A 56,327-nucleotide genomic window follows, 5' to 3' on the forward strand; every position below is an offset into this window, starting at 1 on the left:
GCGGCTGTCCATTGGTAAAGCAGTAAGAGGCTGATTGGATGGAAGCTTCGACTGTGAGAGATACGGCTCTGCGTGAGGCAGGGCCGTCTGGTTCGGACAATTCGCGGCAGGGTTCTGGGCGTCATGTTTTGTCGGCGCGGGGACTAGGTAAGTCGTTTGGCGGCTTTTACGCGGTGAAGAATGTCGATCTTGATGTGGAACATGCCCGTGTTCATGCGCTGATCGGCCCGAACGGGGCTGGCAAGACGACGGTGTTCAATCTCCTGACCAAGTTTTTGCAGCCGACAAGCGGCGAGATCACGCTTCTGGGCGAAACGATCACCAAAACCGATCCGGCCAAAGTGGCGCGGATGGGGCTGGTGCGCTCGTTCCAGATTTCGGCCACCTTCCCGCATCTGACTGTGCTGGAAAACGTCAAGGTGGCGTTGCAGCGCCCGAATGGCCTTGCCACGCAGTTCTGGCGCGCGCTCTCGGCGCTGGATCGGCTGGACGCGCAGGCAATCGAGCTTCTGGAACGCGTCGGCCTTGCCGATGCCCGTCATGCACTGGCTGCCGATCTCTCCTATGGCCGCAAGCGCGCGCTGGAAATCGCCACCACACTGGCGCTCGATCCGAAAGTGCTGCTGCTCGATGAGCCGATGGCCGGCATGGGCCATGAAGACGTCCACACCATTGCAGCCCTCATTGCCGATGTCGCGAAGGATCGCGCCGTTTTGATGGTGGAACACAATCTCAAGGTGGTGGCCGATATCGCCCACCATGTCACGGTGCTGCAACGCGGCGAGATCCTCGCCTCCGGCAGCTATGCCGACGTCTCGAAGGACGAGCGCGTGCGCACCGCCTATATGGGAACCGAACATGAATAAAGGCCAACCGCTCCTGTCCGTGCGCGGACTGAATGCCTGGTATGGCGAAAGCCATGCCCTGCATGGCGTCGATCTCGACATCTGGCCGGGCGAAACCATCACGCTTCTGGGCCGCAACGGCGTCGGCAAGACGACAACCTTGCGCGCCATCATGGGCATCATCCGCAAGCGCACCGGCACGATCACGCTGGACGGTCGGGATATCATGCGCGTGCCCTTGCACCGCATTGCCCATGCGGGTCTGGGCTTCGTACCGGAAGAACGCGGCATCTTCGCCACGCTCAGCGTGCATGAGAACCTGTTGCTGCCGCCGGTCGTCGCAAAAGGCGAGCAGAGCCTGATGTCATTGGACGAGATTTACGCGCTTTTCCCGAACCTGCATGAACGGCGCAACAGCCCGGGCACCAAACTGTCGGGCGGCGAACAGCAGATGCTGGCCATTGCGCGCATCCTGCGCACCGGCGTGAAGGTGCTGCTGCTGGACGAGCCGACCGAAGGTCTGGCGCCTGTCATCGTGCAGCGCATCGGCGATGTGCTGGTGGAACTGAAGAAGCGCGGCATGACCATCCTGCTGGTCGAGCAGAACTTCCGCTTTGCCGCCAAGGTCGCAGACCGCTTCTATCTCATGGATCATGGCGTGGTGACGGAGAACTTCCCGACCGCCGAGCTGCCCGACCGCATGGCAGCCCTGAACGAAGCCTTGGGAGTCTGACATGACAATGATCTTCGGTATTCCCCTGCAGGCGCTTCTCGGGCAGTTACTGGTTGGCCTCATCAATGGCTCGTTCTACGCCATGCTGAGCCTTGGCCTTGCCATCATCTTCGGGCTGTTGCGCATCATCAATTTTGCCCATGGCGCACAATATATGCTGGGCGCTTTTGTCGGCTATCTGCTGTTGAGCTGGCTTGGCATCGGCTATTGGCCAGCGCTTGTTCTGGCTCCGATCATCGTCGGTCTCGGCGGGGCGATCGTCGAGCGCGTGGCGCTGTCACGGCTTTATAATCTCGATCCGCTCTATGGCCTGCTCTTCACCTTCGGCCTGGCGCTCGTGATCGAAGGCACGTTCCGCTATTATTATGGCGCTGCCGGACAGCCCTATGCGGTGCCGCCATCGCTTGCTGGCGGGCATAATCTCGGCTTCATGTTCCTGCCGAACTATCGCGCCTGGGTGGTCGTGGCCTCGCTGATCATCTGCCTTGGCACCTGGCTTCTGATCGAAAAGACCAAGCTTGGCGCTTATTTGCGCGCCGCCACCGAAAACCCAACACTGGTCAAAGCCTTCGGCATCAATGTGCCGCTGCTTCTCACCTTCACCTATGCGCTGGGTGCGGGTCTTGCAGGCGTTGCCGGCATCATGGCGGCCCCGATCTATCAGGTCAGCCCGCTGATGGGCTCCAACATCATCATCGTGGTTTTTGCCGTGGTGGTTGTCGGCGGCATGGGATCGATCCTCGGCGCCATCATCACCGGCTATGTGCTGGGGCTGGCCGAAGGGCTCACCAAGGTCTTCTATCCGGAAGCCTCCAGCATCGTCATCTTCGTTATCATGGCTATCGTTCTTCTGGTGCGACCCGCCGGACTGTTCGGGAAGGAGGCCTGATATGGCTGATACCGCTCTTAAAGCAACGGCTGCAAGCCATGGTGCTGCTTCATCCCGCAAGCCTGCGATCAACAGCCTGTCGGCCATAATCCTCGTCATCGCCATCGTCGCACTGGCCGCCGCACCCTTCGTGGTCTATCCGATCTTCCTGATGAAGATGCTGTGCTTTGCGCTGTTTGCCTCTGCCTTCAATCTGCTGCTTGGCTATACCGGCATTCTCTCGTTCGGCCATGCGGCCTTCTTCGGGGGCGCGGCCTATATCACCGCGCATACGGTGAAGGAATGGGGCGTGACGCCGGAAGTGGGGCTGATCCTCGGCGTTCTTGCCGCTGCAGCGCTTGGCCTCGTCATCGGCTATCTGGCCATTCGCCGTCAGGGCATCTATTCGACCATGATCACGCTTGCGCTGTCGCAGATGTTCTTCTTCTTCTGCCTGCAGGCGGCCTTCACCCATGGCGAGGACGGCTTGCAGGGCGTGCCGCGCGGATATCTGTTCGGCTTCATTGATCTCAACAACCAGATGAACATGTATTACTTTGTGCTGGCCGTGTTCGTGCTTGGGGTCTTCGCCATCTGGCGCATCACCAACTCGCCCTTCGGCATGATCCTGAAATCGGTGCGCGAGAACGAAAACCGCGCCATATCGCTCGGCTATTCCGTCAATCAGTACAAGCTGGCCGCATTCGTCATGTCGGCAGGCCTTGCGGGCCTTGCAGGCGGCATGAAGGCACTCGTCTTCCAGTTTGCAACGCTGACCGATGTCGGCTGGCAGATGTCGGGCGAGGTCATCCTGATGACGCTGCTTGGCGGCATCGGCACGCTGATCGGACCCATCGTCGGCGCCGCCTTCGTCGTCGCCCTCCAGAACTATCTCGCAACATCCGACTTCCCAGTCACAATCGTCACCGGCCTCATCTTCATGGCATGCGTCATCCTCTTCCGTAAAGGTATCGTCGGAGAGTTCTATGCCTCACGTCTAGGAAAGAAACTGTTCGGGTAACTACCCATCAATGAGCCGCTGCGTCTGCTGATCGCGGCTCCGCATTTTACTGGATATGCAATCATGACCGACACCTACGATTACATCATCGTTGGCGCGGGCACGGCAGGCTGCGCCCTCGCGAACCGACTGTCCGAAAACCCTGACCGCTCCGTCCTGCTGCTCGAAGCGGGGGGCAAGGACAATTATGCGTGGATCCACATCCCGGTCGGCTACCTCTATTGTATCGGCAATCCGCGCACCGACTGGTGCTTCACCACAGAAGCCGAACCCGGCCTGAACGGCCGCGCGCTCGGCTATCCGCGCGGCAAGGTGCTCGGCGGCTGCTCGTCGATCAACGGCATGATCTATATGCGCGGTCAGGCCCGCGACTATGATCTCTGGCTGCAGGCCGGTTGCGAAGGCTGGGGCTGGGACGATGTGCTGCCGCTGTTCAAGAAATCGGAAGATTATTATGCGGGCGCAAGCGCCCTGCACGGCACCGGCGGCGAATGGCGTGTCGAAAATGCCCGCCTGCATTGGGATATTCTCGATGCTTTCCGCGATGCCGCCGTTGCCGCTGGCATCCCCGCCACCGACGACTTCAATCGCGGCGACAATGAAGGTGTGTCCTATTTCAAGGTCAACCAGAAGCGCGGCATTCGCTGGAATACCGCCAAGGCCTTTTTGCGCCCGGCGCTGGAACGCAAAAACCTCCGCGTCGAAACCGGTGCGCATGTACGCCGCATCGAGATTGCGGAACTGCGCGCCAATGGTGTGACTTTCGACCAGAACGGCGCGACCCGCACCGTCAAGGCAAGGCGCGAGGTCATTCTTGCCGCCGGTTCCGTCGGCTCGCCGCATGTGCTCGAACTGTCGGGCATCGGGCGCGGTGACGTGCTGCAACAGGCAGGCATTCCGGTCACGCTGGAACGCAGCCAAGTTGGCGAGAACCTGCAGGATCATTTGCAACTGCGTTGCGCCTATAAGGTCACCGGAATTCCAACCCTCAATGAAAAAGCCAACAAGCTTTTCGGCAAGGCGATGATCGGGCTGGAATATCTGCTGCGCCAGTCCGGCCCCATGTCGATGGCCCCAAGCCAGCTTGGCGTCTTCACCCGTTCGGACCCGTCCTATGAAACCGCCAATCTGCAATATCATGTGCAGCCGCTGAGCCTCGAAAAATTCGGCGAAAATGTTCACCCCTTCCCCGCTTTCACGGCCAGCGTGTGTAATCTGCGCCCGGACAGTCGCGGTTCGATCCACATCAAATCGCCGGATCACCGTGCGCAACCGGCCATCCGGCCAAACTATCTGGCGGAAGAAAGCGACCGCCGCGTCGCCGCCGACGCAATCCGCCTCACCCGCCATATCGTTGCGCAGGCGCCTTTGCAGCAATACCGCCCGGAGGAGTTCAAGCCCGGTCCGAGCTATGAAACGCAGGAACAGCTGGAGAAAGCCGCAGGCGATATCGGCACGACTATTTTCCACCCGGTCGGCACCTGCCGCATGGGACAGGATGCGGAAGCGGTTGTCGATCCGCGCCTCCGGGTCAACGGCATTGCAGGTCTGCGCATTGCCGATGCGTCCATCATGCCGACCATTACGTCCGGCAACACCAATTCGCCGACGCTGATGATCGCCGAGAAGGCTGCACAGATGATTATCGCGGATAATCGATAAGGCAGCGCCTATGCGGTGGAGAATACTTAAATAAATAACTAGAGCAGCTCCGACGATTCAGCTGTTACGGAGCCGCTCTAGAACCAGATTCCTGAGAGAATGGTGAGCGGAAATGGCAATCCGCTCACGCGTCTGTGAACGCAATTTGAGACTTGCAGCCTCTCGATTTTCAGAAAAAATTTTCCTTGTTTAATTCCATGCAAACGGGAATTATCGGCATCAAGGAGGGCTGGGGAGAATGATCGTCTAACGATCGCAATCCGGGACCGGCTTTCTCTGTTGCTTAGACAAGGAAAACAAAAATGTCGTCAGCCCTTTCCCGTTACGCTTTGAGCCGCCGCGCCGGCCTGAAAGCCCTTCTTTTCACCGCTGCTGCGCTGACCGTTGGCTTTGCCTCGGCTCCGAGCCATGCAGAAGACAAGACCATCAAGGTCGGCATCATGGGCGGCGAAGACGAAGACGTCTGGAAAGTTGTCGCCGAAGAAGGCAAGAAGCACGGCCTCAACATCGAGCGCGTGACCTTCAACGACTATAACCAGCCAAATGAAGCTCTGGAGCGCAAGGAAATCGACGCCAACGCTTTCCAGCACAAGCCTTATCTCGATGAGCAGATCAAGCAGCACGGCTACAAGATCAGCGTTGCCGGTTACACGGCTGTCTGGCCGATCGGCATCTATTCGCGCAAGCACAAGAGCCTCGACGAAGTCAAGGAAGGCGGCGTCATCGGCGTGCCGAACGATCCGTCGAACGAAGGCCGCGCGCTTCGCGTTCTCGAAGAAAAGGGCCTGATCAAACTGAAGCCGGATGCAGGCATTCTCGCAACGCCGATCGACATCGTCGAAAACCCGAAGAAGCTTGAAATCAAGGAACTCGACGCCGGTGTCGTTGGTCGTTCTATCGACGATCTCGATGCAGCCATCGTCAACAATGACTGGGCTGCCAAGGCAGGTCTGAAGAAGGAAGAAGCCATCGGTTGGGAATCGAAGGAAAACAATCCTTACAACAACTTCATCGCGGTCCGCACCGAAGACGAAAACGCCGAATGGGTGAAGAATCTTGTCGCTTCGTTCCAGAACGACGCCGTGAAGGCCGAACTCGACCGCGCCTATAAGGGCACCGGAATTCCGGCCTGGAAATAAGCTTTTCATCCGCAAAACACCGCGCCGGAAACTGTTTCCGGCGCGGCTTTTATTGACGTATGAAAAAAAATTGCCCAAAAGCATCGCGTTGAGCATTAGCTCCATGGCTTAGCCAGGCCTCATCATTCCTGAAGCCTTATCCGATTGCAGTTTGCCGCTGTGCGCAGCGGCGCTTCAAACTATAGAAGAAACGACCGTGACCCCCGTGACCCCCACGCTCATTGAACCGCCATCCACCGCAACAGCGCCCATCGTCGAGATGAAAGACGTGCGCCGAATGTTCGGTAACACGGCAGCCATCAATGGCGTGTCGCTCTCCGTTTCGCGCGGCGAAATCCTCGGCATTATCGGTCGCAGCGGCGCGGGCAAGTCCACGCTGATCCGTTGCGTCAACGGCCTCGAAAAGCCCGACTCAGGCTCGATCCAAATCGAAGGTCGCGAAATCAGCGGCCTCGGTGAAACCGAATTACGCCCTTTGCGCCGCCGCATCGGCATGGTGTTCCAGCATTTCAATCTGCTCTCGGCCAAGACCGTTACGGATAACATCGCCCTGCCGCTCAAGATCGCAGGCAAATCCAGGACCGAACGCGCGCGCCGTGTGGCCGAGCTGCTTGAGCTGGTCGGCCTGTCCGACAAGGCAAACCATTATCCAGCCCAGCTTTCCGGCGGCCAGAAGCAGCGTGTCGGCATCGCACGCGCACTTGCCGCCGAGCCTGCGCTGCTGCTGTCCGACGAGGCGACCTCGGCGCTCGACCCGGAAACCACCCAGTCCATTCTGGCGCTACTGAAAGACATCAACACCAAGCTCGGCCTGACCATCCTGCTCATCACCCATGAGATGGATGTCATCCGCCGCATCGCAGACCGCGTTATCGTGCTCGATCATGGTGCAATTGCCGAAGAAGGCCCGGTCTGGAAGGTCTTCGCCAACCCGCAATCGCCGGTCACGCAAAGCATGTTGCAGGTGCTGACACCGGAGCTGCCCGCCTCGTGGCGTGCGCGCCTGACGGACAAGGCGGGGGATAAGGCCATCCTCCGCGTCAAGCTTTCAGGTGAAGCCGCGCGTGGCGCCTTCTTCAACGATGTGGCAGCAGCCACCGGCCTTGTGCCGCAGCTGATCCATGGCGGCATGGACACGATCCAGGGCGAGCCGGTCGGCACGCTCTTCATCAGCCTGCCCGCTCAGGACAAAGCGAAATTCGAAGCCGGTATCGGCTATCTCAACACCCATGCAGACGCCACGGAGGTACTCGGCTATGTCTCAGGCGATGCTTGATCTTCTCTGGCGCTCCTTCTGGGAGACCATCATCATGACCGGCTTTTCGAGCCTGATCTCGCTCGTGGTTGGTCTGCCGCTCGCCCTCATCATGATCCTGACCGAACGAGGTGGCCTTGCGCAGAACCTGACGGTCAACACCCTTTTGGGCGCGATCATCAATGGCTTCCGTTCGGTGCCGTTCATCATTCTTCTGGTGGCGCTGATCCCCGTAACCCGCTTCATCGTCGGCACGTCGATCGGCACATGGGCCTCCATCGTCCCGCTGTCGATTGCGGCTATCCCCTATTATGCGCGCATCGCGGAAGTATCGCTGCGTGAAGTGGATCACGGTCTGGTCGAAGCCGCGCGCTCAATGGGCGCAAGCCGCTGGACAATCGTGCGTGAAGTGCTGATTCCTGAAGCCCTGCCCGGTATCATTGCCGGTTTCACCGTGACGATCATCACGCTGGTGGGCGCATCGGCCATGGCTGGCGCTATCGGCGCAGGCGGTCTGGGCGATCTCGCCATCCGCTACGGCTATCAGCGCTTTGAAACACAGATCATGATCGCCGTGGTGATCATCCTGATCATCATGGTCTGCGGCATTCAGTGGATCGGCGACCGTCTGGTCAGCCGCCTCGACAAGCGCAACCTGCGCGCCTGATCAGGCTCGCTTACCGCTTCCTCTCACGGAAACCCGCTTCCAGCGTGTTTCCGTCGGGATCGAAGACCAGCGCCGCGTAATAGCCCATCTCTTCCGGCCCCTGATAGCCGGGGCCGCCACTGTCGCTGCCACCGGCGCTCAATGCCACGCGGTGAAAGGCTTCCACCGCATCGCGGCTTCCAGCTGTGAACATGAGATGCAGATGCTCGCCCGGCTTCGCCTCGGCTGCATCCATAGCCGCGCCGTCTGCTGGACCTCCAGAGCCATGGATCCAGAGGAAAGGCACAGGTGCCCTCTCCCCGCCGCTGACGAAGAAGCCACTGCCCGAACGTGCAATAACTTCCAGCCCAAGCTCAGGCATACAGCTTTCATAGAATGAAAGGCTGCGGCGAATATCTTTGGCTTTGAAGCCTATGTGATCGAAGAGCGACATACACACTAATATATCGCGGGCAGGTATAAAGAAAAGCGGCGTGCTCGATTTTGGAGCACGCCGCCATAGAATTGGAAATGTTTTCGCAAATTATCCGCGTGTGCGTGAAAGACCGTCCTTCGCAGGCTGGTATCGCGGATCAAGCTGCACAGCCTTCGAATAAGAGCTGGCGGCTTTCGCCTTTTCACCGCGATGCTCGTAAACCAGCGCCTGATTGGCCCAGCTTTCCGCAACGCCCTGATCCAGCGTGATGGCCGTGTTGAAATCGTCGAAAGCGTTATCGTAGTCGTTCAGCGCCACATAGGAAAGGCCGCGGCCGTTATAAGGCTCCGGCGCTGTGGAGTTGAGCGAAATCGCCTTGGAGAAATCCTCGATGGCCTGCTTGTGCTGGCCCTTGGCCTGATAGATCAGACCGCGATTGTGATAGGCGCGACCGTCGGTCGTCTGCAAGGCAATCGCCTGATTGAAATCGCTCAGAGCCTGATCCAGACGGCCCGCCTGACGGTAGACATTGCCGCGACCGATATAGGCGGCATCATATTGTCCGTTGAGCTGGATGGCCTTGCTGTAATCCTGCGCAGCCCTGTTGGTATCGCCCATATAGCGATAGACCAGCGCGCGGTTGGAATAGGCCTGATAGAAATTCGGATTGAGCGAAATCGCCTGATCGAAATCGCGGATCGCTTCCTTGTAACGCCCGGCCTTGCCATAGGCAGAACCGCGAACATTGTAGCCTTCCGGGTCACGTGGATTGGACTGGATCACGCTGGTGAGCGAGCTGATATTCTCGCTCGAACCCTGCGCCCGATCAACAGTGCTCAGCGCCGTCGTGGTCGAGCTTTGGCAGCCAGCCACAGTCAGAGCCAACAGCGTGGCGGCAATCAAAAAACCGTGACGACCGATTCCAGCCCCACGGTTTGCACCGAATGTCTCAACTCCCGAAATCCTGGTTTCGGACGATTGCAGCACCTTCAAGCGTGTTGGCAACGACAGTGTTCCTTTTAGTTCCATCGAAACCGGGCGGTTACGGCCCGTTTCTTCTCCATCCCGTCCCGGCTCTCGTTCAACGCATGGGCGTTTCACAGCCGAAGAGTCTCGCGGGACTGCCTTGTTCGTTTCAGTCCGGTCCAGCCCGGCAAGGGCTCACTGGAACTGTCAGATAAAAACAGCGAAAAGGCGGCAGCAAACAATCTGTATCGCCTTCCAATATCCAGCCCGAAAGCTGAACATCCTAATCATTTGTTTTTACACATAACTGGCCCGCCAAAGTCTAGAAACTTTTTTGGGTGCCGCGCTAAACTTTAATAAAAAGATGAAACCGAGCTGTTTCGGCAACAAAAATTCTGAAATCAAGACATGCAAAAACCGGCGCAACCGAGGGAAGCACCGGAAAGCAAAAAGGCGCCACAACAGCGGCGCCTGTTTTGAGGTCGATCAGCGAGCGCCGCGGGCGCCGCCAACGAGGCCTTCACGCTGTGCGCGCTTGCGAGCGAGCTTACGAGCGCGACGAACGGCTTCTGCCTTTTCGCGAGCGCGCTTTTCAGATGGCTTTTCGTAGTGGCCGCGCATCTTCATTTCGCGGAAGATACCTTCGCGCTGCATCTTTTTCTTGAGAGCGCGGAGAGCCTGATCAACATTATTATCGCGGACGAGTACCTGCACGTGTATTCCCGTATCGGTTAGAATTTCGGTTAAGCCTGAGGCCGTTCGGGGGTCTTTTAACGATTTCAGCCGGTCTGACCGGCCGAGCAACGCCCTAAGGCTCCCAAGCTTCGCAACGGAAACGCTGCAAATTGGTGCTGGCTATTACCAGATCGAGCCCGGGCTGTCCACCTCAACATGCAAATTTGGCCATCTCCCCCTGTGAAATACCGTCTTTACACCAATTGACTATAGTTCCCGCCAGACAAATGCGTTAATGAGCCGCTCGTTTCCCGCATAATTCGGCCTCAATAGTCGTCCAATGGGGATGCCCCACCTCGCGACCGGCCCTCTACAGAATTAACCGGCGCGTTTCCTGTTTTTTGATTCCATTTGTTTGTTTCATGCCCATCCGCAAGCGACTCGTTATCCAGTTCACAGGCTATGAAGGCCTGCACCCCAAAGCCGTCCGCGTGCGCCACGCGCAAGTCCTGAAAGACTTTGACAAGCTCTGGAACGCCAAGACCAAGCTGCCGCCCATGACGGACGAGCCGAACGATAGCGGCACGACCTTGGCCGTCACTGAGGGCAATGGCTGGCGAACGGAGACCGCGTTCTGCCAGTTCGGCACGGCGGATATTTTTGACGATTATGCCGCGCGCTCGACGCCCAGGCGGATGCTGACCGGCTTCTTCGCCTTCATGAACATCCTCTTCACCGGCACGCTGTGGCGCTATCTCACGACGAGCTGGCGCTTCGTGTTGTTCTTCCTGTGGCCATTCCTGCTGTCACTCGCCATTTTGGGCGTTGCGGCCCTTATCGCCACAGCGCCAATGCTGGCGGGCTTTTCGGCGCTGCATCTTCTCTGGTCTGCGCCGCTCGCTGCCTTCCTCGCAACGCTTCTGGTGCGCAAGCCCGGCGACAAGTTCTTCATGTCCTATCTGCTTGACGACTGGTCGGCAGCTTATGATCGTATTTATGACCGCAACGCGAAGCTGAACCAGCGCCGGACGGCCTTTGCCGAGGCGCTGATGCGCAAGATCGAAGAAAGCCATGCGGATGAAGTTATCATTGTCGCGCATAGTCTCGGCACTGTGCCGGCTGTCGAGGCGCTTGCCGCCGTTCAGCGCCAGCGCCCAGACCTTCTTAAACAGCAACCTGTATCGCTGCTCGCGGTCGGCTCCTGCCTGATGATGATCGCGCTGCACCCACGAGCGAAAGCCCTCCGCGAGGATGTGCGCGTGGTGCTTGAGGACAGCCCAGTTCTCTGGTCGGAATTCCAGGTGCTGACGGATATCATCCATTTCTATGGTTCCGATCCTGCCAGCGCCCTGAAGATCAAGACAGAGAACCCGCCACTCATCCATCGCGTCCGCTTCAAGAATGTGCACAGCGAAAACCGTTACAAGCGCTCCAAGGGCAACTTCTTCCTGATGCACCTTCTCTATGTGCGCGGGGCGGAGAAGAAGAACTTCTACGATTTCGGCATGTTCCTGCATGGCCCGTTTTTCTTCCGCGAGCTGATGACCACGCATAAAGGAAAAGCCGCCCCTCTCGATGAAGAAGGACGGCTTCCGGTCTCCTATCGCGAAGCGGCTTGATGCCGTTCAGCCTTAGTCCTTGGGCGGCTCCACCACGGCAATCGTCAGCCAGGTGGCCGTCAAGGCGGGCTTCAACGAGTTCTCGATTTCGAGCGTCACATCGTAATAATTTACGACCCGCCCCGATGGGCGAATATCGGCATCGGCCAGCTTGAAGCGTGCACGCACCCGAGCGCCGGTCTTGACCGGCGATTGGAAGCGCAGCTTGTCGAAGCCGTAATTGATGCCCATGGTCGCGCCTTCCAGCATGGGCAGCGCTTCATAAGCCAGCGTCGACAAAAGCGACAGCGTCAGAAAGCCATGCGCAATCGTACCGCCAAAAGGCGTTTCGTTAGCGGCGCGTTCCGGATCGACATGGATGAACTGATGATCGTCCGTCGCATCCGCAAACTGGTTGATCATTTCCTGTGTGACTTCGCGCCACTCGGAACATCCGATTTCCGTGCCGATTGCGTCGCGCAACTGATCGAGCGTGATTGCGTCTTTCATTCGCTGGCCATTCCTGCTGAACTGATTTGCCTTCTGTTTACCTTATAAACTTTAGGCGGCAACCAGAATTTCCCGGGCGATATCATCCCAATGCGTGAAAACCTGATGCGCGCCCTTGGCCGAAAGGCGCTCGGCATGGCCGTCATAGGTATGCGCGCCGCCGGTGTAACCAAAGGCGGTCATGCCCGCAGCAATCGCACCTTCAACACCGAAAGGCGAATCCTCGATCACCACGCAGCGCGACGGGTCGACGCCCATCTTGTCGGCGGCGAACAGAAACAGATCCGGTGCAGGCTTGCCGCGCTTGACCATGGTGGACGAATAAACGGCATCGCCGAAATAATGGTTGATGCCGGTCTTTTCCAGACTGAAGGCAATGCGCTCCGGATGCGAGGACGAGGCCACGCAACGCTTCTGCGGCAGTTCACGCAGGAAGCTCGCGATCCCGATCGTCGGCTCCAGCGCTTCGGCAAACAAAGTTCGGGTGGCGGGCCAGAACTCACCATCGACACCATCCGGCAGGCGATGGCCGGTCATATCCTCGATCATCTTCATGATATCGGCTTGTTTCATGCCGATGCCCTTGGCCACCGTGCCCTGCGGCAGTTCCATGCCGTGATTGGCATAGACGCGCTCGAAAGCGAGGCAGGACAGAACTTCGCTATCGACGAGAACGCCGTCACAATCGAAGATCACGAGATCGAAGGGGGATACACTGCTCATTTTGGCTCCAGTGGCCCTATAAAGGGATGCATATTTTGTCGCGCAGATTGGGGATGCGCGCCTGTCGGTGTTGATATAGAGACTGTTGGTCTATTACGCACGTAATTCAACACGAACGTGACAATATTACCGATTACCGGCCAGGCATTCCCAGCAAAAGTGTGAAGCGGTTTTGCGTTCGGGGATGCGTAGATACAAAATTGCGGCCTTCAGCTTTGCGGAGATTTTCATGACGACAAATGTGGCATTGGTTGGACTGGCACGCGATCTTGCAGCGCGGGCTGAAACCGGCAAGCCGATCCGCATCGGTCTGATTGGCGCTGGCGAGATGGGCACCGACATCGTCACGCAGGTGGCAAGGATGCAGGGCATTGAAGTCGGCGCGCTTTCCGCCCGCAGGCTGCCGAACACGTTCAAAGCCGTGCGCACGGCCTATGGCGACGAAGAAAACGCGCAGGAAGCCAATAGCGAAGCGGCAATGACCCGCGCCATCGAGAATGGCAAGATCGCCGTCACGGGCGACAATGACCTGATCCTCTCCAACCCGCTGATCGATGTCGTCATCGACGCCACCGGTATTCCGGAAGTGGGCGCGGAAACCGGCATCAAGGCGATCCGCAACGGCAAGCATCTCGTCATGATGAATGTCGAAGCCGATGTCACCATCGGCCCCTATCTCAAGGCCGAGGCCGACAAGCAGGGCGTGATCTATTCGCTGGGCGCTGGCGATGAACCGTCATCCTGCATGGAGCTGATCGAATTCGTGTCCGCCATGGGCCACAAGGTCGTGGCCGCTGGCAAGGGCAAGAACAATCCGCTCAATTTCGATGCGATCCCCGACGATTATCAGGAAGAAGCGGACCGCCGGAACATGAATGTCCGCCTGCTGGTGGAATTCATCGACGGCTCCAAGACGATGGTTGAAATGGCGGCCATCGCCAACGCCACCGGGCTTGTGCCGGACATTGCTGGCATGCACGGCCCCAGAGCCGCAATCGACGAGCTGAACCGCACTCTGATCCCGAAGGAAGACGGCGGCGTGCTCAACAAGTCGGGCGTGGTCGATTATTCCATCGGGCGCGGCGTATCGCCGGGCGTCTTCGTCATTGCCAAGATGGAGCACCCCCGCCTTGTCGAGCGTCTGGAAGATTTGAAGATGGGCAAAGGCCCTTATTTCACCTTCCACCGCCCTTTCCACCTCACCTCGCTGGAAGTGCCACTGACCGTGGCGCGCGTGGTGTTGCACGGCAAGACCGATATGGTGCCGCTGCCGAAACCCGTGGCGGAAGTCTGCGCGGTTGCCAAGAAGGATTTGCAGCCGGGCGACCGTCTCGATGCCATCGGCCAATATTGCTATCGCTCATGGATCATGACGACGCCTGAAGCCCGCGCGGCCAAGGCTATCCCCTGTGGCCTGCTCCAGAACGGCTCGGTCATCGCGCCGATCAAGAAGGGCGAACTCATCACCTATGCCAATGCTGCGCCGCAGCCCGGCTCGAAGATCGCCGAACTGCGCGCTTTGCAGGATGCGATGTTAGGGGAGTAAGGGAGTAAGGGAGTAAGGGAGTAAGGGAGTAAGGGAGTAAGGGAGTAAGGGAGTAAGGGAGTAAGGGAGTAAGGGAGTAAGGGAGTAAGGAAATACGGTCCGTATATTTGCAAGTCAAACATACTGCCCTATTCCCCTACTCCCCCCTATTCCCTTCTTAGTGGTCCAACGCCTTCACAATGCTCTCGACCATCTTCTTCGCGTCGGCGAAGAGCATCATGGTGTTGTCGCGGAAGAACAGTTCGTTTTCCACGCCCGCATAGCCGGAGCCCATGCCGCGCTTGATGAACAGAACCGTACCTGCCTTGTCGACATCGAGGATCGGCATGCCGAAGATCGGTGACTTCGGATCGGTCTTCGCGGCTGGATTGGTGACGTCATTCGCGCCGATCACGAAAGCCACATCGGCCTGCGCGAATTCCGAATTGATGTCTTCCAGCTCGAACACTTCATCGTAAGGCACGTTGGCCTCAGCCAGCAGCACGTTCATATGACCCGGCATACGACCGGCCACCGGATGGATGGCGTATTTGACTTCCACGCCTTCCGCCTTGAGCTTGTCGGCCATTTCACGCAGCGCGTGCTGCGCCTGTGCCACCGCCATGCCGTAGCCCGGCACAATGATGACCTTGGAAGCGTTCTTCATGATGAAAGCCGCATCGTCGGCAGAACCCTGCTTGACCGGACGCTGTTCAACCTCGCCCGCCGGACCGCCAGACGTATCGCCGCCAAAGCCGCCAAGAATGACCGAGATGAACGAGCGGTTCATGCCCTTACACATGATGTAGGACAGGATCGCGCCCGACGAGCCGACCAGCGCGCCAGTGATGATCAGCGCCAGATTGCCAAGCGTGAAGCCGATGCCTGCCGCTGCCCAGCCCGAATAGGAATTGAGCATGGAGACCACGACCGGCATGTCTGCGCCGCCGATTGGCACGATGATCAGCACACCGAATACCAGCGACAGAAGCACGATCAGCCAGAACACGAAATGGCTTTCGGTGTTCACCAGCACAACAACCAGCAGCACAATGGCTGCGGCCAGCGCGGCATTGATGACATGACGTCCCGGCAGCATGATCGGCTTGCCCGACATGCGACCGTCGAGTTTGAGGAAGGCGATGATCGAGCCGGTGAAGGTGATCGCGCCGATGGCGACGCCCAGCGACATTTCGATCAACGCCTGACCATGGATCTGGCCTACTTCGCCGATACCGAAGGAATGCGGCGAGTAAATTGCGGCAGCGGCCACCAGAACGGCAGCAAGGCCGATCAGCGAGTGGAACGCGGCCACGAGCTGCGGCATGGCCGTCATGGCGATGCGGCGCGCGATAACGGCACCGATGCCACCACCGATGGCGATGCCGATGACAATCAGCGCCAGACCGCCGAAGCTTGGACGCGCCAGCAGAAGCGTGGTGACGATGGAAATCGCCATACCGATCATGCCGTACATATTGCCCTGACGGCTGGTCGTCGGATGCGACAAGCCGCGCAGCGCCAGAATGAACAGCACGCCGGAAACGAGGTAAAGGAAGGCTGCGAGATTAACGCTCATAATGGTTCAGCCTCACTTTTCTTTTTTCTTGTACATGGCGAGCATGCGCTGGGTGACCAGGAAGCCGCCGAAAATGTTGACGCTCGCCAGAATGAGCGCAATGAAACCGAAGCCGGTTGCCCAGCCCGAAAGCGAAAGGCCGACGGCCAGAAGCGCACCCACCACGATCACCGATGAAATGGCGTTGGTAACGGCCATCAACGGGGTGTGCAGCGCAGGCGTAACCGACCACACGACGTAATAGCCGACGAAAATCGCCAGAATGAAAATCGCAAAGCGGAACACGAACGGATCGATCGCGCCGCCCGATGCGGCATGCGCGGCAGCCGCCGCAGCATCACCCAGACCACCGGCGTTTTCCGCAGCCTGACGGACAGCATCTGCGGCCTGGTTCAAGCTCTCAAGAGCTTTATCGAGACTAGTTTCGGCCATTATGCCTCTCCTCCATCAACAGGAGACTTGGGGGAAGACGAAGACTTAGCGGCAGCCTTCGGTGCTTTTGCAGGCGCTTTTTTCGCGGCTTTCAGTGCCGGTTTGGCATCGCCGACTACCTCTGCCTTCGCCACTTTCGGCTTGGGCGCCGCTTTCGGCTTGGCAGCGGGTTTCGCTGGCTTTTCGGCTGCTGGCGCGGCTGCGGCAGGCGCGGCATCGGCCTTGGCGAAAGCCGGATGCAGGATCGCGCCCTGATGGGTCAGAAGCGTCGCCTTGACCAGCTCGTCCTGCGGATCGATCTTGAGCAGCTTGGTTTCCTTGTCGACGAGCGTTTCAAGGAAAGCGATCAGGTTGCGCGCATAAAGCTGCGACGCGCTCGCAGCGATGCGGCCCGACATGTTGAGATGGCCGACAATTCTGACGCCATTCACTTCGGCCACTTGACCGGGCACAGCGCCTTCGACATTGCCGCCGCGCTCGACGGCGAGATCGACCAGAACGGAACCCGGACGCATGGAAGCGACCATTTCCTTGGACACCAGACGCGGGGCCGGACGGCCCGGAATGAGCGCCGTGGTAATGACGATGTCCTGCTTGGCGATGTGGTCGGCAACGAGTGCGGCCTGCTTCGCCTGATATTCCTTCGACATTTCCTTGGCGTAACCACCAGAGGTTTCGGCAGCCTTGAACTCATCATCCTCAACGGCGATGAACTTCGCACCGAGCGAGGCGACCTGTTCCTTGGCGGCAGGGCGAACGTCGGTAGCCGTCACGACCGCACCGAGACGGCGTGCCGTTGCGATGGCCTGAAGACCGGCAACGCCAGCCCCCATCACGAAAACCTTGGCGGCAGGAACCGTACCGGCTGCCGTCATCATCATCGGCATGGCGCGGTCATAGACTTCCGCCGCGTCGATCACAGCCTGATAACCGGCAAGATTTGCCTGTGACGACAGCACGTCCATCACCTGCGCACGGGTGATGCGCGGCATGAATTCCATTGTGAAAGCCGAAATTCCGGCCTTGGCAAGTGCCGCCACCGCATCTTCATGACCATAGGGATCAAGCATGGCAAACAGTGCTGCGCCCGATTTATACCCTTTGAGTTCCGTATGCGTGGGACGGCGCACTTTCAAAATGACGTCTGCCGTTTTAGCGTCTGACGTCGTGCCTATACGGGCACCGGCTGCCGCAAATTCGGCATCGGGAATGCGCGATTTCTCACCGGCGCCTTTTTCCACGACGACATCGAAGCCGAGCGCGATGAATTTCTTCACCGTCTCCGCCGATGCCGCAACGCGTGTCTCGTTGGGGTCACTCTCTAGCGGGATAAATAACGTCTGGGCCAAGCTGGTTTCCCTTTCATGGTCTTAATCCGGGCTTGATCCGGCCTTGCGGTCGGGCAGAATTGCGAGCCTCTGAAACGAGGCTCCTTGAAAAGAACTGAGATACAGACATGCATAAAACCTCGGCACGGTAACCCATGCCAAGGCATTCGATCAAATCATGCGGGGTTAATCCCGGTTCGGTCTTGGATCTTGCAGCATTTTCGCAAGGCCGGATGTCACCATCCGGCCGCGTCAATGCGCTAGAGGATGAACCAGGCGGCGACGCAGACTAGGACAAAAAGAATGGTCGCGGAAAAGAAACCACCAGCGAAAAAGCCGAACGCCATGGCAATCATAAGGGCGACAACCGCCACCGTGCCCCATTTAAACAGGCCCGTGAAACCGGCATAAGTTTTCTCATGCTCAGCATAGTCCATCGGTGCGCCAAGTTCAGCCGGAGCCGTCGTATGATGTTCTGCCATTTTCGTTCCACCCATTCAGATTTTCCACCCAACACCAATGATGTTAAGCGAAAACACCTGCAATCTTCAATCTGCACACAACAAAAGCCCGGCACGAACGCCAAGTCTTTTCGTCGCAGCAACCCTCTCTCTCCGCGTAAAGCGGTTCCGCAGTCTTCGTAAATCGGATTCGCGCAATGCGCTACATCTAATTATTTAGAACACTGCCTATAGAACGCATAGTAATCGCTTATACGCCCAGTCCCGTATATTTCGCAGTCGGCAATATCGTCAGCGGCACAACAGTGCTGCGGCTATCGGCAAACATCGCCTGCCGCTCGCGCGGCAATGACTTGAAGAATGGAAAGCGCACCGCAACCGCATCGCGGATATTGCGGATCGGCGCGGCACCCAGCCCGACCTTGATGCCATAGCCCGCATGTTCACGCGCATCGGCCATCATCGACGTGCCGAAAATGCGCTTGTAAAATGCCATATGCTCCGGCTTGACCGAGGCAAGACATTGATCGGCAACGAAAAATTCCGACGCCATCGCAGCAATGCGCAATGTGATATAGGGGATGGCCGGATATTCGCTCAGCAACTCCGGATCGGCGGCAAAGCGGGTTGGATCGACGAAATGCATGCCGCTATTGAGCAGCGGATCGAGAATATCGGGAAAAAGCGCATAGCTCGTTCCCTTGCGATGATCTGGCGTGATGTGATGAATGCGCAACGTGCTGACGAGCTGGCCGTCAACATGCACCCCGTAGACGAAAGCGTGGCTGTCCCGGTCGATATCGTCGACAATGGACGGCACTTCGGCCTCATCCATCACATTGCGGGTACGATAGGAGCGGTAGCGAAGCCGACCGATCTCTTCCAGATCTTCCGCATGGACGATCCGTCGATATTCAACACGATCCAGAAAATGCAGCAGCTGTCGCGCAAAATTGGATAGCGGCGGTTTCTCCCCCGAGACAGCTGAATCAGTCATATAAGCGATTTCCGCACCATCAAATCATGCAAATCATACATTTCAATTCAGCGCGCAGAATAAGCAGGTTTACCTTCATGTAAAGGTATAAGTTCAACTGCATATACGCCCCCGCGCCATTTTCCCGGCACAGTATTGCCACAGATTCGCCACATGGAAACAGCGTTTTTTCGATGCTCAGCGTGATAAATGCGCGATAAACCGCATTTCGGGGCCTTTTGCCATCTTTGCCGTAATGAAGCGCCCGCTCCGGAGCGGCACTCCTGATTAGCGGAACGAAATTCGGCCCGCCCCATCCGCATCCGTCGCGCGCAATTGTCACGGGGTGTGGGTCTGGCCAAAAAAGATCAGGCCGATGGTCAGGCGACGGTACGACCGCCCTCGCGCCATGTGACGGATTTTGTCGTCATCGAGCCGATTGTATCGGCAGGCAGCGGCATGCCGAGAAGATAGCCCTGCACCAGATCGGCGCCAGCGGCAACGCGGATGAGCGCCAGCTGTTCTTCGGTCTCCACACCTTCGACGGTCACGCCGAGACCCAGCTCATGCGAGAGCTGCGTCACACCGCGCAACAACATCAGCGACCGGCGGTCTGTGGTGATATCGCGGACAAAGGAGCGGTCCACTTTCACCTTGGTCAGCGGCAACGTGTTGAGATAGCTGAGGCTGGAATAGCCCGTGCCGAAATCATCGAGCGCAATATTGATGCCGGCATTCTTCAGCCGCTGCAAAACCATCGACGTCTTGTTGCGGTCGGCGATGATTGCGCTTTCCGTCACTTCGACTTCCAGACGATGGGCGGGAAGACCCGACTTCTGCAAGGCAGAGGCAATATCGCGGGCAATCTCGTTGCTCTTCAGATCGATGGCCGACAGATTGACGGAAACGCCGATACGATCCCCCCAGGTCAGGCAGTCCTTGCAGGCCTGATCCAGCATGAAGCGAGTGATATCGGTGATGATGCCCATTTCCTCGGCCAGAGGAATGAATTCGGCAGGCGGCACCGAACCCAGCTCCGGATGCACCCAGCGCGCCAGCGCTTCACAAGCCACAATGCGCAGAGACTGCGCACTGACGATGGGCTGGTAGACAACCTTGATTTCATTGTTGCCGATGGCCTGCCGGAGATCAGCCTTGAGCTTCTGACGGCTGCGATATTTGGTATCCATCGCGCCGACGAAAACCGCCCATTGCCGGTCTTCATGGCCCTTCGCTTCATAAAGCGCCAGATCCGCATTGATATGCATATTGCCGACATCGCAATTGGCAATGTTTTCAATCGCAATACCGGCGCTGATGTCGATATGAACATGATCACCGTCGAGATCATAAACGCCGGACACGACCGACGTGATATGATCCATGATGCCGGTAATTTCCGCCTGGTTCTGGAGATTGAAAACAAACACGACGAATTCGTCGCCGCCAAATCGCGAGACCACAAAGCGCTGCTGGTCGAGCGAATAAAGCCGCTGCGCAAACAGCCGCAACAACACGTCGCCCGTATGGTGGCCAAGCGTATCGTTGACATGCTTGAAGTGATTGATGTCGATGACGACCAGCGCCGCAAAGCTGTCCGCCGACTGATGGGCGCGCAATGTGCGCACCATGGTCTCGAAATAATTGCGGTTGGGAAGACTGGTCAGCCCGTCGAACCGCGCCATGTGCTGAATGCGGGCTTCCGCCTCGACACGCTGCGTCACGTCCTCGAACATGAGAACCGCGCCATCGCCGACAGTCTGGTTGCCGATACATTCTATATAGCGTTCACCGGAAAGCTGGAAAATGTCACGCGTCTTGCGTCCGGCGACAAGGTCGGTCATGCGGGCGCGTACATTCGCCATATCATTATGCGGAAACAACCCTTCCCGCGCACAATAGCGCAGCAGCACTTCCAGCCGGCGCCCGTGCAACTTGGTGTGTTCGGCGATCCGCAGCATCGCCTTGGCCTTGTTATTGATCACCGCAATGCGCTGCTGGCCGTCGAGCATGAGCAGGCCCTGGGGCATATTGTTAAGCGCGGCATCGAACCGCCCCGCCACAATCGACAGACGCCGCTTGCCCATCACGGCCGCGAAGAGAAACTCACGAAGGCCGTTGGCCATCTCGATATTGGACAGGAAATACGGGATCAGCAGCAAGCCGATGATGATGTGAAAGGGAGTCCCCGCAAGCACGAGCCCGGCGAGAACCGGAATCAGCGTGCAGATCGACATCAAAACGACGGCCTTCGCCGAGGCATAATTGCGCCCGACGATGGAAACGACCGAAGCCAGCAGAATCGTCAGACTGGCCAGCTCGGCAAATGGATCACGCAGCACGAAGATCGAGAAGAAGCACAACATGCCAAGCGTCGCGCAGACCAGCGAAGCGCCGATGAGATAACGCAACTCCCAGCGGTCGAGATCGGCAGATGTAAGGTGACCTAGTCTGGCACGGTCGAACTGTCGCATGTCGTAGAGACGACCGAGAGCGACAACGGCAAAAAGCCCGGCAAACCCGATGAAATGCCAGTCGACAGTTTTCACATAGATGACAACACAGGCCACCACATGGGCCAACAAGCCAAACCAGAGCGTGGTGCGATTACCATACAGTGATCGCATGAAAGAAAGCCGCACGTCTGCAGGTATGTCAGGTTTACGGCTCCGCCACATGTCCTTGCTTGTGTCCCTATCGTGAGGGCGATTATTGCACTAATGACTTAAAAATATCTTTCGCGAAATGAAACCACAAGCTGCTACCCCCGCCACCATAAGATGTATCCCAATTATTCACAGGGGAACAACTTAACAGCAACATGCGAAATAACAATACAACCATAGGCTTTCAAAGCGGAGGCCTTCAAACAATTTGGCCGTGAAAGCAGAGACAAAAAACGCCCTGTATTACGCCTCGCGGCGCGATTGCAATTCACAAGCATTCTATAACAAAACTAGAGAATATCACCGAATAACAATCGCCGGCGGTGAAAACGCGGAGGAAAGCACGCCAATGCGGAATAAATCCCTATCCCGCACGGATGCTCTCAGAGGCTGTGTCCGCCATCCACATTGACGATGGTGCCAGTCATGTAGCGGCTGGCATCGGAGGCCAGCATCAGCACCACGCCGTCCAGATCCTGTGGTTCGCCGAGACGGCGCAACGGATTACGTCCTTTGAAGTAGCCCGCAGCCGGTCCGTTGAGCTGTTCTTCGTTGATTCGGGTCGGAAACCAGCCCGGCGAGATCGCATTGACGCGAATATCATGTGCGGCCCATTCGAGTGCAAGCGCACGCGTCATCTGCGTGATGCAGGCTTTCGACATGGAATAGGCGGCAGCACCTTTCTGCGGCCTGTCGCCCAGAATGCTGGTCGTGTTGATGATCGAGCCGCCCGCGCCTTGTGCGATCATGCGGCGCGCAGCTTCCTGCGCCACGAAGAAAGCACCCGCCACATTGACCTCGAAAATATGTTCGAGCATGTCGCGTGTCGTATCGAGCGCACGCGCCATATGGGCGACGCCAGCATTGTTGAACAGGGTCGAGATCGGCCCGAAACGCTGCTCTGCTTCATCGAAGGCGCGCATGATTTCATCCGGATGAGTGACATCCGCCATGATTTCAAGAACCTCCCCGCCCGACGGACACAGGCTTTCGCCCGCATGCGTGCGTGAAATAGAGATCACCCGCGCCCCGTGTCCTGCCAGCACATGCACCATGCGCAAACCCAGACCCGAGGAGCCTCCCGTCACGGCAATAACCTTGCCCCGAACGGAGAAAAGCTGATCGTCAGTCATATATCCCCTCAACTGCCAATCCATCTTCACTCCTACTAGGATATTCATAACGGCATTTGAACCGTGCACAGAGGCAAAAAATGCTTCAAATCAGGACAATACACAAAAGGCGCGCGAGCGTGATGAAAAGACGACACTAATTGCCAATTGCGAGAGGTTATGCTGACGCACATCTTGTCCGAAAACTGTTTCACTCTTTTCGGGATGTGTTCTATTGCAGAAGGCCGAATGCCGCTCCAGATAAGAGCCAAATCAACGGATCCGAATGCTATGTCGAAGTCCCGCCCCCTGATTGCCGTACCGACTGACGTCAAACCTTTCGAGAATTACACCTGGCATGCAGCACCGGATCAATATCTGGCTGCGGCAATCGATGTTGCGCAAGTGACGCCACTTCTGGTGCCAAGCTTTGGCGACAAGATTGATCTCGACGCCATTCTCGACGCAGTGGACGGCGTGTTGATCACCGGCTCTAAATCGAACGTCAACCCGTCGCTTTATGGCGTGGAACCGAGCACTGCCTTCGAACCCTATGACAATGCCCGTGACGCGACCTCGCTGCCGCTGATCCGCGCAGCCATTGAAAAAGGCGTGCCAGTGCTGGCGATCTGCCGCGGCATTCAGGAGCTGAATGTGGCGCTGGGCGGTACGCTTGCCACTGAAATTCAGGAATTGCAGGGGCGCATGGACCACCGCGCGCCGGAATCCGAAAGTCAGGCGGAGCGTTTCGCTATCCAGCACCCGATCCGGATCAAGCCGGATTCATGCCTCGGCGCAATTTTGAAAGAAGACAGCGTAAAGGTAAACTCGGTGCACCGTCAGGCCATCGACCGGCTTGCGCCACGCCTTGAAGTAGAAGCTGTAGCTGAAGACGGCACAGTGGAAGCCGTTTCCGTCAAGGACGCCAAAGGCTTTGTCGTCGGCGTCCAGTGGCATCCGGAATACTGGGTCCAGTCCGACGCTCCCTCGCGGAAGATATTCGAGGCCTTCGGCGATGCGGTGCGGGAACACAAGGGACGGGAATAGGGGAATAGGGGAATAGGGGAATAGGGGAATAGGGGAATAGGGGAATAGGGGAATAGGCTAGCAAGGCCGAAACCTTGTTCAAGCGCTCTTTTCACTTATTCCCCTACTGCCTTACTCCCCTATTCCCTTAACGAATTCCGTTTCCGGAACCGGCGTGATCGCCTTGCCGGTATCAAACCATGAAATGAGATTGTCGATCACCAGATCCGCCATGGCCTGCCGGGTTTTATGCGATGCAGATGCGATATGCGGCAGCAAAACCGTGTTTGGCGCATCGAGCAGGCCTTGCGGCACAGAGGGTTCGTTCGCGAAGACGTCCAGACCCGCAGCGGCAATGGTGCCATTGTTCAGCGCCGCAGCCAGCGCATCCTCATCGACCAGTGAACCACGACCGACATTGATCAGCACGCCATCGGGACCGAGCGCTTGCAGCACTTCGGCATTCACCGCCTTGGCAGTTTCAGCACCGCCCGGAGCAACCAGAATAAGCGTGTCGACCGCCTTGGCCAGTTCAAGCAGGCTCGGGTAGTAATCATAGGCGACGCCTTCAGCCTTGCGGCGGTTGTGGTAGGAAACCGGCAGGCCGAAAGCCTCCACGCGATGGGCGACCGCCTTGCCAATACGGCCTAGGCCGAAAATGCCGACCTTGCGTCCGCGCAGCGACAGCTTCGACAGCGGATAACGGCCTTCCTTTTCCCAACGGACCGCACGCAGGAATTCCTGCGACTTCGACAATTCGCGCACCGTATCGATCAAAAGGCCAAGCGCCGTATCGGCCACTTCGTCGGTCAGCACGTCCGGCGTGTTCGTAACCATCACGTTGCGGGCAGCGGCATGTTTGGCGTCAACCGCATCATAACCAACGCCGAAATTGCCGATGATTTTCAGGTTTGGCAAAGCGTCGATCAGCGCTGCATCGACGGTGGACATGCTGGCAATGCCACGCACATCGTTCGCCCAGGCCGCATCGACCAGCGCCGCATCACCGCGCGGGATACGGCGGACGGAAAACTCGCCGGACAGGCGATCGACGGCATAATCGTTGAAATTTCCGAGCACCAGAACGGTTGCGTCGCGCTTGGTCATGACAATATTCCTCTGGGAAGCATTTCGCAGTTCACGGGGAGACCGGCGACCGGTCTGGGTGAACCGGACCCGGAGCGGGGGAAATCAGGGATGTTTGGGCTTGGACGTCGATTGCCGGATATGCAGTTCCGGCTTGATGAGTTCTTGCGTCGAGGCAACCTCGACACCGTTCAGCTGATCGAGCAGAGCGCGGGCGGCGCGACGGCCAACTTCGCGCTGACCGTTCCAGACGGTTGTAAGCGCGGGCGTGGCAATGGCCGCCTCTTCCAGATCGTCATAGCCGGTGACGGAAATATCGTCGCCCGGCACCAGTCCGGCGCGTGCAATGCCGTTCATCAGGCCGATTGCGGTCAGATCATTCCAGCAGACGGCGGCGGTCGGCTTGTCCTTCAAGGCGAGAAACTGTGGCGCGACTTCGAACCCGCCCTGCTTGGTACGTGGACCCGCAATGCGCCAGTCGTCGCGAATTTCCAGCCCGGCTTTGTCCATCGCCTGCACATAGCCGCGATAGCGGTCACGACCGGTCGAGGTCTGGTCGGTGCCGCCGATCATCGCAATGCGCTTGTGACCAAGTGAAATCAGGTGGTTGGTGGCAAGGCCGACGCCATAGGCATCGTCACCGCGAAACACTGGCGCATGAACGCCCTCGACACTGCGCGCGATGAACACGACCGGCAGGCCGTTATCCTCGGCGATCTGGATATCTTCCGGCGGCGTGCCGATAGCGGGCGACATGATCACGCCGTCAGCGCCAAGCTGCAAAAGCGTGTCCATGAAGGTGCGCTGCTTTTCCAGCTGGTCGTAGTGATTGGACAGAATGAAGGTCTGGCGAGACCGGTCGAGTTCCGATTCGATGGATTTCAGAATTTCCGCGAAAAACGGATTCATGATGTCATGCACCACGACACCGACAATCCCCGACCGCGATGTGCGCAGGCTCGCTGCCCGACGGTTATAGATATAACCGATGGCGCGGGCATGTTCCTTGATCTTCTCACGGGTCTGGTCGGCGACAAGCGGGCTGTCGCGCAGCGCAAGCGAAACGGTAGCTGTCGAGACACCCAGCGCATCAGCGATGGTCGAAAGCTTGATTTTCTGGGCCAAGTCGCCTCCCCCAACGGTCCATGCCACGAACGCCCATGGGTCTCATGTCACACGGGCGTCATCATTAAAACGGTTATGCCATTGCAATTATTGAATTGAAAGTTTTTTTGGCAGTAACCCGCAGCCGGATTTGCTTATTCGGCTTCGTCGTCGTCGATGGTATCGGTGGAGGGTTCTTCAACCACACGCGACAGACCGCGCAGCGCAAGATTACCTTCCATACGGCCGAGCATTTTGAGGAAAGTCTTGCGTTCCTTCTTGTCGAGCCCCTTCAGCATGTCCTTGTCGGTCTTGCGGATGGATTTCTCGATCGCCTTGATCGTCTCAAGCCCGGTCTGGGTGAGATAGATATGCGACTGGCGCTGATCGGTTTCTGACGCACGCTTGGCGACAAAGCCCTGCCCTTGCAGGCGCGCAATCGTCTTGGTGATGGTCGGCGGGCGCACACCGAGGCGCTGCGCAAGCACGCCGGGCGTCAGTCCGTCTTCGGCGGCCAGTTGCAGCATGACTGCATCCTGCCCGGCATAAAGTCCCTGCTCCAGAAGCCGTGTGGCCAGAACTGTTCTTGAAAGACGCGCGACGGATTGCAACCGGTAAAGTACAACCGCTTTATTGTCCTTGTTCATTGCCACCTCACCCTTTGTTGCGACTTCATTTTGTCGCTCGATCGACATTGCCCGAGATGTTTATAGCGTAAAATATTGTCCGACTTATGAAACAACAAGGTTAAAAACGTTCCGCTAAATCAAAAGCCAGTCTTGTCGCCGCTCGGCTTGCCCCTCCGGCTCCCCGGGTTTAGGTTCAGGGCCCGATTAATAAAGTGAGGAAAACATGACGGAACTGCGCGATCAGAACAGCGATATGATTGTCGTCCTGCCCCTTGGCGCACACGAACAGCATAGCCCTCACCTGCCATTCGAGACGGATACGATCATCGCGGAAGGTATTGTCGCGCGGGTCGGCGAGGCGATACCGGCTGGTCTGAACGTCAACTTCCTGCCGGTGCAACCTGTCGGCTATTCGATCGAGCATATGGATACCGAAGGCACCCAGAGCCTTGCCTTTTCCGAAGCGGTCAACCAGTGGATCGGCATCGGCGAAAACCTGCATGCGGGCGGTATCCGCAAGCTGGTCATGCTCAACGCCCATGGCGGCAACTCTCCTTTGATGACCATCGTTGCGACCGAATTGCGCGTCCGCCTTGGCATGCTCGCAGTCGCAACCAGCTGGACCCGCTTCGGCCTTCCCGAAGGCCTGATCACCCCGGAGGAGAAGGCGCTCGACATCCATGGCGGCTTTATCGAAACCTCGGTGATGCTCGCGCTGCGGCCCGACCTCGTGGATATGTCGAAAGCACGCAATTTCAGCAATGCGCAGTCCGGCTTTGCCGAAGAGTTCAAATATCTGCGCGCCTATGGCCCGCATGCGTTTGGCTGGAAAATGCACGACCTGAATGCCGACGGCGTTGCAGGCAATGCCGCTGCGGCGACGGCAGAAGCGGGCGAAAAGCTGATCGCCAATGCCGTGTCGGGCTTTGTCGATCTGCTGCGCGACGTCGACAGGTTCGATCTGGCGCGGTTCAAATCCTGAAGCGGGAAACCGGGCATTTCCGGTCAATCCGACCAGCGGTTCATCAATGGCGGGAATGTGATGCGGCAGATGTAATAATATAGCGTTGCATATGGTATTACTGTCGTCGTTCCCTTATATGAATTGTCCGATCTGAAGCCCCGCTATGCGCCTTTGTGCGCCGACCGATCCGGGGCCGTAACTTCAAGAGGCAAGACCATGAGCCAGGCTGAAGCCCAAACCACAGCAGAGGCGACCACTGAAGCTGGCCGCATTCCCGTTACCGTTCTGACCGGCTATCTGGGCTCGGGCAAGACCACCCTTCTCAACCGCATTCTGACCGAGAATCACGGCAAGCGTTATGCCGTCATCGTCAATGAATTCGGCGAGATCGGCATCGACAACGACCTGATCGTCGAGTCGGATGAAGAAATCTACGAAATGAACAATGGCTGCATCTGCTGCACCGTGCGTGGTGACCTGATCCGCGTGGTTGAAGGCCTGATGCGCCGCCCGGGCCGTTTCGACGCCATCGTCGTGGAAACCACCGGCCTTGCCGATCCGGTTCCGGTCGCACAGACCTTCTTCATGGATGACGATGTGCGCGCCAAGACCGGCCTCGACGCTGTTGTCGCGCTGGTCGACGCCAAGCATCTGCCGCTGCGCCTCAAGGACAGCCGCGAAGCCGAAGACCAGATTGCCTTTGCCGATGTGGTGCTGATCAACAAGACCGATCTGGTGACGCCGCAGGAACTGGCCACCATTGAAGCGACCGTGCGCGCCATCAATCCGCATGCCGTGATTCACCGCACCGAGCGCGCTTCGATCCCGCTTGAGCGCGTGCTCGACCGTGGCGCTTTCGACCTGAAGCGCGTGCTGGAAAACGACCCGCATTTCCTCGACCATGATCATCCGGATCATGTCTGCGGACCGGATTGCGACCACGATCATGGGCATGACCACCATCATCATGATCATCACGGGCACGATCACCATGCACATGATCACGACCACGATCATCACCACCATGACCACGATCATGTCTGCGGCCCGGACTGTGACCACGATCATCACCATCATGACCACGCCTCGCCGATCCATGATGTAACCGTGAAGTCCGTTTCGCTGCGGGCCGGTGACATCGATCCGGCGAAATTCTTCCCGTGGATTCAGAACATCACCCAGACCCAAGGGCCGAATATTCTGCGCCTCAAGGGCATCATCGCTTTCAAGGACGATCCGGACCGCTATGTGGTTCAGGGCGTTCACATGATCATCGAAGGCGATCACCAGCGCGCATGGAAGCCGGAAGAAAAGCGGGAAAGCCGCCTTGTCTTCATCGGACGCGAACTCGACCCGGCTGAATTGAAAGCCGGTTTCGAAAACTGCCAAGTTAAATAAGAAATACTGGACACTGATGCCTACAGTTGCCCCGCTTGACCTCGAAGGTCATTGCCTCCATGCACGCTTCATCGGCGGCGTTCCATTTTTTGCCATGGCCGATGGGACGATCCACCGGCTCGATAACGGCAACCAGAGTTCAACGGCCCATGACGGGCTGTTGAGCGCTGCGGTTTCCGTTGACGGCAAATCACTCATCACCGGCGGCGAAGACGGTCGCGTCTGCCGCACCGATGCCAGCGGCACGGTGACCGAACTTGCCAAAGTTCCGCGCAAGTGGATGACGGCGGTTGCTGCCGGTCCCGGCGGCACGGTCGGCTTTGCATCGGGCCGCTCGGCCTGGGTGCGCAGTTCTAATGGCAAAGTGCAGGAATTCCCGCAGGAACGCAGCGTTGAAGGCATTGCCTTTGCGCCAAAGGGCCAGCGGCTTGCGATTGCCCGTTACAACGGCGCAACGCTGATCTGGACTGGCACGGCAGCCAAGCCTGCCGAACTGGAATGGAAAGGCGCGCATATCGGCGTCATTTTCTCGCCCGATGGCCGCTTTCTCATCACCTCGATGCAGGAAAATGCCTTGCATGGCTGGCGTCTCGAAGACACCAAGCACATGCGCATGACCGGCTATCCGGCAAAGGTGAAGGACTGGTCGTGGAGCGTGAAGGCCAAGTGGCTTGCAACGTCCGGCGCGCCTGCGGCCATTGTCTGGCCTTTTGCAGGCAAGGACGGCCCGATGGGCAAGGCCCCGCTTGAGCTTGGCCTGCGCGGCGACAGCATGGTGACGGCGGTTGCCTGCCATCCCGTCGAGGACATCGTCGCCATCGGTTATAATGACGGCATGATCATGCTGGTTCGTTTTGCCGATCAGAAGGAAGTTCTGCTGCGCCGCCCCGGCAAGGGCGCGGTCTCCAGCATGGGCTGGGACGATCAGGGCCACCGCCTCGCCTTCGGTTCGGAAGCGGGGGATTGTGGCATCGTGGATATTACGAGCTGAGGTATCAGGGCAGTAGGACAATAAGGCAGTAGGGCAGTATGTTTTCAGAAAGCCAAAACATACTGCCCTATTCACCTACTGCCTTACTGCCTTGGACCCGTCAGGGTCTCTTCATCGAAACCGCAGGCGCGCCGTCCGGTCCAAGCGATGCGACCCACTGGCTGATTGCAGCGGCATCCTTGTCACCAAGCATGTGATCGGCATCAATCGTGCGCGCATCGACGCGTGCGCCGCTGGAGCGCAGAAGCGCGGAGAGCGCAGGCGCAAACGGCGAATAGAGCTTGTCTTCCTCACCGGTGATCGTCAGCACGCGCGTCTTGCTCAGATTGGCGACCGGCGCATTGTCCAGAACCGGCATCGAGCGCATCAGCACGGCGCGTTTCACCAGATCAGGATGCAGCATCATGGTTGCCGCCAGAAGATTGGCGCCGTTCGAATAGCCCACGAAGGTCGCATGGGTGAGGTCGAGATCCTTGTCATCGGCAAGGCGCGTCAGGAACGTCACGAAAGCATTGGCTTCGAGCTTGATATCCTTCTGGTCGAACTTGACCGGCGTGATGCGCTTGTACCAGCGCGTGCCGCCGTCCTGCATAACGCGACCGCGAATGCCGAGCAGCGTCGCGCGCGGCCAGATCTTGGACGCCAGCGGAATGAGGCTGGTCTCATTACCGCCCGAACCGTGCAGCAGGATAACCAGCTCGTTGGACGCCTTTTCCGGCGTATAGAAGCGGTGAATGAACTGCTTGCTGCGGGAAAAATTCTGTTCCGGCGTGATTTCCGTATCCATCTTCTTCTCGCGCATGGTGACGCCTTCACCGAGCTTCGGGGCGCCTTCTTCTTCTTTCATCGAAGCGGCAATGCCGCTCAGTGCCTTACCCTGACCTTTCGTGGAGACAGCCACAGGCTGCCCCTCAGCAAAAGCCGAGCCGGTCGATACCATAAGCGCAGCCGCCAAAGCGGCAATAAACATCTTCTTTACCATGATCTCAACATAGCCAACGAGACGTTAACGAAGGTTTGAAAGTGGCACTCGCAGAAAGCCCATAACGTGCCTGCCTTCGCGGCGAATGCAACTCCCTTAACAGCAGAGATTGAGCGAGAATATGGCAGAATAACGAAAAATTTCGACGTGTTACAATTCTGTTACAAGTTGGGAAAACCATCAACAATGCGTGAGCCACGAACTAGTGGTGAAAACACCATGTTTCTGACGCGTTCAGCGTCAAAATAGGGTATTATTCCAGGAGGATGGATAACGGACATGAGCAGTTTCAAACCCGGTCGTCTTTCGCATGCCCGTCTCACGCATGATGCGGTGACACCGAAAAACATCTATCTGCATCGCCGCCAGTTTATGGCAGGTCTCGGCGCGCTTGCCACAATAGGCACCGTCGGGGGCTTTGCATCCTCGGCATTTGCAGATCCGCTCAAGGCCGCCGCCTCTGCCTACAAGGTGGATGAAAAGCTGACGCCGAAGGAAGACGTCACCACCTACAATAATTTTTACGAGTTCGGCACCGACAAGAGCGACCCTTCCGCCAATTCCGCCGACTACAAGCCGCTGCCCTGGAAGCTGACCGTCGACGGGCTGGTGAAACAGCCGAAAGAATTCGACATGCGCGACCTGATCGCCAAAATGCCGCTTGAGGAACGCATCTACCGTATGCGCTGCGTCGAGGCATGGTCGATGGTGATCCCGTGGATCGGCTTTCCGCTTGCAAGCCTGCTGTCGCAGGTCGAGCCGCTCGGTTCCGCCAAATATATCGCCTTCACCGGTGTCGTGCGCCCGGAGGAGATGCCTGGGCAGAAGGGGCTGTTTCAGGTGCTGGACTGGCCCTATGTCGAAGGGCTGCGGCTGGACGAAGCCAGGCATCCGCTGACAATTCTGGCGGTCGGGCTTTATGGCGAGACGCTACCCAACGCCAATGGCGCGCCGATCCGCCTTGTTGTGCCGTGGAAATATGGTTTCAAGGGCATCAAGGCCATTACCCGCATCAGCTTTGTCGAGAAGCAGCCGCCCACGTCATGGCAGCAGCAGGCCGCCAATGAATACGGCTTCTATGCCAATGTTAATCCGGCGGTCGATCATCCGCGCTGGAGCCAGGCAAGCGAACGACGTATCGGCGAGGACAGTTTCTTCGCCTCAAGCCGCCGCCCGACCTTGCCCTTCAACGGCTATGCGGACGAAGTCGCATCGCTTTATGCCGGCATGGACCTGAAGGCGAATTATTGACATGACGGCTGAGAGGGCAGCGACAAGCGAAACGCGCATGAAAAAACCGGCGGGCCGCAAATCCGATGGCTGGAAGGTCTGGCTGCTCTATGCGGCCGGGTTCGTTCCGGCGATCTGGACCTTCTATCTCGGCGCGACCGGTGGTCTTGGCGCTGATCCGGTCAAGACATTCGAACATACGCTTGGTCTCTGGACGCTGCGCTTCCTGATCCTGACCCTGCTCGTGACGCCGATCCGCGATCTGACCGGCATCAGCCTGCTGCGCTATCGCCGGGCGCTCGGTCTTCTCGCCTTCTATTATGCGCTCATGCATTTCGCGACCTATATGGTGCTCGATCAGGCGCTGAATTTCCCGGTTATTCTCGCCGATATTCTACGCCGCCCCTTCATCACCATCGGCATGGTCAGCCTCGCTTTGCTGGTGCCACTGGCGCTGACGTCGAACAACTGGTCGATCCGGCGGCTCGGACGCCGCTGGACCAGCCTGCACAGACTGGTCTATGTCGCCATCGCAGGCGGCGCGATCCACTTCATCATGTCGGTCAAAAGCTGGCCTGCGGAGCCGATCATCTACGCCGCCATTGTCGCAGCGCTGCTTCTGTGGCGCGTGGTGCGTCCCTACAGGCGTAGCCGCAAGACCACCGCGCCGCGTCCGCGCGGAGAGGCCGTCGCTCTAAAGAAGTAACATCTTATAGAAGTGCTGGTTTTTAAAGATTCCAGTCTATTGAGATAAATTTCTCCAATTTCTGGATAGGCACTGACATAGTGCCGCAAATCATGTCAGTATCGCTGCAGATTCCGCAATTATTACCGCAACCGGCGAGCACTGAGGCACATGACGTCTATTTTAAAATCGGCGCCCGTTCGCATTGCAGTCAAGTTTATCTTCGTTGTTTTTGCTCTTATCTTTGCGATATGGGCAAGTTTTGCGATGTGGTATCAATTGCCATTCGGCAGCGCGGTCCGACAGGCGATCATTGCAGTATGGTTGCTCATCACGCTTTGGATCATTGCCGGGGAACGGCAATTCTCCTGCTGGCGCAAACGACTGTTCTTCTGCTTCCTCGCGCTCCTCATTCTCGGCTGGTGGACGACCATCCGCCCTTCCCTCGACCGCATGTGGGCGCCCGATGTTGCACGCATCGTCACCGGCAAGGTGGATGGCGACATGGTCACCTTGTTCAATGTCCGCGACTTCGAATGGCGCACGACCGAAGACTTTACCGAAAACTGGAAAGACGAAACCTACGACCTCAGCAAGATCACGTCGGTGGATATCTATCTGTCCTACTGGTCGAGCCCGGCCATCGCACACACGCTGCTTTCGTTCGGCTTTGCGGACGGACGCCATGTGGTCTTCTCCGGCGAGATCCGCCGCGAGCATCATGAAGTCTTCTCCTCCATTGGCGGCTTTTTTCGGGAATTCGAGCTGGCGATGATCGCCGCCGAGGAGCGCGACATCATTTATCTGCGCACCAATGTCCGCAAGGAAGACGTCTATCGCTATCAGGTCAGATTGCCGCCCGGACCGGCCAGACAATTGTTCCTGTCCTATGTCGAGCGTGGCAACCAGCTGGCCGCCAAGGCAGAGTTCTACAACACGCTGACCACCAACTGCACGACCATGATCTTCGACATGGCGCGCCTGCTCGATCCGACATTCCCGTTCGACTATCGTATTCTGCTGTCGGGCTATCTGCCCGGCTATCTTTACGACAACCACTGGATCGAGAATGGCGGCTCGCTGGAAGAAGTACGCCAGCGCGCATCCATCGATGCAAAAGCACAGGCAGGCGGACGCGACGGCTTTTCGCAACGCATCCGCGAATAAAAAGGCCCCGCAAAAGCGGGGCCCTTTTCATGCATTTGCGCTGGGATCAGATCGCAGCGGTGATGATGATCTCGACCTTGTAGTCCGGCGTTGCAAGCGCCGCTTCACCGGTTGCGCGGGCTGGCGTGTTGGCCGGATCGACCCAGGCGTCCCAGACAGCGTTCATTTCGGCGAAATCCTTCATGTCGGCCATCCAGATGATCGCCTGAAGGATCTTGGACTTGTCCGAACCGGCTTCCTTGAGCAGGCGATCCACTTCAGCCAGAACGGCCTTGGTCTGGTCGGTCACGCTGGCGCCCGGCAGACCCACCTGACCGGCGAGGTAAACAGTATTGCCGTGAACCACGGCCTGGCTCATGCGCGGACCAACTCCGATGCGACGGATGCTCATGGTGAACTCCTCTGAATGCTGCTGCGGAACGTGGTCCGCATTGGAAAAAATGTGCGCTCTCTTATGGAAGTCTATGCGCAGTTTGGCAATGGCATTGCCACGCGCAATCGCTTAATTTCGAAAACAGGAGGAACGACTATGGAGAAGCCACTTGCCGCCATCTACCGGGATTATATCGCCTGCCTGAACCGACAGGATTGGTATAATCTCGGGCGCTTTGTCCATCAGACGGTCTCGCATAATGACAGGCCTTTCGGACTGGCTGGCTATCGCGCCATGCTGGAGCAGGATTTCAAAGCGATCCCCGACCTCCAATTCAATATAGAACTGCTCGTCAGCGAACCGCCAACGATCGCCGCGCGTCTGGCTTTCGACTGCACGCCCGTTGGCACCTTGTTCGGCCTGCCGGTCAACGGCCGCAGAATCCGGTTTGCGGAAAACGTCTTTTACACCTTCGAGAATGGCCTTATAAAAGCAGTCTGGTCGATTATCGACAAAGCAGCCATCGAAGCGCAGCTTTGATCGCATCTGCGGATTGACTCTTGAGGCCCCTCCCCCTATAAGCCGCGTCACGTTCGCCCGCGCGGGTTAACGGATGGTTTGCGCTGTCCGCCGCAAGGGAAAAGAACCAGCTCCTGTTCATGAGAGCATGATCCCGGAAAAGGGAAACCGGCTTCGGGCCAGATCATGCTCAACTGAAAAACAGAATTAAGAAGGGCCGCACACCGCGGTATTAAAAAAATGAAGCGCACTTATCAGCCATCCAAGATCGTCCGCAAGCGTCGTCACGGTTTCCGTGCACGCATGGCTACCACCGGCGGCCGCAAGGTTCTCGCCGCTCGCCGTTCGCGCGGCCGTAAACGGCTTTCCGCTTAATCTTTTCCCGCGCAGCAGCGCGGTGATCAGAAACATGAAAAAGCCGAAACAAATACTCCGCCTTCGCAAGAGAGCGGAGTTTTTGGCTTTAAGGAACGGTGAAAAGCGGCGTGGTCCGCTGTTTCTTCTCGAAGTTCGCGAGCGGACGGAAGAGGAATCGGCAGTGGCCAAAATTGGCGACAAGCCCCGCGCCGGCTTCACCGTCACCAAGAAGAACGGCAACGCCGTGATACGAAATCGCATCCGCCGCAGGCTGAGAGAAGCGGTACGTTGTCACGCAGGACGTGACATGGCGCCTTCGACCGACTATGTGATCGTAGCGCGCGAGCAAGCTCTCACTGCGCCCTTTTCGCGACTGACCGAGGAACTCACCCGCCGTATTACGGCAAAGGGTGAGCGGAAGGGCGAAGGGAAACGCCGAACGGAAAGACCGGAATCAGGACCCGTCAATGGAAAATAAACGCAATTTCTTCATCACCATTGCCCTGTCCATCCTCATACTGACGCTGTGGCAAGTGTTTTATCTGGGTCCGAAAACGGTAGCCCAGCGGGAGCAGGCACGCATTGAGGAGCAACAGCGGCAGGCCCAGCAGGCAGCCCAGAGCAGCCAGGCTGGCAACAGCGCGGGCGATACGCCACAGGCGCCAGCTGCCTCAGGCACAATTCCCGGCCATGGTGATGTGGCAGCCGCAGGCGGCGCACTGACCCGCGAAGCCGCAATCGCCCAGACGCAGCGTGTTCAAATCGACACGCCTTCGCTGCGCGGTTCGATCAATCTGACCGGCGCGCGTCTTGATGACCTCTTCCTCAAAAACTATCACGAGACGGTCGACGACAATTCTCCGAATATCGAACTGCTCGCCCCTTCCGCGCTGAAGCAGGGCTATTTCGTTGAACTCGGCTTTACCGGTAATGACACGACCGGCCCGGTTCCGGGTCCGAACACCGTCTGGTCCGTGGAAGGCAACGACAAGCTGACCCAGACCACGCCGGTCACGCTGACCTATACCAACGAGAAGAACATCACCTTCAAGCGCGTCATCTCGGTTGACGACGCCTATATGTTCGCCGTTGACGACACGATCACCAACAATACCGGTGCGCCGATTTCGCTGGCCTCCTATGGCCGCGTGACCCGCTTCAACCAGCCGGAACATGCCAGCGCTACCTATGTTCTGCATGAAGGCCTGATCGGCGTCATGGGTCAGGACGGCCTGCAGGAAATCAAGTATTCCAAGGTCGAAGACGACAAGGACATCTCGTTCAAGGACGTCAATGGCGGCTGGCTCGGCATCACCGACAAGTACTGGGCCGCAACGCTCGTACCGCCGCAGGACGAAAAGTTCACCGGCCGCTTCTCGCACTTCACCAATGATCGCCCGCGCTACCAGACCGATTTCCTCGGTGCGCCGATGACCATTGAGGCTGGCCAGTCGCAGACGCTGAAGAACCACGTCTTTGCCGGTGCAAAGGTCGTTACCCAGATTCAGGCTTATGAAAAGCAGCTCGGCATCAAGCAGTTCGAACTGCTGATCGACTGGGGCTGGTTCTACTTCATCACCAAGCCGATGTTCTACCTCATCGACTGGATCTATAAGTTCTCCGGCAATTTCGGCGTCGCCATTCTGGTTGTCACCGTTCTGCTCAAGGGCCTGTTCTTCCCGCTCGCCAACAAGTCGTACAAGTCGATGGCGCGCATGAAGCTGGTTCAGCCGAAGATGACGGAAATCCGCGAAAAATACGCGGACGACAAGATGAAGCAGCAGCAGGCCATGATGCAGCTGTACAAGGAAGAGAAGATCAATCCGCTCGCAGGCTGCTGGCCGGTGCTGGTGCAGATTCCGGTGTTCTTTGCCCTGTATAAGGTTCTCTACGTCACCATCGAAATGCGCCACGCGCCGTTCTTTGGCTGGATTCAGGATCTTGCAGCGCCCGATCCAACCTCGCTCTTCAACCTGTTCGGCCTTCTGCCTTTCGCCGTGCCGCACTTCCTGATGATTGGCGTCTGGCCGCTCCTGATGGGCATCACCATGTTCCTGCAGATGCGCATGAACCCGACCCCGCCGGATCCGACGCAGGCTGCGATCTTCACCTGGATGCCGATCATCTTCACCTTCATGCTGGCTTCGTTCCCGGCTGGTCTGGTGATCTACTGGGCATGGAACAACCTGCTCTCGATCACCCAGCAGGGCATCATCATGAAGCGTCAGGGCGTCAAGATCGAGCTCTTCGATAACCTCAAGGGCATGTTCAAACGAAAGCCCAATGAGGCGAAGAAATAGAACTGAAAGAACCCCGCTTAGGCGGGGTTTTTTATGCCGTCATGTTGACAATGCGGCCCATACCATTGATGCGTGTGTTCTACAGAATAAAGCGACCAGGATAAAAACATTGAGCGAGCAGGATAAGAAGCAGGCGGCAATCAATGCGGCTCAGGCGGCGGCAGATGCGACCCGCGCGGCGCAGGCGGCACTGGTCGAGCAAGGCCGTGCGCTGTTCAAAAAGTCGTGGATCTTTATCCGCGGCGTGCCCTCGATGCAGTTCCTGCCACCGGAAGGCCCGGTGGAAATCGCCTTTGCCGGACGCTCCAATGTCGGCAAGTCATCGCTGATCAACGCTCTGGTCAACAAGAAGGGCCTTGCGCGCACCTCCAATACGCCGGGCCGCACGCAGGAACTGAACTATTTCGTACCGGACGGTTATTCCGGCGAAAACGGCGACCTGCCGCCGCTGGCCCTCGTGGACATGCCCGGCTATGGCTTTGCCGAAGCACCCAAGGCCCATGTCGATGCCTGGACGCGGCTTGTTTTCGACTATCTGCGCGGACGCACCACGCTGAAGCGCGTCTATGTGCTGATCGACGCCCGCCACGGCATCAAGAAGAACGACGCCGAAGTGCTCGACCTTCTCGACAAGGCAGCCGTGTCCTACCAGATCGTGCTGACCAAGATCGACAAGATCAAACCGGCGGGCGTGCCGCGCCTGATGGCGGATACGCACAAGCTCACCTTCCGCCGCGCAGCCTGCTTCCCCGGTATTATCGCCACCTCGTCGGAAAAAGGCCTCGGCCTCGACGATTTGCGCGCCGCTATTGCACTGGTGATCAAGGAGTCCTGATTTTCGCCTGACCTGTCCTTAAAGCCTGACTCAAAAAGCGACCTGTGTGTGCGAAAATGGTGATTTTCGAGTACCGGAGCGGAACGTACTCAAGGTACGTGAGCACCGGAATGAAGAAAATTGCCATTTGCAGCCGCACAGGGCGACTTTTGGAACAGGCTCTTAAAGAGGACAGGTTTCCGGCAGATCGTTCAGCCCCTGATTGCGGTGCTCGAACTGCACGTCGGTCTTTTCCCCGTCGCGGGTAATGCGCAGCACATAGATGCTGTCGAAATCGTCGCCTGACCATTTGGGCACGCTGTGCTTGTCGCCGCCATTCTCCTTGACGATGTCGCGCACCAGCTTGACGATCTGCTTGTGCTCCCAGCCAACCAGAACGGTCGCATTGCGATAGGCAGGTGCTTCCAGCGCTTCTTCCAGCTTGTCGATATCTTCGAAACCAAAACGCGTATCGACCGGCAGGCCGAGCGAAATCGCAGTCGGCTCAACCGTCGCTAGCGGACGCACATAGGCATAGGTCTCGCCCTTGTCGTCCTTCTCCTCGGACGGATTGGGCGCGAAAATCGCCGCGGGCTTGCCGAACTGTTTTGCGATGACCGCTGGCAGTTTCAGCGAACGGTTCAGGCCGCGACAGCTCAGCTGCCCCAATCCTGCTTCCGGCTTCTCGCCATGGCGGACAAAGATTACGGTTTGTGTGGAGGATGCCGCAGCAGCAGTGCTTTGAGCGGCATTGAGGGCAAAGAGCGAAACCAGAGCGGTCAAAATCAACCGACGCATTGAAACAACTTTCTTCATCATGCAGTGAAACTATAAAATCACGATTTACATAGAACATTGGCGTGAGGATGCGAAGCAGTGTCCAGCCAACTATTCGTGAAAAATAAGTCGCGAGACCGTTTTCGCGGATTCCATTTGAATCAAAACCGGTCTAGAAAAGCCTGCCTCTTCTGCCCTGTCGCCAGCCATGGAGCCCGCGATGACGACCCTTGAAAATTCCGAAAAGCAAGCGCAACTCCTCTCCGCCGCCCTGCCCTATATGCAGCGCTACGAGAACAAGCACGTCGTCGTGAAATATGGCGGCCACGCCATGGGCAATCCGGAGCTGGGCAAGGCTTTTGCCCGCGATATCGCGCTTTTGAAGCAGTCCGGCATCAACCCGATCGTCGTGCATGGCGGCGGACCGCAGATCCAGGCCATGCTGACCAAGCTCGGCATCGAATCCCGTTTTGAAGGCGGATTGCGCGTCACCGACGAAAAGACCGTCGAAGTGGTGGAAATGGTTCTGGCCGGTTCCATCAATAAGGAAATCGTCGCCCTCATCAATGCCGAAGGCGAATGGGCCATCGGCCTGTGCGGCAAGGACGGCAACATGGTCTTCGCGCAGAAGGCGCACAAAACCGTCATCGATCCCGATTCCAACATCGAGAAAGTGCTTGATCTCGGTTTCGTCGGCGAACCGGCGGAAGTGGACCGCACCCTGCTCGATCTTCTGGCGCGTTCCGAGATGATCCCGGTCATCGCACCGGTCGCTCCCGGCCGTGACGGCCACACCTACAACATCAATGCCGACACCTTTGCGGGCGCTATCGCAGGCGCGCTTGCCGCAACCCGCCTTCTGTTCCTGACCGATGTTCCGGGCGTGCTGGACAAGGACAAGAAGCTGATCAAGGAACTCTCCGTTGCCGATGCGCAGGCGCTCATCAAGGACGGCACGATTTCCGGCGGCATGATCCCCAAGGTCGAGACCTGCATCGAAGCAATCCGCCGTGGCGTGGAAGGCGTTGTCATTCTCAATGGCAAGACGCCGCATTCCGTCCTGCTGGAACTCTTCACCGAACATGGTGCCGGCACGCTGATCGTGCCATAAAGACCCATGACCAATAGTTCCAACGCTTCGGCCTTCACTCCAGCTTTTGAGCACGTCACCGACTGGGTGTTCGACCTCGACAACACGCTTTATCCCCACGCCGCCAATCTGTTTTCGCAGATCGACGTGAAGATGACGAGCTACGTCGAAAACCTGCTGCAATTGCCGCGTGAGGAAGCCCGGCGCATCCAGAAGCAGTTCTATCTCGACTATGGCACCACGCTGAAAGGCCTGATGGAATGCCATCAGATCGATCCGGACGACTTTCTGCAAAAGGTGCACGATATTGACTATAGCTGGCTGAAGCCCGATCCGGCGCTTGGCGAAGCGATCAAGTCACTGCCGGGCCGCCGCTTCATCTTCACCAATGGTGATCGCGGTCACGCCGAACGTGCGGCTCGTCAGCTCGGTATTCTGGATAATTTCGACGACATTTTCGACATCGTCGCTGCCGGGCTGATGCCAAAGCCGGAACGTGTCACCTATGACCGTTTTCTCGGCGCTTTCGGCGTCGATGCCAGCAAGGCGGTGATGTTCGAGGATCTGGCGCGCAACCTCGTCGTGCCCAAGGCGCTCGGCATGAAAACCGTTCTGGTGGTGCCGAATAATTTCGAGCCGACCTTCTCGGAAATCTGGGAAAGCGATCCGGAATTTACCGATCAGGTGGACTATGTGACGGATAATCTGACCCAGTTTCTGGAACAGATCATTGCAGGCAGATAGGCATTTTACTGGCCTCGAACAGTCTATCGATGCGGCGGCCCACCGTGTCCTCGACCGGCTGCCGCGGAACCGCCTGACTGACGGACTGATTGAATTTCTGGTTTTCGGCCTGAAACAGGCATGGGCCTGCCTGTTTGGCGGCGCCATGCTCGGCCTCATCATCCTCACCCGCTGGTTTTGGCCGGAAAGCGGTGTTGGCGGTGTTGCCAATGTCGTCACACGCTATGATTTTCTCTTCCTTTCCGCGCTGGCTATCCAGCTTGCCATGCTGGTCTTCAAGCTGGAGGCATGGGAAGAAGCCAAGGTCATTCTGATTTTCCATGTCGTCGGCACGGCCATGGAAGTGTTCAAGACCCATGCCGGTTCCTGGATCTATCCGGAAGAAAACTTCTTCCGCATCGGCGGCGTGCCGCTGTTTTCAGGCTTCATGTATGCGGCAGTCGGCTCCTATATGGCACGCATCAGCCGGATCTTCGATATCCGGCTGAACCATTATCCGCCGCTCTGGACAACGCTGGTGCTGGCAGCTGCGATCTACGTCAATTTCTTCGCCCATCATTTCATCTGGGACATTCGCTGGCCGCTGTTTGCACTGACATTCGCCTTGTTCTGGCGCACCAGCATGCATTATCGCGTGTTCCGCTTTCGGCACAAAATGCCCCTGCTCGTCGCCTTCCTGCTGACCTCGTTCTTCATCTGGTTTGCAGAAAATATCGGCACGTGGTCGAAGGCCTGGCTCTATCCCAACCAGCATAATGGCTGGGTGCCGGTTTCACTCGGCAAGCTCGGCTCATGGTATCTCCTGATGATCATTTCCGTTGTGCTGGTCACGCTGGTTCATCGTCCTCGCCCCTATGAGGGTGAGGAAGACGCCCAATCGCTTACTCCTGAAAAGGCAGAAGCATAAGCCTCCAACGCTCGGTCAAAACCTGCCCGTGACGTCGATGCCCGCACCATAGGCCATATCCCTGTTCACGGTGCGCGCCAGATAAGGCGTGACGCCAATACTCAAGACCTCGCTGAACGCATAAGACAAGGTGGTCGAAAGGCTGCCCCGTGTATGCGCTGCATCTGCATCGAAGCTGAGCGCGCCGATATACTCGGCGCTCGCCGTTACGCTCGGATCATCATGCAAAATATCCTGTTCGATCTCCGCATTGATCAGCCAGCGCACCCGGTCACTCAACGGCATGGCATAATTTGCCCCGAGATAGACGCCCAAGCGCCGCGATTTCACATCCGAATAGGTGAACGGAAAATAAGCGTTGGTTTCCGTGTAACCACCCATTTTCAGATCGCTGTAGCGCAGCCCCGCATAAGTGCCGAAGACAGCATTGTTGGAGAGATCGTGCGACCGTCCTGCTTCCAGCGATGCACCCCAGCCCCTGATTGTGCTCTCGCCCGTGCCCGCCTCTGTATAATCCAGCACCTGCCGCGTCCGCTCGATATCGTAGCGATTCGCAGCGACCGAACCTTGCAGATACCAGTGACCCGTTGCCGTCGGCGCGCGCCAGCGGGCATAGAAACCGCCGCCAATATTGTCATTATCCCGATCGAAACTTTCCGGCATGTCACGCCAGAAGGAATGCGCGACGGTGATGCCTGCCAGAAAATTATCAGTGAAAGCGTGCGCCATGGAAATCCAGCCAAGCGCATCGGTTGTCCCGCCCGCGCGCCCTATGTCTGCTGAAAGCGAGTAGCAGCTCTCACCCGCCTTCGCGACATCACACGAGCGCTGCAAGCGCCCCAATGTTCCACGCTGCGATTCCATCACCGAGAATGTGTCTCCAGCCAAAGCAGCGACAGTCTTCGCCGTATTGGTCACATCGACACCGACCGATTTTACAGACTGGGTCGATCCGGCGCCTGTTTGCGTTGTTTCGGAAGATTGCGCACCGGAAGACGATTCTGATTGAGCGCCAGACCCCGTTTCAGACCCGGCTGGTTGCTGTTCGGTTCCCCCCGTACCAGTCTCTGTTGTGGACGTTTCGGCAACCGACGATGCCGAGCCTTCACCCGCTGCCGAAGGTTGCGAAGCTTCCTCACCGGAAGACGACCCTGATTGAGCCCCCGCCTCTGCTCCAGACCCAGATGTCTGCTGCTCTGTTCCGCCAGAACCGGGCTCCGGTGCAGGAGTTTCGACAACTGGCGGCGTCTCCGTCTGTCCCGGGTCAGGATCTGGAGCAGGTTGCGGTGTCGAAACTGGCGGAGACGAAATCAACAGCTTCCAGACTGCGGCGTGCGAAGCGCCGGATGACAGCGTCGAGGTTCCCACAATGACAGTGCCATCTGCCGACATGGCCATGGCCGTCGACGACATGCCGCCAAGCGTTCCAAGATCAGAGGGCACGGTTGCGCCATTCGCCCAGTAAACTGCGTGCAGATTGCCGTCTGTTCCCGACGACGAGCCTGCAATGATGGAACCATCGGCGGAGATGGATGCGACGTCGGAATAATAACCGCCAAGTGTGCCGAGATCGGTCGGCGTCGTTGCGCCGGCCCTCCACGAGACGGCGTGGGTTTCGCCAAGCTCCGTATAAGATATGCCAGCGAGAACGGAGCCGTCCGCCGACAGCGAGAAAACATCGGAATAGAATCCGCCAAGCGTGCCAAGATCGACCGGCGATGATGCGCCGTCGATCCACGATGCGGCATGGATTTCGCCACCGCTGGTTTCCGACTGTCCCGCAATAACACGCCCATTGGCAGATACGACATTAGCTGCGGAATTTGAGCCGCCAAGTGTGCCCAGATCCACCGGTGTCAGCGTGCCATTCGTCCAGGAAACCGCGTGATTGGCGTTGGACCCAGATTCCGCGTAACCGACAATCACGGTTCCATCGGCGGAAACTGCCTTGGCATAAGACGTGTTGCCGTTAAGCGTCCCAAGATCGGTGGGCGACGTAGCACCATCCGTCCACTTCACCGCTCGGTTCTTGCCACCGGATGTGGTGGAATTCCCGACAATCACACTGCCATCGGCGGACGAGGCAACGGCGTCGGAAAAACTCCCACCCAGCGTGCCAAGATCGGTCGCCAGCGTCGCGCCACTCGCCCATGACACGGCATGCTGCTGGGTACCAATTGTCGCCTGACCGACGATGAATATGCCATCCGCCGACACGGCATTGACCACGGCGCTGCCGCCGCCCGACACCGACAGAACTGTCGGCGTAGCGTTTCCTCCGGTCCAGAAAACTGCCGATAATCCGCCGCCGGCCGTATAGGCCTTCCCCGCTATGACGGACCCGTCAGCTGACACGGCCGTCGCGATGGCGTCACCGGCAAGCGCACCGAAATCCAGAGACGGACCGGACCGTTCCCCTTCAGCTGCATAGGCATGACAAAAAGCAGCCGTTATCCCGAACAGAAACCCGGGAATAATCTTGAGAATCGCTTTCATAGCGACCTCTTAATTAACAATGCGAGAAAATACGAGAGTATATTTGTTATATAAATAAAACGAATACATGATACCCTCACACAAACATGTGAATTTATCATATATTCAATTTCAACTACGGCAATATCAATTGTTCCATATTAGAACACATTATTTATATTTATAATTACTTTTAAATAATGCATGCATATAAAGGTACTTTATTTCAAAGAGCATTATTGATCCGCCGAACCAAAGCTGCGCCCAAACATCTGCTCTTCCGAGCCTCTCTCCCAAAGCCGCCCATATCGCTTTGGATGCATACCAAATAACACGGGCGGAAGAGGTTGCCCTCTCCCGCCCGTCTATTCTGATGAGAACGGCTCCCGCTGACCAGAACACCGATGCCGAACGGTCATCGGCATTGGCGCACCAGTGTCTATCCGAAGCCATTCGCCTTTCGTGACAAAGCCCTAGAACTTGCCGGAAAGACCGATCATAGCGCCAAAACCGGTATCCTTGTTGACCTTGCGGTTCACGTAAGGCGTCACGCCAATGCTGACGGCATCGCTGAACGCATAGGAAACCGTGGTCGACAGGCTGCCGCGGGTGTGTGCCGCATCCGAGTCGAATTTATAGGAACCGATATAATCGGCACTCGCGGTGACGCTTGGATCCTTATGCGAAAGGTCCTGCTCGATCTCCGCATTGACAGACCAGCGCACCTTGTCGGTCAGCGCCATGCCGTAATTGGCGCCGAGATAGGCGGTTGTGCGCTGCGATTTCACATCCGAATAGGTGAACGGGAAATAGGCATTGGTTTCCGTATAACCGTCCATCTTCAGATCGTCATAACGAATGCCGCCGTAATAGCCGACAGTTGACTGATTGGCGAGATCGAAGGATTGCCCCGCTTCCAGCTGTACGCCCCAACCATTGATGGTGCTGTCACCCGTGCCTGGCTCTGTATAACCCAGAACCCGTCGCGTCCGCTTGACATCATAGCGGTTGATCGCAGCAGAACCCTGCACGTACCAGCTGCCATTGGCCGTCTGATCTCTCCAGCGGGCATAAAGACCACCGCCGAGATTGTTATCCTCGTGGTCGAAATCGCCCGGAAGATCACGCCACAGGGAGTGTGCAACGGAAAAACCTGCCGAGAAATTATCGGTAAAGGCATGACCGAGCGTCATCCAGCCGAGCATATCCTTGGAATTGCCCGCTTTGCCGATATCGGTTGAGATCGAATAGCAGCTCTCGCCCGCTTTCCAGACATCGCAGGACGTTTGCAGACGACCGAGCGTCGCGCGCTGCGATTCCATGACAGAGAAGGTGTCGTGTGCGAGCGCTGCCACCGTCTGCACCGTGTTCGTTACATCGAGAGGCACAACAACTGGAGTAGGCGTCGGGGTCGGATCGGGATTTGGCGGCGTCGGCTGGGGATTTGGATCGGGGTCAGGATCTGGCGGCGTCGGTGTAATCAACTTCCACAAAGCCAGGTGACTTTGAAGGTCAGTTTGAACTGTATCCGAATATGTCGTCCCCAATATCACCTTTCCATCCCGAGAAACTGCTGTTGCTTTGGAGTTGACCATTCCCAGCACGCCGAGATCAATCGACGTTGCTCCGCCTCCGACCCAAGCGGTCGCATGCGTGTCAGCACCTTGGCCGGCATATCCCACGATAACGGCCCCATCTCCAGAAACAGCGGCCGCTGAAGACCCATTGAGCCCAGTAACCGAAGCCAGCGCCGTGGGCGTCTCCGCGCGATCCGCCCACGATACGGCATAGGTATACCCATCGGATTTCGACGCATCGCCAACAATTGGGTTGCCGTTCGCCGACACGGCATTCGCTACACTCAATTGCCCCGCTTCCAGCACCCCCAGATCTATAGCTTGCGTCACTCCGTCAAACCAGGCCGCGGCATGCTTCACATTACCGCTGACCTCCGCCCATCCCACCAGAGCCGAGCCATTTGCTGATACAGCTTTCAAATACGAGCTCGTTCCTCCCAGCGGCTGCAGATCGTTCGCTGTGGTGGAACCATTGACCCAAGATACGGCATGGGTGGGATGCGGCCCAATTCCGAATATCTCTTCGTTTCCGCCAATCACTTTGCCGTCATCGGAAACAGCTATAGCCTCGGTAGCATTATTGGGGCTCACTGCGCCAAGCTCAATTGGGGTCGTGGATCCACCCACCCATTGCACCCCGCGATTGGTGGGAGTGCCGGTGGAAGTCCCAATAATAACTGAACCGTCTTGAGAAACCGCGGAAGCAGCAGCAGTCGTATCTCCCGGAACCATATCGAGTTCAATCGCATTCGGCGAACCAGCCATCCATTTTACGGGACGTGTCGCATTGGCACCAGCCGTTACAGCGGCCGACCCCACAGCAACAGTTCCGTTCGCGGACAATGCCTTAATCTGAATGTGCCCGTATCCCAAATCTCCAAGTGTAATCGGAGCCATACTGCCCGCAGCCCACCACAGTGCGTGATTGGTCGCTCCCACACCCGTGTATCCTACGATCACAGAACCATCGGCAGACATGGCCACCGGTACAGTGCTACCGAAAGCACCATCAAAACCGCCAGCCACTGTGCTCGCATCATAATCGTCCGCCATCGCCAAGCTGGAACAACAGAAAAGAGCGGATGTTCCAAGCAAAATTCGAAGTACTATTTTCATACTCATTATATAAATCATCCTTTATAATATATCATTAATATACATTATAATTACTTCGATAAAATTTGCTTTTTTATAAACTAATTTCGAATATATTGTATTTCAATCTATTTTAATCCCATTTTCTGGAGTAATTTATCACATCGTTTAATTCTTATAATATTCATATACGGCTTATCATAAGAATGATGCACCGTTATCGCTTGTACCCAGCCGTATCTAATCGAAGATAAAATCTCCCAAATTGCGTACGTTTAAAAGAACGCCAAATTTTTTGCTGCATCGTCACGGCCAAGCATCGCTGCGCGAACACCCTGCTCACGAAGCAGTACAACACTAACAAATTGCTTTGAGGAAGAAGGCTATATGTATCAATGGAAGAATAGTCGATGAGACCGATAGAGTGCCAAGTTATGCATCATCGTCACAGAGAAAATCGAAGGAAACACCATGTCGGACTGTGTTCAGACGTTACGCACAAACCGCCAAACGACAGATGATCTGATTCTTCATGAACCCACCTCCACCCCATGCAGTCGAAGATCGAAGAAAAAATAACCCGGTTGCATATTTCACTTGCCGGTCTGAATGACCGCAAATACACATATCGATGAACAAAGCCCGCCAATCCGATAAAAATTTGTTGTCTGATAAGAGCATGACGACCCTCGGCAACGGATTTATATTTGAGACTGACGGATATGGCCTGCAGAGCAGGCCTAGAACAATGATAACATACGTTAAAATCTGAAATACTAAGGGCTTATGTCTGGACGGATATCCAGCCCATTTTCCGTAGCTCTATATACTATTGAACGCCGCTATAGGCGCTCAACAACTTTAACACTTCCGTACCACGGCCACATGACATGATATGACAAACGCGACGGTGATTCTCCCACAACCACCGAATTTGTCTTGGTTCAATTCGGAGCGCGCTTTTAAGACAGTAGCTTAAAGCTTATAAAAATCCTTGATCTGATCCCAGGCTTCGTCTGCTGTTTCGACGAAGTTCAGAAGCTCAATATCGGCAGGCGAAATTGTGCCCTGCTCGGCCAGAAACTCGATATTGATCGCCTTGGTCCAGAATTCCTTGCCGAACAGGATCAATGGCATCCGTTCCATACGGTTGGTCTGGATCAGCGTCATTGCTTCAAACAGTTCATCCATCGTGCCGAAGCCGCCTGGAAACACGCAGATCGCCTTGGCGCGCATCAGGAAGTGCATTTTGCGGATCGCGAAATAATGGAAGTTGAAGCAGAGCTCCGGCGTCACATAGGGGTTCGGCGCCTGCTCGTGCGGCAGCACGATGTTGAGGCCGATGGTTGGCGCACCGACATCCGCCGCACCACGATTGCCCGCTTCCATCACGCCCGGACCACCGCCCGTCACCACGATGAATTCGCGATAATAGGTCGTGGCGGAATATTCCGAGCACAGGCGGGCAAATTTGCGCGCTTCCTCGTAATAATGTGAATTGGCTTCGAGGTTCTTTTTCTGCACCTCGTTCTTGGCCGCCCATGCCTCGCCGCCCGGCTCTGGAATGCGCGCGCCACCAAACATCACCACCGTCGATTTAATACCGCGGTCGGCAAGGATCAGCTCCGGCTTGAGAAGTTCGAGTTGCAGGCGCACAGGGCGCAGGTCGCGACGCGTCAGAAAATCGTCATCCGTAAAGGCAAGGCGATAAGCAGGCGCTTCCGTCTGGGGTGTTTGCGGTACAGTTTTCGCCTGCTTGATCGCTTCCTCGGAATTCGGGAACGGCGTCCAGCCGGACTTCTCCATCGGGTTCATGCTTCTCACCTGCTCCTTACAACCTGTTACCAAATCCATTCTGGCGCTAAATGCTTAATCTGTCTCAAACATGTCGAACATTGTTCGAGAATGGGCCAAGAGAATGCAATTGCGCCGCGATCTACATTGACCCATTTGGCGCCTTCGCTTAATCACTTTCATGACAATCGGCCGGACCAAGCGCCCGGTCTGCCATCCGCTGCCCATTCACGGAGACTGCACCCCATGACCAAGCCAGACCTCGCCTCCCTTGAGAAGACCATCGACAAGGCTTTTGACGAGCGCGACGGTGTCAATACGGCAACCCGCGGCGAGATCCGCGATGCCGTTGAACAGTCGCTTATCCTGCTCGATCGCGGTGAGGCCCGTGTCGCAGAAAAACAGGCGGACGGCAACTGGCAAGTCAATCAATGGCTGAAGAAAGCCGTGCTGCTCTCCTTCCGTCTCAACCCGATGGAAGTCATCAAGGGCGGCCCCGGCCAGTCCTCCTGGTGGGACAAGGTGCCATCCAAGTTCGACGGCTGGACTGCCAATGAGTTCGAAAAGGCCGGCTTCCGCGCCGTGCCGAACTGCGTCGTGCGCCATTCGGCCTATATCGCACCAAATGCTATCCTGATGCCGTCTTTCGTCAATCTCGGCGCTTATGTCGATGAAGGCACCATGGTTGACACCTGGGCCACCGTCGGCTCCTGCGCACAGATCGGCAAGCATGTGCATTTGTCCGGCGGCGTCGGTATTGGCGGCGTTCTGGAACCGATGCAGGCCGGTCCGACCATCATCGAAGACAATTGCTTCATCGGCGCGCGTTCGGAAGTCGTCGAAGGCTGCATCGTGCGTGAAGGTTCGGTGCTTGGCATGGGCGTGTTCATCGGCAAGTCGACCAAGATCGTCGACCGCGCCACCGGCGAAGTGTTCTATGGTGAAGTTCCGCCCTACTCGGTGGTCGTTGCAGGCACCATGCCCGGCAAGAACGTACCCGGCGAAAACTGGGGCCCGAGCCTCTATTGCGCCGTGATCGTCAAGCGCGTCGATGAAAAGACCCGCTCGAAGACCTCGATCAACGAATTGCTCCGCGACTGACGCCTTGCAACGCTGACAGGCAACAAAAAGGCGAAGCACGAGCTTCGCCTTTTTCATTTATGGACCGCTTGATGCGATCGATCCTTGAATCAATCGCTCCCTTCGGATGGCACGAAGCCTCTGGTCCGGGCATGTGTCCGGGGAGACTTCGCAGCCATCCTCCGGGGAGATTCTATGCTATCGAACTCTTAGTTCTCAAAGCTGGAAGGCGAGGCATCGCCGAAGCGATGGGCCGAACCATCCTGATAAACCGGGGTCGACTGACGAATGGTCGCAGTTGCGGTGTAATCGACATTGCCCTTCGTGCTGAAGATCGGGCCGGAATTGGGTTGCTGGAAAGCCTTTTCCTGAGCGACCTGAGATTCAGGCATGCCCACATAAGGATTTTCAGCATAGGCAGCACCGGCACTAAGAGCGACTGCAAGGGCAGCAAGAGCGAACTTTTTCATTTTCGTATTCCTTTGCATCCTGTCCCCTTCCGCGGCATCTGGCCGTTCAAGCCTTTTTCAGGCATCAGGGACTTCGAGGTTGAACTTAATAAGCCTTTGCGGCTTTCCCCTCCGGCATCCGGCAGATCTTCAAGACCCGATCCGACAACACCTTCGGGATGGCATGCTATGCAGAAGGCCATTAGCCCTGATTGGCATCGCCAAAACGATTGGCCGAGCCATCGCGGTAAACCGGAGTGCTGATCGCTGCAGGCGCCGTGTAGTCAACGGATTGCGATGCAACCGGGGTACGGTCGTTTGCATAGAGATTTTCAGGTTCACCAACGCGTGGGTTTTCAGCGAAAGCGGCACCAGCAGTCAAAGCAAGGGCAGCAGCGGCAAGAACAAGCTTCTTCATTATTTCAATCTCCTAATAAAACGGAGCGACGTATCAATTCGTCGTTCCCATGCATCTGAAATGGGTGACAGTGGTGAAAAGTTCCAGTCACGAAAATGTTGTCTGGATCACAGCTTTGTGCGTGTTCGTTGATCAGATCGTTGCTAACGACACGAAAAATGTAAATAAAAAAATAATTATACCGCTCTAAAGATGATCACGTATGTATTACAGCCGTTAATTTGTTCAGCAAACCTGAACAGTCTGTCTAGGGTTATTGTATAATAAACGTGAACAATGACGGCATTGTCCGCTATCCGCTTCAAGACCGGCAAAGCCAGCGCAACAAAAAAGCCGCATCAAGGATGCGGCTTTTCAGAAGACAGATTTGGGGAACGCCCCCTCGGCTCGCTATCAGTTATTCGCGACGGCAACCGAACGACCGGCAATGGAAACCCACTGGCCGGAATTGGCTGGCGACTGCATCTTGATATAACGATAGGACGTCTTTTCCACCGGCAGCACATCATCGCGCAGGTTGTCGAGAATATAATCGCCGTGATCAGTACGGGCGGTGAGCACAATATGCGCCTCACTGCCCTGCACCATGGTGATGAGAAGTTGCGACGCACTCATGCCGCGCGCCATCAACTGCGCACGCTTCATCAGAACGTAATCCTCGCAATCGCCCTTGCCGTTGACCGGAATGGTCCAGTAATCGCGCTTGCCGTAATTATCCTGATCGGAAACGGGCTTGATACGGTGATTGACGGAGCTGCTTACGCTCTGCAGGAGCTTCATGCGCTGTGGAGTGAGCTGCATCGGCGGCAACACGCTATGGCCACGGCAATCGCGAGGATTGCGTCCGCAATAGTCCTTGTGTCCGTAAGGGATGCTTGTCAGTCCGCCCGCTTCACTCCACTGTGCAGCCTTTGCTGGAACCATCGTTGCTCCGAAGAGCGCCATCATGCCTGCTACAGTTGTGGTGATTAAACGCATGCACAGTTTCCCATTATTCAAGAAAGGTTCCCGCTGACCGGCCCGTTTCCCGGGTCTCGTTATCAACTCTTTTTTAACTAACGATGACAGAGGCCCTCCGGTCAAGAAAATTTCGTTCTCAAATTGCAACCAGTTTGGAAAAGCGCATGAAGACTGAATTTTCAGGCATGGTTACGACCAACGGTTTGTGGTTCCATCCGGACGCATCCCGATCTAGTCTCACTCTCCAGACGATTCTTGAGTAAGAAGCCGACATCATGAGCCTAGCAGTCAATCCCGCCGAAAATCTTGCCGCCCTCATCCGCTGCCCATCCGTAACGCCCGCCGAAGGCGGCGCGCTGACGGCACTGGAAGCGATGCTGAAACCCATGGGCTTTTCCGTTGAACGGCCCGTCTTCAGCGAAGACGGCACGCCTGACATCGAAAACCTCTATGCCCGCAAATCCGGCAACGGACCGCATCTGATGTTTGCCGGCCATACGGATGTCGTCCCGCCCGGCGATGAAAACGACTGGAAGCACCCGCCCTTCTCCGCCGCCATCGAAGACGGCGTCATGTATGGACGCGGCGCTGTGGACATGAAGGGCGGCGTCGCCTGTTTTGTCGCCGCTGTGGCCCGCCATGTAGAAAAGCATGGCAGCCTGAAGGGCAGCGTCTCTTTCCTCATCACCGGCGACGAAGAAGGCCCTGCGGTCAACGGCACTGTAAAACTGCTCGACTGGGCAAAGCAGCGCGGCGAAAGCTGGGACGCTTCGATTGTCGGTGAGCCGACCAATCCCAACGCGCTTGGCGACATGATCAAGATTGGTCGTCGTGGCTCGCTTTCCGGCACGATCACCGTTCACGGTGTGCAGGGTCATGCGGCCTATCCGCATCTGGCGGAAAATCCGGTGCGCGGCATCACCACGCTGGTGGACAGCCTGCTTTACCCGGCGTTCGATCAGGGCACTGCCGATTTTCAGGCCAGCAATCTGGAAGTCACCACCATCGACGTAGGCAACAAGGCCACCAATGTCATCCCGAACAAGGCCACGGCCTCGTTCAATATTCGCTTCAACGACACATGGACGGCGGAAAGCCTGCAAGCCGAAATCCGCGCGCGCCTCGAAAAGGCCGCCCGCGACAATCGCCTGCGCCCCGGCCGCGAAACGCCGATCAGCTATGAGCTGACGTGGCGCGAAAGCCCAAGCCATGTCTTCCTGACCCGCGACGAGAAACTGATTGGCACGCTGACGGCCTCTGTCGAGGCGGTGACCGGCAAGCGGCCAGAGCTGTCGACCTCCGGTGGCACGTCGGATGCGCGTTTCATCAAGGATTATTGCCCGGTGGTGGAATTCGGCCTTGTGGGCCAGACCATGCACATGGTCGATGAACGCGTGGCCCTTGCCGACCTCGAAGGGCTGACACAGATTTATGAGCGTTTCATCGCTGATTTCTTTGGGTAACGCATAGGCCCGGAAAGCTGCATGACTTTTCGGACTGGATAATGCGAAACATTGGGGAGCCCATGCCGAGCCTGGACGATATTTACCGATATTTCCTGGGTGTCTGGAAAATGATGCTCGGTCGCCGCGACGGTCTCGATTATCTCGACATATCCGCCGAAGGTTTCTGGTCTTCCTTTTTCGCGATAGCGGTGGCTCTGCCACCGCTTTTTGCCAGCTGGGTGGCCTATGCCGCCGATCTTACCGCCGGGCGCGAGGAAGCGGGCATCCGCTTTGCCATCGTCACGAGGGCGGCCTTCGTCGATATTGCAGCATGGGTGGTGCCGCTTGCCCTCATCGGCATGCTGGCCAAACGGATCGGCATCGTCAAACGCTATGCAGCCTATGTGATCGCCACCAATTGGGGCAGTGCGCTTCTGGCCTGGGTCTTTGCCCCGATCACTCTGCTACAGCTGTTCTTTCCGGGACGCTTCGATGTCGCGACGCTTTTCGCGTTCATCATGTTCGGCGCTTCAATTGTGCTGAGTTATCGGCTGACCTTTGTGGCGCTGCAACGCCCCCACGCTTTCGCGGCACCGTTCTTCGCCTGCGTCTTCTTCGGCTCGCTTTTCCTCACCGTGCTGCTTCAGCAGATATTCGGCATCGGCTTCGACCCGCACGCTTATTAAAACGGAAAAGCGTAATCGACGCCGATCAGATAAAGACCGTAAGGCGGCGCAACCTGACCGCACGCCTTGCGGTCGCGTGCTTCAAGCGCTGCCTGCAAATCATCCGCCGTCCAGCGACCGACGCCCACTTCCATCAGGCTGCCTGCAAAGGAGCGCACCTGATTGTGCAGGAAAGAGCGCGCCGAAACCCGCATTTCGATGATCTCGCCATCCCGCGTGATATCGAGCCGGTCGAGCGTCTTGACCGGGCTTTTGGCCTGGCACTGCGTGGCGCGAAAGGTCGTGAAATCGTGCTCGCCCAGAAGCAGTTGCGCCGCTTCGTGCATCGCCTCATGATCAAGGCGCTTTTGCACCCACCATGCGCGCCGATAATCGACGGCCAGCGGCGCACGGCGATTGTGAAAGCGATAGAGATAATGTCGTCCCTGCGCGGAAAAACGCGCATCGAAACTGTCGGTGGTCTTCTCGACGTTAAGGATGCTCACGCGCTCATTGGCCATGACCAGATGCGCGTTGACCGCATCGCGCACTTTGCCCGCACCCCAATCCTTGGTCAGATCGACATGCGCAACCTGCGCCGTCGCGTGCACGCCTGCATCGGTGCGGCCCGCCGCGCTTAGCGCCAGATCCTCGCCGCAGAATTTCTTGAACGCCTGCTCGATAGCGCCCTGCACGGTGTGGCCGTTTTCCTGACGCTGCCAGCCCGCATAGGGGGTGCCGTCATATTCGACCAGAAGCCTGTAGCGCGGCACGGGCCTACAAAACCTTCGTAACCGTCGCGCCGCGCAGAAATTCCTGCGCAGGCAATGACTTGCCGCCCGAACGCTGCAAGGTGACGAGCCGCACAGCACCCTCGCCGCAGGCAACCGTCAGCCGGTCGTCCAGCACGGCACCCGCCGCACCGGAGCCTTCGCCCAACGTCGACCGCTGAAGTTTCACACGCTCGACAGCGCCATTGATTTCCATCTCGCACCATGAACCCGGAAAAGGCGCAAGGCCCCGAATGACATTGTGCACATCACGGGCAGGCTTCGACCAGTCAATGCGTGCTTCGGCCTTGTCGATCTTGGCGGCATAGGTGACGCCCTCTTCGGCCTGCGGCTGCAATGTCAGGCTTTCGCGCTCAAGCGCGCCCAGCGCCCGTACCATCAGGTCGGCGCCGATCATGCTCAGGCGATCATGCAATTCGCCCGCCGTCATATCCGGCGTGATCGCTACTTTTTCAGCCATGGCGACCGGACCTGTATCAAGCCCCTCGTCCATCTTCATGATCATCATGCCGGTTTCGCTATCGCCCGACATGATAGCCCGCTGGATAGGCGCGGCACCGCGCCAGCGCGGCAGAAGTGAGGCATGGCCATTATAACAGCCAAGCCGCGGCGCATCGAGGATGGCCTTGGGCAGAAGCAAACCATAGGCGACGACGATGGCGACATCGGCCTCGAGGCTCGCAAAAACTTCCTGCTCTTCCGCACCCTTGAGGCTCTTCGGCGTGAAGACGGGAATACCGAACTGCTCGGCCTTTTCATGGACAGGCGACTTGGTCAGTTCCAGCCCTCTGCGCCCTGCCGGACGCGGCGGCTGCGAATAGACGGCCACCACATCATAGCCCTGCCCGATAATGGCGGTCAGGATCGGCACGGAAAAATCCGGCGTGCCCATGAAGACAATACGCATCTAAAGAGCCTTTTTCGACGCCCGCTGGCTGGCGAGCTTCTTGAACTTCTTGATGACCATATCGCGCTTCAGCTTGGAAATATGATCGATGAAGAGCACACCGTTGAGATGATCGATCTCGTGCTGCAGGCAGGTGGCCATCAGGCCATCGGCTTCCATTGCGTGCGGCTTGCCATCGGCATCGAAATATTTGACCTGAATGGCAGCTGGCCGTTCCACTTCCGCATAATAATCCGGAATGGACAGACAACCTTCTTCATAGGTGCTGACTTCATCCGTCACGCCGACGATCTCGGGATTGATGAAGACATGCGGCGCTTTTTCCTCGCCTTCCTTGGCAAGGTCGATGACGAGCATGCGGATCGGCTCGCC

General features: G+C 57.3%; 56 protein-coding genes (1 of these 56 running past the window's edge). 28 read left to right on the top strand and 28 right to left on the bottom strand.

Annotated elements, in window-relative coordinates:
- The first annotated feature begins 38 nt into the window (after window positions 1–38).
- From ACTJKP_RS19895 to ACTJKP_RS19930, 8 genes are all read left to right on the top strand, one after another.
- Window positions 39–866 carry an ABC transporter ATP-binding protein gene (locus ACTJKP_RS19895; protein WP_440629869.1) on the top strand — a complete coding sequence of 276 codons (828 nt, stop codon included), beginning with the start codon at window positions 39–41 and terminating at the stop codon, window positions 864–866.
- Window positions 859–1,578: an ABC transporter ATP-binding protein gene (locus tag ACTJKP_RS19900; protein WP_078341354.1), complete on the top strand. Its 720-nt coding sequence runs from the start codon at window positions 859–861 to the stop codon at window positions 1,576–1,578. Before ACTJKP_RS19895 ends, ACTJKP_RS19900 begins: the two co-directional genes overlap by 8 nt.
- A 1-nt stretch (window position 1,579) precedes the next feature.
- Window positions 1,580–2,467, top strand: a complete 888-nt coding sequence (locus tag ACTJKP_RS19905; protein WP_078341355.1) for a branched-chain amino acid ABC transporter permease — start codon at window positions 1,580–1,582, stop codon at window positions 2,465–2,467.
- A 1-nt stretch (window position 2,468) separates the two neighbouring features.
- Window positions 2,469–3,467 carry a branched-chain amino acid ABC transporter permease gene (locus ACTJKP_RS19910; protein WP_440631899.1) on the top strand — a complete coding sequence of 333 codons (999 nt, stop codon included), beginning with the start codon at window positions 2,469–2,471 and terminating at the stop codon, window positions 3,465–3,467.
- Window positions 3,468–3,530: 63 nt separating this feature from the next.
- Window positions 3,531–5,129: a GMC family oxidoreductase gene (locus ACTJKP_RS19915; protein WP_440631900.1), complete on the top strand. Its 1,599-nt coding sequence runs from the start codon at window positions 3,531–3,533 to the stop codon at window positions 5,127–5,129.
- Between the two features lie 302 nt (window positions 5,130–5,431).
- Entirely contained in the window at window positions 5,432–6,268 is an 837-nt protein-coding gene (locus tag ACTJKP_RS19920) for a MetQ/NlpA family ABC transporter substrate-binding protein (protein ID WP_078341236.1), read from the top strand.
- Between the two features lie 259 nt (window positions 6,269–6,527).
- Window positions 6,528–7,544, top strand: coding sequence for a methionine ABC transporter ATP-binding protein (locus tag ACTJKP_RS19925; RefSeq protein ID WP_440631936.1), 1,017 nt, complete (start codon window positions 6,528–6,530; stop codon window positions 7,542–7,544).
- Window positions 7,525–8,190, top strand: coding sequence for a methionine ABC transporter permease (locus ACTJKP_RS19930; RefSeq protein WP_440631901.1), 666 nt, complete (start codon window positions 7,525–7,527; stop codon window positions 8,188–8,190). Before ACTJKP_RS19925 ends, ACTJKP_RS19930 begins: the two co-directional genes overlap by 20 nt.
- A gap of 10 nt (window positions 8,191–8,200) precedes the next feature.
- Here the strand turns inward: ACTJKP_RS19930 and ACTJKP_RS19935 are convergent, their stop codons facing one another.
- The 3 genes from ACTJKP_RS19935 to rpsU form a co-directional block, all read right to left on the bottom strand.
- Complete coding sequence (locus ACTJKP_RS19935) at window positions 8,201–8,623, bottom strand: VOC family protein (RefSeq protein ID WP_440631902.1); 423 nt, start codon at window positions 8,621–8,623, stop codon at window positions 8,201–8,203.
- Window positions 8,624–8,713: 90 nt separating this feature from the next.
- Window positions 8,714–9,634: a tetratricopeptide repeat protein gene (locus ACTJKP_RS19940; protein ID WP_440631937.1), complete on the bottom strand. Its 921-nt coding sequence runs from the start codon at window positions 9,632–9,634 to the stop codon at window positions 8,714–8,716.
- Window positions 9,635–10,057: 423 nt separating this feature from the next.
- On the bottom strand, window positions 10,058–10,285 hold the full coding sequence (gene rpsU, locus ACTJKP_RS19945; protein WP_078341232.1) for a 30S ribosomal protein S21: 228 nt from the start codon (window positions 10,283–10,285) through the stop codon (window positions 10,058–10,060).
- A 383-nt stretch (window positions 10,286–10,668) separates the two neighbouring features.
- Here rpsU and ACTJKP_RS19950 point away from each other — a divergent pair, with 383 nt between their 5' ends.
- A complete protein-coding gene (locus tag ACTJKP_RS19950; RefSeq protein WP_440631903.1) occupies window positions 10,669–11,865 on the top strand; it encodes an alpha/beta hydrolase in 1,197 nt (398 codons plus the stop codon).
- A 12-nt stretch (window positions 11,866–11,877) separates the two neighbouring features.
- Here the strand turns inward: ACTJKP_RS19950 and ACTJKP_RS19955 are convergent, their stop codons facing one another.
- Window positions 11,878–12,354, bottom strand: a complete 477-nt coding sequence (locus ACTJKP_RS19955; RefSeq protein ID WP_078341230.1) for a MaoC family dehydratase — start codon at window positions 12,352–12,354, stop codon at window positions 11,878–11,880.
- Window positions 12,355–12,405: 51 nt separating this feature from the next.
- Complete coding sequence (locus ACTJKP_RS19960; RefSeq protein ID WP_440631904.1) at window positions 12,406–13,077, bottom strand: HAD family hydrolase; 672 nt, start codon at window positions 13,075–13,077, stop codon at window positions 12,406–12,408.
- Window positions 13,078–13,306: 229 nt separating this feature from the next.
- Between ACTJKP_RS19960 and ACTJKP_RS19965 the strand changes: the two genes are divergently transcribed.
- Window positions 13,307–14,623, top strand: a complete 1,317-nt coding sequence (locus ACTJKP_RS19965) for a 1-deoxy-D-ribulose 5-phosphate reductoisomerase (protein WP_138787186.1) — start codon at window positions 13,307–13,309, stop codon at window positions 14,621–14,623.
- A 157-nt stretch (window positions 14,624–14,780) separates the two neighbouring features.
- Here the strand turns inward: ACTJKP_RS19965 and ACTJKP_RS19970 are convergent, their stop codons facing one another.
- The 7 genes from ACTJKP_RS19970 to ACTJKP_RS20000 form a co-directional block, all read right to left on the bottom strand.
- Window positions 14,781–16,181: an NAD(P)(+) transhydrogenase (Re/Si-specific) subunit beta gene (locus ACTJKP_RS19970; RefSeq protein ID WP_151556013.1), complete on the bottom strand. Its 1,401-nt coding sequence runs from the start codon at window positions 16,179–16,181 to the stop codon at window positions 14,781–14,783.
- Window positions 16,182–16,193: 12 nt separating this feature from the next.
- On the bottom strand, window positions 16,194–16,613 hold the full coding sequence (locus ACTJKP_RS19975; RefSeq protein ID WP_078341226.1) for an NAD(P) transhydrogenase subunit alpha: 420 nt from the start codon (window positions 16,611–16,613) through the stop codon (window positions 16,194–16,196).
- Window positions 16,613–17,962, bottom strand: a complete 1,350-nt coding sequence (locus ACTJKP_RS19980; protein ID WP_440631905.1) for a Re/Si-specific NAD(P)(+) transhydrogenase subunit alpha — start codon at window positions 17,960–17,962, stop codon at window positions 16,613–16,615. Before ACTJKP_RS19980 ends, ACTJKP_RS19975 begins: the two co-directional genes overlap by 1 nt.
- A gap of 239 nt (window positions 17,963–18,201) precedes the next feature.
- Complete coding sequence (locus ACTJKP_RS19985) at window positions 18,202–18,423, bottom strand: aa3-type cytochrome c oxidase subunit IV (protein ID WP_078341239.1); 222 nt, start codon at window positions 18,421–18,423, stop codon at window positions 18,202–18,204.
- A gap of 229 nt (window positions 18,424–18,652) precedes the next feature.
- Window positions 18,653–19,399 (bottom strand): N-acyl amino acid synthase FeeM domain-containing protein, encoded by a 747-nt coding sequence (locus ACTJKP_RS19990; RefSeq protein WP_078341224.1) that lies wholly within the window; start codon window positions 19,397–19,399, stop codon window positions 18,653–18,655.
- A gap of 359 nt (window positions 19,400–19,758) precedes the next feature.
- Window positions 19,759–22,056 (bottom strand): putative bifunctional diguanylate cyclase/phosphodiesterase, encoded by a 2,298-nt coding sequence (locus ACTJKP_RS19995; RefSeq protein ID WP_078341223.1) that lies wholly within the window; start codon window positions 22,054–22,056, stop codon window positions 19,759–19,761.
- A 371-nt stretch (window positions 22,057–22,427) separates the two neighbouring features.
- Window positions 22,428–23,177 carry an SDR family NAD(P)-dependent oxidoreductase gene (locus ACTJKP_RS20000; protein WP_078341222.1) on the bottom strand — a complete coding sequence of 250 codons (750 nt, stop codon included), beginning with the start codon at window positions 23,175–23,177 and terminating at the stop codon, window positions 22,428–22,430.
- 270 nt (window positions 23,178–23,447) lie between these two features.
- On the opposite strand from ACTJKP_RS20000, the gene ACTJKP_RS20005 reads away from it, so the two are divergent.
- Window positions 23,448–24,203 (top strand): gamma-glutamyl-gamma-aminobutyrate hydrolase family protein, encoded by a 756-nt coding sequence (locus ACTJKP_RS20005; protein ID WP_440631906.1) that lies wholly within the window; start codon window positions 23,448–23,450, stop codon window positions 24,201–24,203.
- A 111-nt stretch (window positions 24,204–24,314) separates the two neighbouring features.
- Here ACTJKP_RS20005 and ACTJKP_RS20010 read toward each other — a convergent pair whose 3' ends face one another.
- The 3 genes from ACTJKP_RS20010 to ACTJKP_RS20020 form a co-directional block, all read right to left on the bottom strand.
- Window positions 24,315–25,289 carry a 2-hydroxyacid dehydrogenase gene (locus ACTJKP_RS20010; RefSeq protein ID WP_440631907.1) on the bottom strand — a complete coding sequence of 325 codons (975 nt, stop codon included), beginning with the start codon at window positions 25,287–25,289 and terminating at the stop codon, window positions 24,315–24,317.
- A gap of 84 nt (window positions 25,290–25,373) precedes the next feature.
- Entirely contained in the window at window positions 25,374–26,393 is a 1,020-nt protein-coding gene (locus ACTJKP_RS20015) for a LacI family DNA-binding transcriptional regulator (RefSeq protein WP_078339941.1), read from the bottom strand.
- A 134-nt stretch (window positions 26,394–26,527) separates the two neighbouring features.
- Window positions 26,528–27,019 (bottom strand): MarR family winged helix-turn-helix transcriptional regulator, encoded by a 492-nt coding sequence (locus tag ACTJKP_RS20020; protein ID WP_440631908.1) that lies wholly within the window; start codon window positions 27,017–27,019, stop codon window positions 26,528–26,530.
- Window positions 27,020–27,224: 205 nt separating this feature from the next.
- On the opposite strand from ACTJKP_RS20020, the gene ACTJKP_RS20025 reads away from it, so the two are divergent.
- From ACTJKP_RS20025 to ACTJKP_RS20035, 3 genes are all read left to right on the top strand, one after another.
- Window positions 27,225–27,983: a creatininase family protein gene (locus ACTJKP_RS20025; RefSeq protein WP_440631909.1), complete on the top strand. Its 759-nt coding sequence runs from the start codon at window positions 27,225–27,227 to the stop codon at window positions 27,981–27,983.
- A gap of 198 nt (window positions 27,984–28,181) precedes the next feature.
- Complete coding sequence (locus tag ACTJKP_RS20030) at window positions 28,182–29,363, top strand: CobW family GTP-binding protein (protein ID WP_182522201.1); 1,182 nt, start codon at window positions 28,182–28,184, stop codon at window positions 29,361–29,363.
- Between the two features lie 16 nt (window positions 29,364–29,379).
- On the top strand, window positions 29,380–30,354 hold the full coding sequence (locus ACTJKP_RS20035; RefSeq protein ID WP_440631910.1) for a WD40 repeat domain-containing protein: 975 nt from the start codon (window positions 29,380–29,382) through the stop codon (window positions 30,352–30,354).
- Between the two features lie 100 nt (window positions 30,355–30,454).
- Here ACTJKP_RS20035 and ACTJKP_RS20040 read toward each other — a convergent pair whose 3' ends face one another.
- Window positions 30,455–31,336 (bottom strand): alpha/beta hydrolase, encoded by an 882-nt coding sequence (locus tag ACTJKP_RS20040; protein WP_440631911.1) that lies wholly within the window; start codon window positions 31,334–31,336, stop codon window positions 30,455–30,457.
- 279 nt (window positions 31,337–31,615) lie between these two features.
- Here ACTJKP_RS20040 and msrP point away from each other — a divergent pair, with 279 nt between their 5' ends.
- The 3 genes from msrP to ACTJKP_RS20055 all read left to right on the top strand — a co-directional run bounded on the left by msrP (window position 31,616) and on the right by ACTJKP_RS20055 (window position 34,418).
- Window positions 31,616–32,587, top strand: a complete 972-nt coding sequence (gene msrP / locus ACTJKP_RS20045) for a protein-methionine-sulfoxide reductase catalytic subunit MsrP (RefSeq protein ID WP_078339936.1) — start codon at window positions 31,616–31,618, stop codon at window positions 32,585–32,587.
- 37 nt (window positions 32,588–32,624) lie between these two features.
- The gene (msrQ, locus tag ACTJKP_RS20050) at window positions 32,625–33,272 is read left to right on the top strand and encodes a protein-methionine-sulfoxide reductase heme-binding subunit MsrQ (RefSeq protein ID WP_440631912.1); all 648 of its coding nucleotides are present in this window, start codon (window positions 32,625–32,627) and stop codon (window positions 33,270–33,272) included.
- Between the two features lie 150 nt (window positions 33,273–33,422).
- On the top strand, window positions 33,423–34,418 hold the full coding sequence (locus ACTJKP_RS20055; protein WP_440631913.1) for an Lnb N-terminal periplasmic domain-containing protein: 996 nt from the start codon (window positions 33,423–33,425) through the stop codon (window positions 34,416–34,418).
- A gap of 46 nt (window positions 34,419–34,464) precedes the next feature.
- Here the strand turns inward: ACTJKP_RS20055 and ACTJKP_RS20060 are convergent, their stop codons facing one another.
- Complete coding sequence (locus tag ACTJKP_RS20060) at window positions 34,465–34,809, bottom strand: RidA family protein (protein WP_280994998.1); 345 nt, start codon at window positions 34,807–34,809, stop codon at window positions 34,465–34,467.
- A 138-nt stretch (window positions 34,810–34,947) separates the two neighbouring features.
- Here ACTJKP_RS20060 and ACTJKP_RS20065 point away from each other — a divergent pair, with 138 nt between their 5' ends.
- The 5 genes from ACTJKP_RS20065 (at window position 34,948) to yihA (ending at window position 38,802) form a co-directional block, all read left to right on the top strand.
- Window positions 34,948–35,331, top strand: coding sequence for an ester cyclase (locus ACTJKP_RS20065; protein ID WP_440631914.1), 384 nt, complete (start codon window positions 34,948–34,950; stop codon window positions 35,329–35,331).
- Between the two features lie 219 nt (window positions 35,332–35,550).
- Window positions 35,551–35,685, top strand: coding sequence for a 50S ribosomal protein L34 (gene rpmH / locus ACTJKP_RS20070; protein WP_006467565.1), 135 nt, complete (start codon window positions 35,551–35,553; stop codon window positions 35,683–35,685).
- A 34-nt stretch (window positions 35,686–35,719) separates the two neighbouring features.
- Window positions 35,720–36,145, top strand: coding sequence for a ribonuclease P protein component (rnpA, locus tag ACTJKP_RS20075; protein ID WP_138787203.1), 426 nt, complete (start codon window positions 35,720–35,722; stop codon window positions 36,143–36,145).
- Window positions 36,135–37,967, top strand: a complete 1,833-nt coding sequence (yidC, locus tag ACTJKP_RS20080) for a membrane protein insertase YidC (RefSeq protein WP_440631915.1) — start codon at window positions 36,135–36,137, stop codon at window positions 37,965–37,967. Before rnpA ends, yidC begins: the two co-directional genes overlap by 11 nt.
- A 109-nt stretch (window positions 37,968–38,076) precedes the next feature.
- Complete coding sequence (yihA, locus tag ACTJKP_RS20085) at window positions 38,077–38,802, top strand: ribosome biogenesis GTP-binding protein YihA/YsxC (protein ID WP_078339930.1); 726 nt, start codon at window positions 38,077–38,079, stop codon at window positions 38,800–38,802.
- Window positions 38,803–38,964: 162 nt separating this feature from the next.
- Here yihA and ACTJKP_RS20090 read toward each other — a convergent pair whose 3' ends face one another.
- Window positions 38,965–39,579: a hypothetical protein gene (locus ACTJKP_RS20090; protein ID WP_440631916.1), complete on the bottom strand. Its 615-nt coding sequence runs from the start codon at window positions 39,577–39,579 to the stop codon at window positions 38,965–38,967.
- Window positions 39,580–39,778: 199 nt separating this feature from the next.
- On the opposite strand from ACTJKP_RS20090, the gene argB reads away from it, so the two are divergent.
- From argB to ACTJKP_RS20105, 3 genes are read left to right on the top strand one after another with little or no spacing between them, the layout of a single operon-like run.
- Window positions 39,779–40,669, top strand: coding sequence for an acetylglutamate kinase (argB, locus tag ACTJKP_RS20095; protein ID WP_078339928.1), 891 nt, complete (start codon window positions 39,779–39,781; stop codon window positions 40,667–40,669).
- Window positions 40,670–40,675: 6 nt separating this feature from the next.
- On the top strand, window positions 40,676–41,392 hold the full coding sequence (locus tag ACTJKP_RS20100; protein ID WP_078339927.1) for a pyrimidine 5'-nucleotidase: 717 nt from the start codon (window positions 40,676–40,678) through the stop codon (window positions 41,390–41,392).
- The gene (locus ACTJKP_RS20105; RefSeq protein ID WP_440631917.1) at window positions 41,379–42,299 is read left to right on the top strand and encodes a DUF817 domain-containing protein; all 921 of its coding nucleotides are present in this window, start codon (window positions 41,379–41,381) and stop codon (window positions 42,297–42,299) included. The genes ACTJKP_RS20100 and ACTJKP_RS20105 overlap by 14 nt, the downstream gene beginning before the upstream one ends.
- 15 nt (window positions 42,300–42,314) lie before the next feature.
- Here the strand turns inward: ACTJKP_RS20105 and ACTJKP_RS20110 are convergent, their stop codons facing one another.
- The 4 genes from ACTJKP_RS20110 to ACTJKP_RS20125 form a co-directional block, all read right to left on the bottom strand.
- Entirely contained in the window at window positions 42,315–44,795 is a 2,481-nt protein-coding gene (locus ACTJKP_RS20110; RefSeq protein ID WP_440631918.1) for an autotransporter domain-containing protein, read from the bottom strand.
- 150 nt (window positions 44,796–44,945) lie between these two features.
- Entirely contained in the window at window positions 44,946–45,227 is a 282-nt protein-coding gene (locus ACTJKP_RS20115; RefSeq protein WP_440631919.1) for a hypothetical protein, read from the bottom strand.
- A gap of 20 nt (window positions 45,228–45,247) precedes the next feature.
- Window positions 45,248–47,404 carry an autotransporter domain-containing protein gene (locus ACTJKP_RS20120; RefSeq protein WP_440631920.1) on the bottom strand — a complete coding sequence of 719 codons (2,157 nt, stop codon included), beginning with the start codon at window positions 47,402–47,404 and terminating at the stop codon, window positions 45,248–45,250.
- Window positions 47,405–48,421: 1,017 nt separating this feature from the next.
- Window positions 48,422–49,261, bottom strand: coding sequence for an LOG family protein (locus ACTJKP_RS20125; protein ID WP_113534782.1), 840 nt, complete (start codon window positions 49,259–49,261; stop codon window positions 48,422–48,424).
- Window positions 49,262–49,486: 225 nt separating this feature from the next.
- On the opposite strand from ACTJKP_RS20125, the gene dapD reads away from it, so the two are divergent.
- Entirely contained in the window at window positions 49,487–50,341 is an 855-nt protein-coding gene (dapD, locus tag ACTJKP_RS20130; protein WP_078339922.1) for a 2,3,4,5-tetrahydropyridine-2,6-dicarboxylate N-succinyltransferase, read from the top strand.
- A 188-nt stretch (window positions 50,342–50,529) separates the two neighbouring features.
- Here the strand turns inward: dapD and ACTJKP_RS20135 are convergent, their stop codons facing one another.
- The 3 genes from ACTJKP_RS20135 to ACTJKP_RS20145 form a co-directional block, all read right to left on the bottom strand.
- The gene (locus tag ACTJKP_RS20135) at window positions 50,530–50,790 is read right to left on the bottom strand and encodes a hypothetical protein (RefSeq protein WP_078339921.1); all 261 of its coding nucleotides are present in this window, start codon (window positions 50,788–50,790) and stop codon (window positions 50,530–50,532) included.
- 181 nt (window positions 50,791–50,971) lie between these two features.
- The gene (locus ACTJKP_RS20140; protein ID WP_440631921.1) at window positions 50,972–51,187 is read right to left on the bottom strand and encodes a hypothetical protein; all 216 of its coding nucleotides are present in this window, start codon (window positions 51,185–51,187) and stop codon (window positions 50,972–50,974) included.
- A gap of 393 nt (window positions 51,188–51,580) precedes the next feature.
- The gene (locus ACTJKP_RS20145) at window positions 51,581–52,132 is read right to left on the bottom strand and encodes a transglutaminase-like cysteine peptidase (RefSeq protein ID WP_113534811.1); all 552 of its coding nucleotides are present in this window, start codon (window positions 52,130–52,132) and stop codon (window positions 51,581–51,583) included.
- A gap of 290 nt (window positions 52,133–52,422) precedes the next feature.
- Here ACTJKP_RS20145 and dapE point away from each other — a divergent pair, with 290 nt between their 5' ends.
- Both dapE and ACTJKP_RS20155 read left to right on the top strand, forming a co-directional pair.
- Window positions 52,423–53,610, top strand: a complete 1,188-nt coding sequence (dapE, locus tag ACTJKP_RS20150; RefSeq protein ID WP_078339919.1) for a succinyl-diaminopimelate desuccinylase — start codon at window positions 52,423–52,425, stop codon at window positions 53,608–53,610.
- A gap of 62 nt (window positions 53,611–53,672) precedes the next feature.
- Window positions 53,673–54,278, top strand: coding sequence for a hypothetical protein (locus tag ACTJKP_RS20155; RefSeq protein WP_440631922.1), 606 nt, complete (start codon window positions 53,673–53,675; stop codon window positions 54,276–54,278).
- On the opposite strand, the gene truA is transcribed toward ACTJKP_RS20155, so the two are convergent.
- The 3 genes in view from truA to def are tightly spaced (at most 4 nt apart) and all read right to left on the bottom strand, a layout consistent with a single transcriptional unit that may run on beyond the window.
- Window positions 54,275–55,030, bottom strand: a complete 756-nt coding sequence (gene truA / locus ACTJKP_RS20160; RefSeq protein ID WP_440631923.1) for a tRNA pseudouridine(38-40) synthase TruA — start codon at window positions 55,028–55,030, stop codon at window positions 54,275–54,277. The two genes, ACTJKP_RS20155 and truA, sit on opposite strands and share 4 nt — an antisense overlap.
- Window positions 55,031–55,034: 4 nt before the next feature.
- Complete coding sequence (gene fmt, locus ACTJKP_RS20165) at window positions 55,035–55,955, bottom strand: methionyl-tRNA formyltransferase (protein WP_440631924.1); 921 nt, start codon at window positions 55,953–55,955, stop codon at window positions 55,035–55,037.
- Window positions 55,956–56,327 carry the 3' portion of a peptide deformylase gene (def, locus tag ACTJKP_RS20170; protein ID WP_078339914.1) on the bottom strand. 156 nt of this gene lie beyond the right edge of the window, so 372 of the gene's 528 nt are visible here — the last part of the coding sequence; the start codon falls outside the window, past its right edge — the gene reads right to left on this strand; it ends in the stop codon at window positions 55,956–55,958.

The organism is Brucella sp. 22210 (assembly GCF_052045675.1).
In the GTDB taxonomy this organism is placed as follows: domain Bacteria; phylum Pseudomonadota; class Alphaproteobacteria; order Rhizobiales; family Rhizobiaceae; genus Brucella.

Bases quoted from the DNA above. Each gene is read 5' to 3' on its own strand.
- fmt (WP_440631924.1), bottom strand. From the start codon at position 55,955: ATGCGTATTGTCTTCATGGGCACGCCGGATTTTTCCGTGCCGATCCTG.
- ACTJKP_RS19910 (WP_440631899.1), top strand. From the start codon at position 2,469: ATGGCTGATACCGCTCTTAAAGCAACGGCTGCAAGCCATGGTGCTGCT.
- ACTJKP_RS19950 (WP_440631903.1), top strand. From the start codon at position 10,669: ATGCCCATCCGCAAGCGACTCGTTATCCAGTTCACAGGCTATGAAGGC.
- ACTJKP_RS20055 (WP_440631913.1), top strand. From the start codon at position 33,423: ATGACGTCTATTTTAAAATCGGCGCCCGTTCGCATTGCAGTCAAGTTT.
- ACTJKP_RS19915 (WP_440631900.1), top strand. From the start codon at position 3,531: ATGACCGACACCTACGATTACATCATCGTTGGCGCGGGCACGGCAGGC.
- rpmH (WP_006467565.1), top strand. From the start codon at position 35,551: ATGAAGCGCACTTATCAGCCATCCAAGATCGTCCGCAAGCGTCGTCAC.
- ACTJKP_RS20120 (WP_440631920.1), bottom strand. From the start codon at position 47,404: ATGGCGGACGATTATGATGCGAGCACAGTGGCTGGCGGTTTTGATGGT.
- ACTJKP_RS20005 (WP_440631906.1), top strand. From the start codon at position 23,448: ATGTCGAAGTCCCGCCCCCTGATTGCCGTACCGACTGACGTCAAACCT.
- ACTJKP_RS19995 (WP_078341223.1), bottom strand. From the start codon at position 22,056: ATGTGGCGGAGCCGTAAACCTGACATACCTGCAGACGTGCGGCTTTCT.
- ACTJKP_RS19985 (WP_078341239.1), bottom strand. From the start codon at position 18,423: ATGGCAGAACATCATACGACGGCTCCGGCTGAACTTGGCGCACCGATG.
- ACTJKP_RS20100 (WP_078339927.1), top strand. From the start codon at position 40,676: ATGACCAATAGTTCCAACGCTTCGGCCTTCACTCCAGCTTTTGAGCAC.
- ACTJKP_RS19900 (WP_078341354.1), top strand. From the start codon at position 859: ATGAATAAAGGCCAACCGCTCCTGTCCGTGCGCGGACTGAATGCCTGG.
- ACTJKP_RS19905 (WP_078341355.1), top strand. From the start codon at position 1,580: ATGACAATGATCTTCGGTATTCCCCTGCAGGCGCTTCTCGGGCAGTTA.
- ACTJKP_RS19990 (WP_078341224.1), bottom strand. From the start codon at position 19,399: ATGACTGATTCAGCTGTCTCGGGGGAGAAACCGCCGCTATCCAATTTT.
- ACTJKP_RS19975 (WP_078341226.1), bottom strand. From the start codon at position 16,613: ATGGCCGAAACTAGTCTCGATAAAGCTCTTGAGAGCTTGAACCAGGCC.
- argB (WP_078339928.1), top strand. From the start codon at position 39,779: ATGACGACCCTTGAAAATTCCGAAAAGCAAGCGCAACTCCTCTCCGCC.
- yidC (WP_440631915.1), top strand. From the start codon at position 36,135: ATGGAAAATAAACGCAATTTCTTCATCACCATTGCCCTGTCCATCCTC.
- ACTJKP_RS19960 (WP_440631904.1), bottom strand. From the start codon at position 13,077: ATGAGCAGTGTATCCCCCTTCGATCTCGTGATCTTCGATTGTGACGGC.
- ACTJKP_RS19955 (WP_078341230.1), bottom strand. From the start codon at position 12,354: ATGAAAGACGCAATCACGCTCGATCAGTTGCGCGACGCAATCGGCACG.
- ACTJKP_RS20110 (WP_440631918.1), bottom strand. From the start codon at position 44,795: ATGAAAGCGATTCTCAAGATTATTCCCGGGTTTCTGTTCGGGATAACG.
- ACTJKP_RS20000 (WP_078341222.1), bottom strand. From the start codon at position 23,177: ATGACTGACGATCAGCTTTTCTCCGTTCGGGGCAAGGTTATTGCCGTG.
- ACTJKP_RS19965 (WP_138787186.1), top strand. From the start codon at position 13,307: ATGACGACAAATGTGGCATTGGTTGGACTGGCACGCGATCTTGCAGCG.
- ACTJKP_RS20035 (WP_440631910.1), top strand. From the start codon at position 29,380: ATGCCTACAGTTGCCCCGCTTGACCTCGAAGGTCATTGCCTCCATGCA.
- ACTJKP_RS19970 (WP_151556013.1), bottom strand. From the start codon at position 16,181: ATGAGCGTTAATCTCGCAGCCTTCCTTTACCTCGTTTCCGGCGTGCTG.
- ACTJKP_RS20140 (WP_440631921.1), bottom strand. From the start codon at position 51,187: ATGAAGAAGCTTGTTCTTGCCGCTGCTGCCCTTGCTTTGACTGCTGGT.
- dapE (WP_078339919.1), top strand. From the start codon at position 52,423: ATGAGCCTAGCAGTCAATCCCGCCGAAAATCTTGCCGCCCTCATCCGC.
- ACTJKP_RS20040 (WP_440631911.1), bottom strand. From the start codon at position 31,336: ATGGTAAAGAAGATGTTTATTGCCGCTTTGGCGGCTGCGCTTATGGTA.
- ACTJKP_RS20065 (WP_440631914.1), top strand. From the start codon at position 34,948: ATGGAGAAGCCACTTGCCGCCATCTACCGGGATTATATCGCCTGCCTG.
- ACTJKP_RS19940 (WP_440631937.1), bottom strand. From the start codon at position 9,634: ATGGAACTAAAAGGAACACTGTCGTTGCCAACACGCTTGAAGGTGCTG.
- ACTJKP_RS20010 (WP_440631907.1), bottom strand. From the start codon at position 25,289: ATGACCAAGCGCGACGCAACCGTTCTGGTGCTCGGAAATTTCAACGAT.
- msrQ (WP_440631912.1), top strand. From the start codon at position 32,625: ATGAAAAAACCGGCGGGCCGCAAATCCGATGGCTGGAAGGTCTGGCTG.
- ACTJKP_RS20025 (WP_440631909.1), top strand. From the start codon at position 27,225: ATGACGGAACTGCGCGATCAGAACAGCGATATGATTGTCGTCCTGCCC.
- ACTJKP_RS20145 (WP_113534811.1), bottom strand. From the start codon at position 52,132: ATGGCGCTCTTCGGAGCAACGATGGTTCCAGCAAAGGCTGCACAGTGG.
- ACTJKP_RS20115 (WP_440631919.1), bottom strand. From the start codon at position 45,227: ATGGCTTCGGATAGACACTGGTGCGCCAATGCCGATGACCGTTCGGCA.
- ACTJKP_RS20090 (WP_440631916.1), bottom strand. From the start codon at position 39,579: ATGCGTCGGTTGATTTTGACCGCTCTGGTTTCGCTCTTTGCCCTCAAT.
- ACTJKP_RS19895 (WP_440629869.1), top strand. From the start codon at position 39: ATGGAAGCTTCGACTGTGAGAGATACGGCTCTGCGTGAGGCAGGGCCG.
- rnpA (WP_138787203.1), top strand. From the start codon at position 35,720: ATGAAAAAGCCGAAACAAATACTCCGCCTTCGCAAGAGAGCGGAGTTT.
- ACTJKP_RS19925 (WP_440631936.1), top strand. From the start codon at position 6,528: ATGAAAGACGTGCGCCGAATGTTCGGTAACACGGCAGCCATCAATGGC.
- dapD (WP_078339922.1), top strand. From the start codon at position 49,487: ATGACCAAGCCAGACCTCGCCTCCCTTGAGAAGACCATCGACAAGGCT.
- ACTJKP_RS20020 (WP_440631908.1), bottom strand. From the start codon at position 27,019: ATGAACAAGGACAATAAAGCGGTTGTACTTTACCGGTTGCAATCCGTC.
- msrP (WP_078339936.1), top strand. From the start codon at position 31,616: ATGAGCAGTTTCAAACCCGGTCGTCTTTCGCATGCCCGTCTCACGCAT.
- ACTJKP_RS20155 (WP_440631922.1), top strand. From the start codon at position 53,673: ATGCCGAGCCTGGACGATATTTACCGATATTTCCTGGGTGTCTGGAAA.
- ACTJKP_RS19920 (WP_078341236.1), top strand. From the start codon at position 5,432: ATGTCGTCAGCCCTTTCCCGTTACGCTTTGAGCCGCCGCGCCGGCCTG.
- ACTJKP_RS19930 (WP_440631901.1), top strand. From the start codon at position 7,525: ATGTCTCAGGCGATGCTTGATCTTCTCTGGCGCTCCTTCTGGGAGACC.
- ACTJKP_RS20135 (WP_078339921.1), bottom strand. From the start codon at position 50,790: ATGAAAAAGTTCGCTCTTGCTGCCCTTGCAGTCGCTCTTAGTGCCGGT.
- ACTJKP_RS19935 (WP_440631902.1), bottom strand. From the start codon at position 8,623: ATGTCGCTCTTCGATCACATAGGCTTCAAAGCCAAAGATATTCGCCGC.
- ACTJKP_RS20060 (WP_280994998.1), bottom strand. From the start codon at position 34,809: ATGAGCATCCGTCGCATCGGAGTTGGTCCGCGCATGAGCCAGGCCGTG.
- ACTJKP_RS20125 (WP_113534782.1), bottom strand. From the start codon at position 49,261: ATGAACCCGATGGAGAAGTCCGGCTGGACGCCGTTCCCGAATTCCGAG.
- ACTJKP_RS20030 (WP_182522201.1), top strand. From the start codon at position 28,182: ATGAGCCAGGCTGAAGCCCAAACCACAGCAGAGGCGACCACTGAAGCT.